At 61.2% G+C, this 54,876-nt stretch carries 54 protein-coding genes and 3 pseudogenes (2 of these 57 cut by a window edge); 31 read left to right on the plus strand and 26 right to left on the minus strand.

Annotated elements, in window-relative coordinates:
- Positions 1 to 675, plus strand: partial view of a substrate-binding domain-containing protein gene (locus ACLGGT_RS09990; protein WP_037298020.1) — the 3' portion only. 153 nt of this gene lie to the left of the window's left edge; only the last 675 of its 828 coding nucleotides appear in the window; its start codon lies off the left edge, out of view; the stop codon is at positions 673 to 675.
- Positions 672 to 1,220 carry a PQQ-dependent catabolism-associated CXXCW motif protein gene (locus ACLGGT_RS09995; RefSeq protein ID WP_437195924.1) on the plus strand — a complete coding sequence of 183 codons (549 nt, stop codon included), beginning with the start codon at positions 672 to 674 and terminating at the stop codon, positions 1,218 to 1,220. Before ACLGGT_RS09990 ends, ACLGGT_RS09995 begins: the two co-directional genes overlap by 4 nt.
- A gap of 68 nt (positions 1,221 to 1,288) precedes the next feature.
- Here the strand turns inward: ACLGGT_RS09995 and ACLGGT_RS10000 are convergent, their stop codons facing one another.
- The 7 genes and pseudogenes from ACLGGT_RS10000 to ACLGGT_RS10030 all read right to left on the minus strand — a co-directional run bounded on the left by ACLGGT_RS10000 (position 1,289) and on the right by ACLGGT_RS10030 (position 6,308).
- The gene (locus ACLGGT_RS10000) at positions 1,289 to 2,104 is read right to left on the minus strand and encodes a quinoprotein dehydrogenase-associated SoxYZ-like carrier (protein WP_437195925.1); all 816 of its coding nucleotides are present in this window, start codon (positions 2,102 to 2,104) and stop codon (positions 1,289 to 1,291) included.
- Position 2,105: 1 nt separating this feature from the next.
- Complete coding sequence (locus tag ACLGGT_RS10005; RefSeq protein ID WP_219436319.1) at positions 2,106 to 2,624, minus strand: DUF3280 domain-containing protein; 519 nt, start codon at positions 2,622 to 2,624, stop codon at positions 2,106 to 2,108.
- Positions 2,625 to 2,735: 111 nt separating this feature from the next.
- On the minus strand, positions 2,736 to 3,920 hold the full coding sequence (locus ACLGGT_RS10010; protein WP_437195927.1) for an aromatic amino acid transaminase: 1,185 nt from the start codon (positions 3,918 to 3,920) through the stop codon (positions 2,736 to 2,738).
- Positions 3,920 to 4,771 (minus strand): 3-mercaptopyruvate sulfurtransferase, encoded by an 852-nt coding sequence (gene sseA, locus ACLGGT_RS10015; protein ID WP_008281639.1) that lies wholly within the window; start codon positions 4,769 to 4,771, stop codon positions 3,920 to 3,922. Before sseA ends, ACLGGT_RS10010 begins: the two co-directional genes overlap by 1 nt.
- A gap of 80 nt (positions 4,772 to 4,851) precedes the next feature.
- The gene (locus ACLGGT_RS10020; protein ID WP_081506888.1) at positions 4,852 to 5,112 is read right to left on the minus strand and encodes an SsrA-binding protein; all 261 of its coding nucleotides are present in this window, start codon (positions 5,110 to 5,112) and stop codon (positions 4,852 to 4,854) included.
- Positions 5,113 to 5,128: 16 nt separating this feature from the next.
- Positions 5,129 to 5,605 carry an SsrA-binding protein SmpB gene (gene smpB / locus ACLGGT_RS10025; RefSeq protein WP_008281641.1) on the minus strand — a complete coding sequence of 159 codons (477 nt, stop codon included), beginning with the start codon at positions 5,603 to 5,605 and terminating at the stop codon, positions 5,129 to 5,131.
- A gap of 47 nt (positions 5,606 to 5,652) precedes the next feature.
- Positions 5,653 to 6,308: pseudogene (locus tag ACLGGT_RS10030) on the minus strand (GntR family transcriptional regulator).
- 143 nt (positions 6,309 to 6,451) lie between these two features.
- On the opposite strand from ACLGGT_RS10030, the gene dctP reads away from it, so the two are divergent.
- The 13 genes from dctP (at position 6,452) to ACLGGT_RS10095 (ending at position 20,772) form a co-directional block, all read left to right on the plus strand.
- Positions 6,452 to 7,432 (plus strand): TRAP transporter substrate-binding protein DctP, encoded by a 981-nt coding sequence (gene dctP, locus ACLGGT_RS10035; protein ID WP_437197410.1) that lies wholly within the window; start codon positions 6,452 to 6,454, stop codon positions 7,430 to 7,432.
- Between the two features lie 70 nt (positions 7,433 to 7,502).
- Positions 7,503 to 8,051, plus strand: a complete 549-nt coding sequence (locus ACLGGT_RS10040; protein WP_008281644.1) for a TRAP transporter small permease — start codon at positions 7,503 to 7,505, stop codon at positions 8,049 to 8,051.
- Positions 8,051 to 9,367, plus strand: coding sequence for a TRAP transporter large permease (locus ACLGGT_RS10045; protein ID WP_008281645.1), 1,317 nt, complete (start codon positions 8,051 to 8,053; stop codon positions 9,365 to 9,367). The genes ACLGGT_RS10040 and ACLGGT_RS10045 overlap by 1 nt, the downstream gene beginning before the upstream one ends.
- Entirely contained in the window at positions 9,364 to 10,608 is a 1,245-nt protein-coding gene (locus tag ACLGGT_RS10050) for a malonyl-CoA decarboxylase (RefSeq protein ID WP_422002837.1), read from the plus strand. Before ACLGGT_RS10045 ends, ACLGGT_RS10050 begins: the two co-directional genes overlap by 4 nt.
- A 12-nt stretch (positions 10,609 to 10,620) precedes the next feature.
- On the plus strand, positions 10,621 to 12,138 hold the full coding sequence (locus tag ACLGGT_RS10055; RefSeq protein ID WP_081506885.1) for a malonate--CoA ligase: 1,518 nt from the start codon (positions 10,621 to 10,623) through the stop codon (positions 12,136 to 12,138).
- Between the two features lie 254 nt (positions 12,139 to 12,392).
- Entirely contained in the window at positions 12,393 to 13,574 is a 1,182-nt protein-coding gene (locus tag ACLGGT_RS10060) for an ABC transporter substrate-binding protein (protein WP_437195930.1), read from the plus strand.
- Between the two features lie 11 nt (positions 13,575 to 13,585).
- Positions 13,586 to 14,551 (plus strand): YVTN family beta-propeller repeat protein, encoded by a 966-nt coding sequence (locus tag ACLGGT_RS10065; protein WP_151978167.1) that lies wholly within the window; start codon positions 13,586 to 13,588, stop codon positions 14,549 to 14,551.
- A gap of 24 nt (positions 14,552 to 14,575) precedes the next feature.
- Entirely contained in the window at positions 14,576 to 15,016 is a 441-nt protein-coding gene (locus tag ACLGGT_RS10070; RefSeq protein ID WP_008281651.1) for a hypothetical protein, read from the plus strand.
- A 48-nt stretch (positions 15,017 to 15,064) separates the two neighbouring features.
- Entirely contained in the window at positions 15,065 to 15,784 is a 720-nt protein-coding gene (locus ACLGGT_RS10075; protein WP_437195934.1) for an ABC transporter ATP-binding protein, read from the plus strand.
- On the plus strand, positions 15,781 to 16,572 hold the full coding sequence (locus ACLGGT_RS10080; protein WP_008281653.1) for an ABC transporter permease: 792 nt from the start codon (positions 15,781 to 15,783) through the stop codon (positions 16,570 to 16,572). Before ACLGGT_RS10075 ends, ACLGGT_RS10080 begins: the two co-directional genes overlap by 4 nt.
- A gap of 57 nt (positions 16,573 to 16,629) precedes the next feature.
- Positions 16,630 to 17,352, plus strand: a complete 723-nt coding sequence (locus ACLGGT_RS10085; protein ID WP_008281654.1) for a response regulator — start codon at positions 16,630 to 16,632, stop codon at positions 17,350 to 17,352.
- Between the two features lie 33 nt (positions 17,353 to 17,385).
- Entirely contained in the window at positions 17,386 to 18,564 is a 1,179-nt protein-coding gene (locus ACLGGT_RS10090; protein WP_437195936.1) for an FIST N-terminal domain-containing protein, read from the plus strand.
- A 3-nt stretch (positions 18,565 to 18,567) separates the two neighbouring features.
- The gene (locus ACLGGT_RS10095; RefSeq protein WP_151978173.1) at positions 18,568 to 20,772 is read left to right on the plus strand and encodes a hybrid sensor histidine kinase/response regulator; all 2,205 of its coding nucleotides are present in this window, start codon (positions 18,568 to 18,570) and stop codon (positions 20,770 to 20,772) included.
- 13 nt (positions 20,773 to 20,785) lie between these two features.
- Here ACLGGT_RS10095 and ACLGGT_RS10100 read toward each other — a convergent pair whose 3' ends face one another.
- From ACLGGT_RS10100 to ACLGGT_RS10110, 3 genes are read right to left on the minus strand one after another with little or no spacing between them, the layout of a single operon-like run.
- Positions 20,786 to 21,934, minus strand: coding sequence for an alpha-D-ribose 1-methylphosphonate 5-triphosphate diphosphatase (locus tag ACLGGT_RS10100; protein ID WP_437195937.1), 1,149 nt, complete (start codon positions 21,932 to 21,934; stop codon positions 20,786 to 20,788).
- Positions 21,935 to 21,936: 2 nt separating this feature from the next.
- Positions 21,937 to 22,656, minus strand: a complete 720-nt coding sequence (locus ACLGGT_RS10105) for an alpha/beta fold hydrolase (RefSeq protein WP_008281658.1) — start codon at positions 22,654 to 22,656, stop codon at positions 21,937 to 21,939.
- Positions 22,657 to 22,704: 48 nt separating this feature from the next.
- Complete coding sequence (locus tag ACLGGT_RS10110; protein ID WP_437195939.1) at positions 22,705 to 24,390, minus strand: thiamine pyrophosphate-dependent enzyme; 1,686 nt, start codon at positions 24,388 to 24,390, stop codon at positions 22,705 to 22,707.
- Positions 24,391 to 24,513: 123 nt separating this feature from the next.
- Here ACLGGT_RS10110 and ACLGGT_RS10115 point away from each other — a divergent pair, with 123 nt between their 5' ends.
- Complete coding sequence (locus ACLGGT_RS10115) at positions 24,514 to 24,957, plus strand: NUDIX domain-containing protein (RefSeq protein ID WP_437195941.1); 444 nt, start codon at positions 24,514 to 24,516, stop codon at positions 24,955 to 24,957.
- On the opposite strand, the pseudogene ACLGGT_RS10120 reads toward ACLGGT_RS10115, so the two are convergent.
- The 4 genes and pseudogenes from ACLGGT_RS10120 to ACLGGT_RS10135 form a co-directional block, all read right to left on the minus strand.
- Positions 24,924 to 25,801, minus strand: a pseudogene (locus ACLGGT_RS10120) (DMT family transporter). The gene ACLGGT_RS10115 and the pseudogene ACLGGT_RS10120 overlap by 34 nt on opposite strands.
- Positions 25,802 to 25,957: 156 nt before the next feature.
- Positions 25,958 to 26,641 (minus strand): aquaporin, encoded by a 684-nt coding sequence (locus ACLGGT_RS10125; RefSeq protein ID WP_008281662.1) that lies wholly within the window; start codon positions 26,639 to 26,641, stop codon positions 25,958 to 25,960.
- A 168-nt stretch (positions 26,642 to 26,809) separates the two neighbouring features.
- Complete coding sequence (gene groL / locus ACLGGT_RS10130) at positions 26,810 to 28,450, minus strand: chaperonin GroEL (protein ID WP_008281663.1); 1,641 nt, start codon at positions 28,448 to 28,450, stop codon at positions 26,810 to 26,812.
- Positions 28,451 to 28,504: 54 nt separating this feature from the next.
- Positions 28,505 to 28,792: a co-chaperone GroES gene (locus tag ACLGGT_RS10135; RefSeq protein WP_008281664.1), complete on the minus strand. Its 288-nt coding sequence runs from the start codon at positions 28,790 to 28,792 to the stop codon at positions 28,505 to 28,507.
- A gap of 257 nt (positions 28,793 to 29,049) precedes the next feature.
- Here ACLGGT_RS10135 and ACLGGT_RS10140 point away from each other — a divergent pair, with 257 nt between their 5' ends.
- Positions 29,050 to 29,970 (plus strand): manganese-dependent inorganic pyrophosphatase, encoded by a 921-nt coding sequence (locus ACLGGT_RS10140; protein ID WP_081506874.1) that lies wholly within the window; start codon positions 29,050 to 29,052, stop codon positions 29,968 to 29,970.
- 152 nt (positions 29,971 to 30,122) lie between these two features.
- Positions 30,123 to 32,150, plus strand: coding sequence for an FAD-dependent oxidoreductase (locus tag ACLGGT_RS10145; protein WP_437195944.1), 2,028 nt, complete (start codon positions 30,123 to 30,125; stop codon positions 32,148 to 32,150).
- 6 nt (positions 32,151 to 32,156) lie between these two features.
- Here the strand turns inward: ACLGGT_RS10145 and ACLGGT_RS10150 are convergent, their stop codons facing one another.
- Positions 32,157 to 32,600: a DUF4399 domain-containing protein gene (locus ACLGGT_RS10150; RefSeq protein WP_437195946.1), complete on the minus strand. Its 444-nt coding sequence runs from the start codon at positions 32,598 to 32,600 to the stop codon at positions 32,157 to 32,159.
- Between the two features lie 193 nt (positions 32,601 to 32,793).
- On the opposite strand from ACLGGT_RS10150, the gene ACLGGT_RS10155 reads away from it, so the two are divergent.
- Positions 32,794 to 33,699, plus strand: a complete 906-nt coding sequence (locus tag ACLGGT_RS10155) for a LysR family transcriptional regulator (RefSeq protein WP_008281668.1) — start codon at positions 32,794 to 32,796, stop codon at positions 33,697 to 33,699.
- 182 nt (positions 33,700 to 33,881) lie between these two features.
- Complete coding sequence (locus ACLGGT_RS10160) at positions 33,882 to 34,421, plus strand: NADPH-dependent FMN reductase (protein ID WP_151978185.1); 540 nt, start codon at positions 33,882 to 33,884, stop codon at positions 34,419 to 34,421.
- Positions 34,422 to 34,472: 51 nt separating this feature from the next.
- On the opposite strand, the gene ACLGGT_RS10165 is transcribed toward ACLGGT_RS10160, so the two are convergent.
- The gene (locus tag ACLGGT_RS10165; RefSeq protein WP_008281670.1) at positions 34,473 to 36,116 is read right to left on the minus strand and encodes an ABC transporter substrate-binding protein; all 1,644 of its coding nucleotides are present in this window, start codon (positions 36,114 to 36,116) and stop codon (positions 34,473 to 34,475) included.
- Positions 36,117 to 36,378: 262 nt separating this feature from the next.
- On the opposite strand from ACLGGT_RS10165, the gene aroC reads away from it, so the two are divergent.
- Positions 36,379 to 37,482, plus strand: coding sequence for a chorismate synthase (gene aroC, locus ACLGGT_RS10170; RefSeq protein ID WP_437195948.1), 1,104 nt, complete (start codon positions 36,379 to 36,381; stop codon positions 37,480 to 37,482).
- A 187-nt stretch (positions 37,483 to 37,669) separates the two neighbouring features.
- Here the strand turns inward: aroC and ACLGGT_RS10175 are convergent, their stop codons facing one another.
- The 3 genes and pseudogenes from ACLGGT_RS10175 to ACLGGT_RS10185 form a co-directional block, all read right to left on the minus strand.
- Entirely contained in the window at positions 37,670 to 38,419 is a 750-nt protein-coding gene (locus ACLGGT_RS10175) for a hypothetical protein (protein WP_437195949.1), read from the minus strand.
- A 133-nt stretch (positions 38,420 to 38,552) separates the two neighbouring features.
- A pseudogene (locus ACLGGT_RS10180) lies at positions 38,553 to 39,421 on the minus strand (DMT family transporter).
- Between the two features lie 83 nt (positions 39,422 to 39,504).
- Complete coding sequence (locus tag ACLGGT_RS10185; RefSeq protein ID WP_437195950.1) at positions 39,505 to 40,146, minus strand: ribonuclease T2 family protein; 642 nt, start codon at positions 40,144 to 40,146, stop codon at positions 39,505 to 39,507.
- A 131-nt stretch (positions 40,147 to 40,277) separates the two neighbouring features.
- On the opposite strand from ACLGGT_RS10185, the gene ACLGGT_RS10190 reads away from it, so the two are divergent.
- Complete coding sequence (locus tag ACLGGT_RS10190) at positions 40,278 to 41,051, plus strand: DUF1013 domain-containing protein (RefSeq protein ID WP_008281674.1); 774 nt, start codon at positions 40,278 to 40,280, stop codon at positions 41,049 to 41,051.
- A 67-nt stretch (positions 41,052 to 41,118) separates the two neighbouring features.
- Here the strand turns inward: ACLGGT_RS10190 and ACLGGT_RS10195 are convergent, their stop codons facing one another.
- The 4 genes from ACLGGT_RS10195 to ACLGGT_RS10210 all read right to left on the minus strand — a co-directional run bounded on the left by ACLGGT_RS10195 (position 41,119) and on the right by ACLGGT_RS10210 (position 44,402).
- Complete coding sequence (locus ACLGGT_RS10195) at positions 41,119 to 41,475, minus strand: DUF1294 domain-containing protein (protein ID WP_008281675.1); 357 nt, start codon at positions 41,473 to 41,475, stop codon at positions 41,119 to 41,121.
- A 51-nt stretch (positions 41,476 to 41,526) separates the two neighbouring features.
- The gene (gene recR / locus ACLGGT_RS10200) at positions 41,527 to 42,120 is read right to left on the minus strand and encodes a recombination mediator RecR (protein WP_219436336.1); all 594 of its coding nucleotides are present in this window, start codon (positions 42,118 to 42,120) and stop codon (positions 41,527 to 41,529) included.
- Positions 42,121 to 42,186: 66 nt separating this feature from the next.
- Positions 42,187 to 42,531 carry a YbaB/EbfC family nucleoid-associated protein gene (locus tag ACLGGT_RS10205; RefSeq protein ID WP_037273999.1) on the minus strand — a complete coding sequence of 115 codons (345 nt, stop codon included), beginning with the start codon at positions 42,529 to 42,531 and terminating at the stop codon, positions 42,187 to 42,189.
- 104 nt (positions 42,532 to 42,635) lie between these two features.
- Positions 42,636 to 44,402: a DNA polymerase III subunit gamma/tau gene (locus tag ACLGGT_RS10210; protein WP_437195953.1), complete on the minus strand. Its 1,767-nt coding sequence runs from the start codon at positions 44,400 to 44,402 to the stop codon at positions 42,636 to 42,638.
- 134 nt (positions 44,403 to 44,536) lie between these two features.
- Between ACLGGT_RS10210 and ACLGGT_RS10215 the strand changes: the two genes are divergently transcribed.
- The 9 genes from ACLGGT_RS10215 to ACLGGT_RS10255 all read left to right on the plus strand — a co-directional run bounded on the left by ACLGGT_RS10215 (position 44,537) and on the right by ACLGGT_RS10255 (position 52,588).
- Positions 44,537 to 45,025: a phosphatase domain-containing protein gene (locus ACLGGT_RS10215; protein ID WP_437195954.1), complete on the plus strand. Its 489-nt coding sequence runs from the start codon at positions 44,537 to 44,539 to the stop codon at positions 45,023 to 45,025.
- A gap of 116 nt (positions 45,026 to 45,141) precedes the next feature.
- Positions 45,142 to 45,519 (plus strand): fluoride efflux transporter CrcB, encoded by a 378-nt coding sequence (gene crcB, locus ACLGGT_RS10220; RefSeq protein ID WP_037298150.1) that lies wholly within the window; start codon positions 45,142 to 45,144, stop codon positions 45,517 to 45,519.
- Positions 45,516 to 46,559 carry an RluA family pseudouridine synthase gene (locus ACLGGT_RS10225; protein WP_008281681.1) on the plus strand — a complete coding sequence of 348 codons (1,044 nt, stop codon included), beginning with the start codon at positions 45,516 to 45,518 and terminating at the stop codon, positions 46,557 to 46,559. Before crcB ends, ACLGGT_RS10225 begins: the two co-directional genes overlap by 4 nt.
- Positions 46,556 to 47,230 (plus strand): HAD-IA family hydrolase, encoded by a 675-nt coding sequence (locus ACLGGT_RS10230; protein ID WP_081506865.1) that lies wholly within the window; start codon positions 46,556 to 46,558, stop codon positions 47,228 to 47,230. Before ACLGGT_RS10225 ends, ACLGGT_RS10230 begins: the two co-directional genes overlap by 4 nt.
- Before the next feature lie 3 nt (positions 47,231 to 47,233).
- A complete protein-coding gene (locus tag ACLGGT_RS10235) occupies positions 47,234 to 47,956 on the plus strand; it encodes an ATP12 family chaperone protein (protein ID WP_437195955.1) in 723 nt (240 codons plus the stop codon).
- Between the two features lie 204 nt (positions 47,957 to 48,160).
- Entirely contained in the window at positions 48,161 to 49,180 is a 1,020-nt protein-coding gene (locus ACLGGT_RS10240; RefSeq protein WP_008281684.1) for an amino acid ABC transporter substrate-binding protein, read from the plus strand.
- Positions 49,181 to 49,299: 119 nt separating this feature from the next.
- Positions 49,300 to 50,514, plus strand: coding sequence for an amino acid ABC transporter permease (locus ACLGGT_RS10245; protein WP_008281685.1), 1,215 nt, complete (start codon positions 49,300 to 49,302; stop codon positions 50,512 to 50,514).
- 2 nt (positions 50,515 to 50,516) lie between these two features.
- Positions 50,517 to 51,806: an amino acid ABC transporter permease gene (locus ACLGGT_RS10250; RefSeq protein ID WP_008281686.1), complete on the plus strand. Its 1,290-nt coding sequence runs from the start codon at positions 50,517 to 50,519 to the stop codon at positions 51,804 to 51,806.
- 14 nt (positions 51,807 to 51,820) lie between these two features.
- Complete coding sequence (locus tag ACLGGT_RS10255; protein ID WP_008281687.1) at positions 51,821 to 52,588, plus strand: amino acid ABC transporter ATP-binding protein; 768 nt, start codon at positions 51,821 to 51,823, stop codon at positions 52,586 to 52,588.
- Between the two features lie 103 nt (positions 52,589 to 52,691).
- Here ACLGGT_RS10255 and ACLGGT_RS10260 read toward each other — a convergent pair whose 3' ends face one another.
- The 3 genes in view from ACLGGT_RS10260 to ACLGGT_RS10270 are tightly spaced (at most 7 nt apart) and all read right to left on the minus strand, a layout consistent with a single transcriptional unit that may run on beyond the window.
- Positions 52,692 to 53,807 carry an acetoin utilization protein AcuC gene (locus ACLGGT_RS10260; protein WP_437195958.1) on the minus strand — a complete coding sequence of 372 codons (1,116 nt, stop codon included), beginning with the start codon at positions 53,805 to 53,807 and terminating at the stop codon, positions 52,692 to 52,694.
- 7 nt (positions 53,808 to 53,814) lie between these two features.
- Entirely contained in the window at positions 53,815 to 54,303 is a 489-nt protein-coding gene (locus ACLGGT_RS10265) for a SixA phosphatase family protein (protein WP_437195960.1), read from the minus strand.
- A protein-coding gene (locus ACLGGT_RS10270; RefSeq protein ID WP_437195962.1) for a ferredoxin crosses the window boundary here: on the minus strand, positions 54,300 to 54,876 show its 3' portion. It continues 68 nt past the right edge of the window; 577 of the gene's 645 nt are visible here — the last part of the coding sequence; the start codon falls outside the window, past its right edge — the gene reads right to left on this strand; it ends in the stop codon at positions 54,300 to 54,302. The genes ACLGGT_RS10265 and ACLGGT_RS10270 overlap by 4 nt, the downstream gene beginning before the upstream one ends.

Below are 54,876 nucleotides of genomic sequence, written 5' to 3' on the forward strand. Positions count from 1 at the left end.
GAGAACCGCATTGCAGATCTGCTTGCTGCGGAATTGGAACGGCCGGTTGAATATAGCTGGTTTCCGATGGCGACGGGTTTCGTGCGCCGGACCTTGGGCGAAAAACGCTGTGATGTGATCATCGGGTTCGCGCAGGGGCATGAGTTGGTGCAGAACACCAATCACTACATGACCTCGGTCTATACGCTCATCCTGCCAAAAACGGGGGAGTTGTCGGATGTGGTGACGCTGGCCGATCCACGCCTCAAGGGTAAGGTGCTGGGCATCGTTGCGGGCAGCCCGCCGGGCACGCATATGGCGCGCAACGGGCTGATGGCCAAGGCGCGGGCCTATCCGCTGTTTGTGGATCGGCGGGTGCAGTCGCCTGCGAGTGATATGTTGCGCGATCTAGAGGCCGGAGAGATTGCCGCAGCCGTGCTCTGGGGCCCCATCGGCGGGCCGTTGGTCAAGCGCGAGCATCCCGATTTGCAGGTCGTGCCGCTGTTGCACGAGGTGGGTGCGCCCAAGATGTTCTACAGGATCACAATGGGTGTACGGCTGGGCGAGGATCAGTGGAAGCGGGAATTGAATTCGCTGATCCGGCGCAATCAGGCGGAAATTGATGCGATTTTGAATGACGCAGGCGTGCCGCTGCTCAATGACATGGGCACAGAGGCCAAGGTGCTCTCACAATGATCCGGGCAGGTCTGGCCGTGCTGATGCTGCTGGCCGGACCGCTCGCGGCGCAGGGGGTGGCAGAGCCGGAGGAGTATCGCGGAGAGCCCTATCGCGCGCCGGTGCCCGAGACCTTGGCGGGCGCGGTGGTGGTCGATGCCGCGGCTGCGCATGTGCTGTGGCAGAGGGGCGAGGTGGCGTTTGTGGATGTGCTGCCGCGCGCGCCCAAGCCTGTAAACCTGCCTGCCGGCACGATCTGGCGCGACAAGCCTCGGCTATCGATCCCGGGGTCGGTGTGGTTGCCCAACACCGGGTATGAGCGGATTGCCCCCGAGACAGAGGCGTATTTGCAGGACGGTCTGGCAGAGGTGACGGCCGGGGATAGCGGCCATCCTGTGCTGTTTTTTTGCCTCGAGGACTGCTGGATGTCCTGGAACGTGGCCAAGCGGGCGCTGGAGATGGGATATACCGAGGTTTACTGGTTTCCAGAGGGCACGGATGGCTGGGCGTTTGAAGACTATCCGCTGGAAAAGATCGACGCGAGACCGGGGGAGCCGGGGACGTAGGGCGAAGCCGACGTTGATGGCTGTTGCCCCGCGTGGCTCAGCCCCTAGCGCTGCCTACACTGTCCCCCTCAATACGCCGCAAGGCTGGTGCGGGCGCTGGTCGTCGTGCCGTCGGTATCCCGCAGGGTGACATTTGCTGTCGTGGTGCCTGTCGGAATCGAAACACGCAGGCGCGGATTTTCCGAAAGGGAAATGCTGCCGGTCATTGTCAGATAGGGGGCGTTGTCGAGGTTGATTTCCAGCTCATCCACCACGCGCAGGGGCGTGAAAAGCAGGGAGATTTGATCCATCGCCAGACCTGAATGGCTGGGGTGGCTGATATCGACATCAAGCGCGTGGACTTTGCCTGAGAGCGCGGCAAGGCGGGTGTTCACACTCTTGCTGGGGGCTGCGAGGTCAGGCAAGAACGCTAATTCCATCTCTCCCAAGTTGGCCAAAGCTGCGACCGGATCGGTGCCCGGCGGTGCAGCACAGGCACCTTGACCAGAGGTTTTAAGGAATGCCTCGGCCATGTGCCGCTCGCCCGCATCGGTGAGCGCCACAAGGTGCAATGGGGTTTGACCATTGAGGCGGGTGGTGAGGCTGAAGGCGAATTCGGCCTGTGGCGCGGCAAGATGGAATTCGGCGGCCACGGGGGCGGGGTTCTCGTCGATCACCAGCGTCACAGTCGTGATCTTCTGTCCCGGCGGGGCGACGATGTGCCCACCCAACACAGTGCGCGCATCGTCTGTGGCGCGATACGGCGCGTCGAGCGTGATATGCGCGCTCTGCACCACGAGGGGCGCATCGCCATAGAGGGCGGATTGAATGTCAGGCCAAGCGGACTGCGCCAGAGCCGGGCCAGAGAGCATCGCAGCCGCAAGGGCCAAGGCCAAACGTGTCATGTCATCCCTCCACAAACATATGGGTCTTGAAGATATAGCGCATGCCGCGCAGCCAGGAATCGTCAGTATTGGAGCGGATGTCGACCGCGCGGGCGCGCACCACCTCGCCGCTGGGCACAGCGCGCAGCACAAGGTTCATCGACAGGATCAGGTTCGAAACCTTCTGCACCTCGCCCACCAGCACGTAATCGGCATCCAGCCGCGCCGCGAGGCGGGTTTCGCAGCCGTAGCAATCGGCGGGGTTGGTGACGGTGGCAAGATCGGTGGTGATCGGGTCCAAATCTAGCATTGCAAAGCCGGTTTCGGCAAAACGGGTCTGGACATAGTCCTGAACCAGCGCGAGGCGCGCGGTTTCATCGGCGCGCACCGGGTTGTATGCGCCCTCGGTCGAGGTGTCGATGAAGGTGATCCCGAGAAAGGCCACAGAGGCACCATCGCGCAACGGAACGAGCCCCTGCGCCGTCGCGGTGGAAGCCGACAGAAATCCGGCCAAAAGCCAGAGGAAAAGCGCCCGTGTCATGCGGGCATGTTATGCCGGGTCCGGGCGGTGCGCTATGCGACTTTGGGCGGAGGTCAGAAGACGGGAGATCCCCGGGTCAGGCCCGGGGATAACGCCAATGGGAGGGGCGCTTTAGACGCCCACCTCGATCATCGCCTTGGCCAAAATCGGCACGGTGCGGGCGTTAAGCCCGGCGATGTTGATGCGGCTGTCGCCAATCATGTAGATCGCGTGCTCTGCGCGCAGGCGTTCGACCTGTTCGGGGGTCGCGCCAAGGCGCGAGAACATGCCGCGATGCTGCGCGACAAAGCCAAACCGGTCCGAGCCAGAGAGGCGCTGCAACTCTGCCGCCAGCGTTTCGCGCAGCTTGAGCATGCCAAGGCGCACGTCTTCAAGCTCTGATTGCCAATCGGCGCGCAGGGCGGGATCGGTCAGTACCATCGTCACCAGCCGTGCGCCGTGATCGGGCGGGAAGGAATAGTTTTGACGATTGAGATAGGCGAGGTTGCCTTGGGTGACTTTTTGCAGGCTCTTGTCCTGTGCGACGGCCATCAGAATGCCCGTGCGCTCGCGGTAGATGCCAAAATTCTTGGAGCAGCTGGCGGCGATCAGCATCTCGGGGCAGTTTTCCGCCACGAACCGCACAGCGGCGGCGTCCGCCTCTAGCCCGTCACCAAAGCCCTGATAGGCGATGTCGATCATCGGCAGCGCGCCACGTGCATTGAGCAGATCCACCACCGCCCGCCATTCGGTCATGTTGAGATTGGCACCCGTGGGATTGTGGCAGCAGCCGTGCAAAAGCACCACATCCCCTGCGCGCAACCCGTCCAGATCCGCCATCATGCCGGTGAAATCGACGCCGACGGTTTCGAGGTCGAAGTAGCGATACATCACCACCTCGATTCCCATATGGGCAAGGATGCTCAGATGGTTGGGCCATGTCGGATCAGAGACAAAGACGCGCCCCCCAGGGTTGGCCATCTTGACCAGATCAAACGCCTGCCGCACGGCACCGGTGCCGCCCGGCGTCGCAATCGCCGACACCTGATCGCGCGCAACCGCATCGCCCAGAACGAGCGCGATCATCGCATCGGCAAAGGCTGGATCACCGGCAAGGGCGGTATAGGCCTTGGTGGTCTCTGCCTCCCAGAGCTGTTTTTCCGCAGCCTTGACCGCGCGCATGACCGGGGTCACGCCCTCGGGGGTTTTGTAGACACCGACGCCAAGGTCGATCTTGGTCTCGCGCGGGTCTTCGCGGAACGCCTGACCAAGGGCCAGAATCTTGTCAGCGGGTTTCTCTTTCAAGGCGTCAAACATCAAACTTCTCCAGTGGCGACGGGCAGGGTGGGGAAGGCGCCCCATTCGGTCCAGGACCCGTCATAAAGCGCATGGTCGGTCTTGCCGATCCGTTCCAGCGCCAGATTGATAATCGCGGCGGTTACACCAGAGCCGCAGGAGGTGATGACCGGCTTGGTCATATCCATCCCGGTGGCGGCAAAGACGGCGCGCAGGGCATCTGCGTCTTTCATGGTCATGTCGGCGTTCAAGAGGTCAGTATAGGGAACATTCTTGGAGCCGGGGATATGGCCTGCGCGCAGACCGGCGCGGGGCTCTGGCGCTTCGCCACGAAAGCGGGCGGCAGAGCGGGCATCGAGGATTTCGTAATCCCCGAGTTTGGCGGCTGCCGCGACTTGGGTTACGTCCTTGACCATCTGGTTCTGGCGACGCACGGTCATGTGGCGATCGCGGATGATGGGGGGCATGTCCTCGATGGCGCGGCCCTCGGCCTGCCACTTCGGGAAACCGCCATCCAGAACGGCGATATTGTCCTGTCCCATCAGCCGGAAAAGCCACCAGACGCGGGCCGCAGAAAATAGCCCCTTGGCGTCATAGACCACCACCTGATGCCCGTCACCCACGCCCATGGCGCGCAGTTTGGACATGAATTTTTCAACTGGCGGGGCCATATGCGGGAGTTCCGAGCGCGCATCGCTGATGTCGTCGATGTCAAAGAACCGCGCGCCGGGGATATGCGCCGCCTCATATTCCGCGCGTCCACTGCGCCCTTCGGCGGCCATGAACATGGTGCCGTCAAGAATGCGCAGGTCGGGGTCCTTGAGATGGGCCGCCAGCCAATCGGTGGAAACAAGCGTTTTCGGATCGTCCATGGCGATTTGCCCCCCGGTTCAAACGCTTTCTGCCTACAGTCTGAAGGGAAAAAGGGCAAGACTATGCAGCGCCGGTGTGGTTATCGGCGCAAGAGGCGGGCGATAGCGCGAAGTGCCCATAGGGTGACGATGCCGCCGGTGGCGGTGACGGCAACAAGCCGGATCAGATAGGCCGTGTCACTGCCTGTGGCCGGGGCATGGCTCAGGAGATATGCGCCAGCCGCCCCGCCAATCGCGCCCATGCCCGCCTGCAAAAGCCAGCCCAGACGCGGCGAGAGCCCAAGGCCTGCGGCGATCATTGCCGCCGTTGCCCCAGCCAGAAGCGCGATCAGCAATTCCATCCAGCGCCCCCTCGGCCTAGCCGTGATCCTTGAGCAGGCGCTGTTTTTGCCGGGCCCAGTCGCGCTTGGCCTCGGTTTCGCGCTTGTCGTGGTTCTTTTTGCCCTTCGCGATACCGATCTTGAGCTTGGCCATGCCGCGATGGTTGAAATAGAGCACGAGCGGCACCAGGGTCATGCCCTTGCGTTGGGTCTCGCTCCAGAGGCGGGACAGTTCCTTTTTGGACACAAGCAATTTGCGCCGCCGCTTTTCGTCATGGCCAAAGGTCTTGGCCTGCTCGTAGGGGGCGATATAGGAGTTGACCAGCCAAAGCTCGCCGTTTTCCACCATGGCGTAGCTCTCGGCGATATTGGCGCTGTTGACGCGCAGCGATTTCACCTCGGAGCCGCCAAGGATTATGCCGCATTCGAGATCGTCCTCGATGGCATAGTCGTAGCGCGCACGCCGGTTCTCGGCGATTACCTTGTAGTTGGGATTTTCCTTTGCCTTGGCCATTCCGCCTACCTAATGGCGCGCGCGGGCACTGTCCAGCGGGGGCGAAATCATTCCGCCGCGCGGCGCAGGCTGGCCATGAGAAGATGGAATTTCTCGCCCTGAATGGCGACATGGCCGCGCAGCACCGTGGCGGCGCGCTCGGCCTCTCCGGCGCGCAGTGCGGTGACCACGGCCTCGTGTTCGGCCATGGATTGCGCCATGCGCCCACGCAGGCGCAATTGCATCCGGCGAAACGGTTTCAGGCGGCGGTGCAGGCGCAGCGCCTCTTGTTCCAGAAACCCGTTGCCTGCGTGGCGATAGATCATGTGATGAAACCGCTCATTCTCGCGGTAATAGCTATCTGCGTCGTCGGCGGCGATCGCTTCGGTGCAGCGGGCATTGGCGGTATCAAGATCGGCGAGCGCTGATTCCGAGATGCGATGCGCGGCAAGGCGGCCACAGACGCCCTCGATCTCGGCCATGGTTTCAAACATTTCCATCAGTTCGACAAGGCCGGGCTGGCGGATGAAAACCCCCTGCGCGGGATTTGCACGGCAAGGCCTGAGGCGACAAGCCGTTGCAATGCCTCACGAATCGGGGTGCGCGAGACATTGAATTGACGTGCAAGGCGGATTTCATCCAGCCGATCCCCATCGCTGAAATCACCGGTAAAGACCAGTTCTTCCAACGTGTCAGCGATCATGTCTGCGCGGCGTATCTCCATAAAAAAATCCTAGCGAGGGCAGGGTTTGTGCGCAAGTGGGAAACTCTTGTATACAAAAATCTTGACTCTGAATTCAAAACACCAAACACTCTCCGACACGGTCCGGGCCACACGTTCGGGCAGAATGGGAGGAAGATATGAACATGATGACTTTCACGGCGGCGGCGGCTGCCGGGATGATGCTGCTGAGCAGCGCAGCTTTTGCCACCGAACTGCGCCTGTCGCATCAGTGGTCGAACAATGACGTGCGCCACAAGGTTGCACAGATTGTGGCCGATGAAGTGGCGGCTGCCGGTGTCGATCTCGACATCAAAATCTTTGGCTCTGAGTCGCTCTTTAAGGCGCGCGAGCAGTATACGCCGCTGAGCCGGGGTCAGCTTGATATGACCGTGCTGCCGCTCAGCTATGCGGGGGGACAACAGCCCGCTTACAACCTCACGCTGATGCCGGGTCTGGTCAAGAACCACGATCACGCCGCGCGTCTGTCCGACAGCCCCTTCATGGAGGCCGTAGAGGCCAAGATGGCCGAAGATGACGTGATGGTTCTGGTGCATGGCTATCTGGCTGGCGGCTTTGCCAGCACGGGCAAGTGCATCACCAAGCCCGAGGATGTTGCGGGCATGCAGACCCGCGCGGCTGGCAAGGCATTCGAGCAGATGCTGGCGGGTGCGGGCGCGTCGATCGCGTCGATGGCCTCTTCCGAGATCTACAATGCGATGCAAACCGGCGTTCTGGATGCGGTCAACACCTCGTCCTCATCTTTTGTGTCATTCCGCATCTATGAGCAGGTGAAATGCTACACGCCTGCGGGGGATGTGGCGCTGTGGTTCATGTATCAGCCGCTCTTGATGAACAAATCCACCTTTGACGGTCTGAGTGCCGAGCAGCAGGCGGCGCTGACGGCGGCGGCGGAAAAGGCCGAAGCCTTCTATCTTGAAGAGGCCAAGAAAGAAGATGCCGCGTCGGTGCAGGTGTTCAAGGATGCCGGTGTCGAGATTGCGTCGATGACCGAAGAGGATTTCGCCGCGTGGCGGGCTCTGGCGGCTGAAACGTCCTATAAGGAATTCGTTGCCAGCGTGGCCGATGGGCAGGCGCTGCTTGATATGGCGTTCGCGGTCGAGTGATCCGCTCAGGCTGCCGCGCCTTATCTGCGCGGCAGCCAACTTCCTACTCCCCCCTGACATGAGGTAGACCATGGCTGGCCATGCATCGGGTGCGATTGCGCGCACCGGACAAAATCCTTTTCTGCGCGCGGTTGCCGCGCTCTCGACCCTGGCGGGATGGATCTCGGCGGCGATGATCGTCGCGTCGGTGTTCATCACCTGTCAGATGATCTGGGTGCGCTTTGTGTTGAACGGCACGACGGTCTGGCAGACCGAGGCCGTGATCTATCTGATGATCGCCGCCACGCTTTTAGGCCTGTCTTATGTGCAGCGCCTGCGTGGGCATGTGAACGTGGACCTGATCCCGCTTGCGGTGCCGCGCCGGGCGCGCAAGGGGCTGGCGGTCGTGACGCTCAGCCTTTCCATCGTGATTGTCGCGGTCATGCTTTGGTATGGCTATGAATTCTGGCACGTCGCGTGGGCGCGTGGTTGGACATCAGATACCGTCTGGGGGATTGACCTGTGGATTCCCTATCTCGCCATTCCAGTGGGGCTTGGCCTCTTTTTGTTGCAACTGGTCGCCGATCTTGTGGCGCTGCTCTTGAATATTGATGCGCCCTTTGGGCTGGAGGACGTCTGATGGATCCGCTTTTGCTTGGCCTGATCGTTGCGATTGCAACCATCGTGGTTCTGTTCTCCGGCGTGTCGGTGGCGCTGGGATTGCTGATTGTCTCGGGCGGCTTCCTGATCGTGTTCGATGGGATGCGTTCGCTTGAATTGCTGCCGGAAATCTTCTTTGGCAAGCTCAACAACTTTGCCCTTCTGTCGATCCCGATGTTCATCATCATGGGGGCCTCGATTGCATCGACCCGAGCCGGGGCTGACCTCTATGAGGCGCTGGAGCGGTGGCTTACGCGGGTGCCCGGCGGTCTCGTGATCTCGAACCTTGGGGCTTGCGCACTGTTCTCGGCGATGTCGGGATCAAGCCCCGCGACCTGCGCCGCCATAGGCAAGATGGGGATCCCCGAGATGCGCAAGCGGGGCTATCCCGATGCGGTCGCTGCGGGCTCTATTGCGGCGGGCGGCACGCTGGGCATTCTGATCCCGCCATCGGTCACGATGATCGTCTATGGCATTGCCACCGAAACCTCGATTGGACGGCTGTTTCTGGCTGGCGTCATTCCGGGCCTGCTGCTGGTGGGTCTTTTCATGGCGTGGTCGCTTTATTCGACTTGGCGGTCGGGGGATATGAACCTGCTGACCGGGCGCAGCTATAGCTGGCGCGAGCGGATTGAGATCTTGCCGCGTGTGCTGCCGTTTCTCTTTATCATCCTCGGCGTACTCTATGCCATGTATGGGGGCATTGCCACGCCGTCCGAGACGGCGGCGGTGGGCGCGCTCTTGTGCCTCGTGATCGCTATGGTGATCTATAAACTGTGGTCACCTGTGGCTCTTTGGGTGGTGCTGCGTGACAGCACGCGAGAGAGCGTGATGATCCTCTTCATCATCGGGGCGGCTGGCGTGTTTTCCTATATGCTGTCGTCGCTTTTCATCACGCAATCTATCGCCGAATGGATCGGCACGCTGGATGTGAACCGTTGGGTGCTGATGGGGGCGGTCAATGTGTTCTTGTTGGTCGCGGGCTTCTTCCTTCCGCCGGTTGCGGTGATCTTGATGGCGGCACCGATCCTGTTGCCCATCATCACGACGGCGGGGTTCGATCCGATCTGGTTTGCGGTTATTCTGACAATCAACATGGAAATCGGTCTGATTTCGCCACCTGTTGGCCTGAACCTCTATGTGATCAATTCCATCGCACCTGACATCAAGCTCAAGACGATCCTCGTCGGCTCTTTGCCCTATGTCGGATGTATGGTGCTGGCGATTGTTCTCTTGTGCCTCTTTCCGGGGTTGGCCACGTGGTTGCCTGATCTGGTCATGGGGACGATGCGATGAGCGTTCTGGCCGATCTGCTGGCAACGGTGTTTGAGCGGCGCTATCGCGGCGCATCCGAACCGGATCACAAGAACCGCAGCATCGAGGATCTCTGCCGGGATCTGCTGGGCAGTTCCGGCGAAGTGTCGGGCATGGCGCTGGCGCGGCTGATCCTTGATCGCTACGCCGGGATGGCCGATGCTGAAAAGCTGGAGTTCTTTCGGTTCCTGACCGAAGGCATGGGCGTTGATCCCGAGAGTGTGCGCAATGCGCTGGATGCGTTCGAGGCGGGGCCGGACCGGGACAGTTATCGCAGTTTCATGGATGCGGCAGAGCCACCGCGGCAAGAGCTGGCGCGCCGCCTCAATCAGGTGCCGGGGGCCACGGCGCAGCTTGTGGCGATGCGGGCCGATCTCTTGCGGTTGGCGCGAGATAACCCGGCGCTGGCCGTGGTTGATCTGGACCTCAAGCATCTGTTCTCTTCTTGGTTCAATCGTGGCTTTCTGGTGCTGCGCCCGATCAATTGGTCCTCGCCCGCCGATGTGCTGGAAAAGATCATCGCCTATGAGGCGGTGCATGCCATTGACAGTTGGGATGATCTGCGTCGGCGGCTGGCCCCCAAAGATCGCCGCTGTTTCGGGTTTTTCCACCCCGCCATGCCCGACGAACCGCTGATTTTCGTCGAAGTGGCGCTGAGCCGGGGAATTCCGGGGGCGATCCATGATGTTCTGTCCGAAGAGCGGGCCGTAATTGGCGCGCATGAGGCGGATACGGCGGTGTTCTATTCGATTTCCAACTGTCAGTCGGGGTTGGCGGGAATCTCTTTTGGCAATTCGCTGATCAAGCAGGTGGTGGCAGACCTGTCGCAGGAATTGCCGGGGCTTAAGACCTTTGTCACCTTGTCGCCGATACCGGGGTTGACCCGCTGGCTGAGCGAGACCCGCGCCGTGCTGCCCGAAGAGGCCGAGACGCGCCGCGCAGTGACGGCCCACTATCTGCTCAAGGCCAAGCGCCCCGACGGCGGCCCCTATGATCCGGTCGCGCGGTTTCATCTGGGCAACGGGGCCTCGGTGCATGCCGTTCATGCGGGGGCGGACCTGTCGCCCAATGGGCAAAAGCAATCGGGCGGCGTGATGGTGAATTACCTTTACGACCGGGCACAGATTTCGCAGAACCATGAACGATTTGCCGGGGCGGGTGTGATTGCCGCCTCTGCCGAGGTGACGGCGCTGGCCGCTATCGCCGCAAAGAAGACCGAGTGAAGGACAAGAGCCATGGCCAATCCCCTCTATGATAATCTGTTCGGGCGTCATGCCGGGCAAACTGCGCCTTTCCTGCATTTGGCGAATGGCGCGGTGGTCAGTTATGATGCATTCCTGCGGATGACGGCGCGCTATGCCCATGCGTTGCGCGGTGCCGGATTGGTGCCCGGCGACCGGTTGGCGGCGCAGGTCGAGAAATCGCCGGAGGCGCTTGCGGTCTATGCTGCCTGCGTGCAGGCGGGCATCGTGTTCTTGCCACTCAATACAGGCTATACCGGCGATGAACTGGGCTATTTCGTGGGTGATAGCGGGGCCAAGGTCTTGTTGTGCGACGGGGCCAAGGCCGGGGCGTTGCAGGGGGTTGCGGATCGTGCCGGGGCGGTGCTGATGACGCTCAATGGCGATGGCACGGGCACATTGCCGGAGGCGGCAGAGGGCCTGAACGAGAGTTTCGAGACCGCCCCGCGCGAGCCGGATGATCTGGCGGCATTTCTTTATACCTCGGGCACTACCGGTCGTTCCAAGGGTGCGATGCTGACACAGCGCAATCTGCTGTCCAATGCCGAGGTGCTGGTGGACTATTGGCGGTTCAGTTCTGACGACGTGCTCTTGCACGCGCTGCCGATTTTTCACACCCATGGCCTGTTTGTGGCGACCAACATTATCCTCTTGGCGGGAGGGTCGATGATATTCTTGCCGAAATTCGATCAGGATCAGGTGATTGCGCAACTGCCGCGCGCGACCTCGATGATGGGCGTGCCCACATTCTACACGCGCCTTCTGGATGATCCGCGTTTCACAAGCGCGCTGGTCGCGCATATGCGGCTCTTTACCTCTGGCTCTGCGCCTCTTTTGGCGGAAACCCATGTGGCCTTTGAAGAGCGCACGGGGCATCGCATCCTTGAGCGCTATGGTATGACCGAGACCAATATGAACACCTCGAACCCTTATGAAGGGGCGCGGCGGGCGGGCACGGTGGGCTTTCCGCTGCCCGGCGTTGAGTTGAAAATCACCGATCCACAGACGGGGGCAGAGGTGCCGCACGGCGAGATTGGCATCATCGAAGTGCGCGGGCCGAATGTCTTTGCAGGCTATTGGAACATGCCCGAGAAGACCGCCGAGGAACTGCGCGCCGATGGTTTCTTTATTACGGGCGATCTGGGGATGATCGACGATCAGGGATATGTGCAGATCGTCGGGCGCAACAAGGACCTGATCATTTCAGGCGGCTACAACATTTACCCCAAAGAGATTGAGTTGTTGCTGGATGACCAGCCCGGCGTGCTGGAAAGCGCCGTGGTGGGGGTTCCGCATCCGGATTTCGGCGAAACGGTGGTGGGCTTTTTGGTGCCGCAAAAAGGGGCTGTGGTGGATATTGACGCGATTGCCGGGGCGGCGGCCAAGAGCCTTGCGCGCTTCAAGCATCCTCGCAAGCTGATCGTGCTGGAGGAGTTGCCGCGCAACACCATGGGCAAGGTGCAGAAAAACATACTTAGGGCAGAGTATGCGGGGCTTTTTGCGCCGGCGTGATATATGCGGATTTGACAAAAAGATGGCCCGGATGCCGAGTGCACCGGGCCTTTTTGTTGCCATTCTTTGGCCTGTGCGACCAAAGTATGAATTTCTATAAACATCTGAAAGATATGTAAAATAATTGGATTAACTTGCATGTTTCCGCGGGTTTGGGCGGAATGCGGCGAAAACACCTTACAAACCTGCCGCTTTTGCTAGGATACCCGTATGTGGCGATCCCGCCACCCCCAAGCCCTTGACGGAGATCGCGCATGTTCCGCCTTGCCTTGCTTGTTTTTGCGGGCCTGATGGCTCTTTCACCGCCCGTCCAAGCACAGGAGGTGCGTGCCGTTGTGCTGCGGGTGGATTATCCTGCGCTTTTGCCGGTGTCGCGGCTTGATCTGCGGCCCGAGGATCTGGGGTTTGCCGGCGGGCAGTTGGCGACCGAGGACAATCAGACCACGGGCCGGTTTATGGGCCAGACCTATGTGACCGATGTGGTGGCCGCCACGCCCGAGACTGCCTTGGCCGAGTTCGAGCGCTTGCAAGGCGAGGGGCTGCGGTTCTTTGCGGTGCAGGCGCGGGCCGGGGAATTGCTGGCGATGTCAGAGGCCGCAGCACCGGATACGCTGATTTTCAACACGCTGGCACCAGATACCGGGCTGCGCAGCGCCGAATGCCGGGGCAATATCCTGCATGTCGCGCCGTCGCGGCAAATGCAAAGCGATGCGGTGGCGCAGTTCTTGATCTGGAAAAAGTGGCCGCGCTGGGCGCTCATTCATGGGTCGCACCCCGAGGATATTGCGCTAGCCGAGGCCTATCGCGCCTCTGCCGCCAAGTTTGGGGCCAAGATTGTGGATGAGCGGGAGTTTACCGATACCGGCGGCGCGCGGCGCACCGATACCGGACATGTGCAGGTGCAGCGGCAATTGCCCGTCTTTACCCAAGACCTGAAAGAACACGACGTCATCATTGCTGCCGATGAAACCGATGTTTTCGCCACCTATCTGCCGTTCCACACTTGGCGGCCCTCGCCCATCGTCGGCTCTGCGGGGCTGCGCCCTTTGGCGTGGCATCCGGCGTTGGAGGCTTGGGGAGGCACGCAATTCCAGCACCGATTCGAAGAATTGACGGGCCGCAATATGCGTCCAGAGGATTACACAGCTTGGCTTGCGCTGCGGGTGCTGGGCGAGGCGGTGACGCGCACCCAGAGTGCCGATCCGGCCGCGATCCGGGCCTATGCGCTGAGCGAGAATTTTGAACTGGCGGCGTTCAAGGGGCAAAAGCTGACCTTTCGGGCGTGGAATGGCCAATTGCGCCAGCCGATATTGCTGGCCGATGGGCGGATCACGCTGAGCGTGTCGCCGCAGGACGGGTTCCTGCATCAACGCTCGCTTTTGGATACGCTGGGGCTGGATCAGCCCGAGAGCGCCTGCACTGCCTTTGCCCAATAGGAGAGACGTCCATGCACCATTTGGCCCTTGCGACCGCGTTTGCTGCCCTGATGACCAGCCCTGCCTTGGCGGGCAAGGTATTTGTCAGCAATGAACGCGGCAACACGATCACCGTTGTGGACAGCGAGACATGGGAGGTGATTACCGAATTCGCTGCCGGCAACCGCCCGCGCGGCATCACAGCGAGCCCCGATGGCAAGCATCTTTATGTCTGTGCATCGGATGACAATGTGGTGCGGGTGTTTGATACCGAAACCTATCAGGAATTACACACGCTGCCCTCGGGGCCTGACCCGGAATTGTTCGTGCTGCACCCGTCGGGCAACCCGCTTTATATCGCCAATGAGGATGACAATCTGGTCACGGTGACGGATGTGAACACCCATACCATCCTCGCCGAAGTGCCGGTGGGGGTAGAGCCAGAGGGCATGGGGATTTCGCCCGATGGCAAATACGTGGTCAATACCTCCGAGACCACGAATATGGCGCATTTCATCGACACGACGACGTTTGAGATCGTGCAGAACACGCTGGTCGATCAGCGCCCGCGTTTCGCGCAATACACGGCGGATGGCAAATACCTGTTCGTGAGCGCCGAGATTGGCGGCACGGTGAGTGTGATCAATCCGGAAGGGGGCGGGATTGAGCACAAGATCACCTTTGAAGTGCCGGGCATCGCCCCGGAACTTTTGCAGCCGGTGGGGGTGCGCGTCACTTCGGACGGCAAGAAAATCTTTGTGGCGCTGGGGCCGTCAAACCGGGTGGCGCTGGTCAATGGCGAGACCTTCGAGGTCGAGAAATACCTTCTGGTGGGCCAGCGCGTCTGGCAGTTGGCCTTCGATGCAGAGGAGAAATACCTCTACACCACCAACGGCAATTCCAACGATATCTCGATTATTGATGTCGCGGCAGAAGAGGTCGTGAAATCGGTGCAGGTGGGGCAACAGCCCTGGGGCGTCGTGGTCGTATCTGATTGATCCAAGAGGAGAGAGGGAACACTGATGAAACATATGCTGACTGCCGCTGCGCTGGCCCTTCTGGCGATGCCCGCCAATGCCGCGCCGCTGTGCGATGATCTGGGCTTTGCCGGGCTATTGGCGAAATGCAACCGGGGGGACGAGATCAAGGTCACGCTGGCCTCGGGGCAGCCTCTGGGCGAGGGGCCGATCACCCTGCAATCGGGAGCCTATTACGAGATGGAGATCACCGCCGATGGCAGCGCGGAATTGGCGCTGACCGGGCCGGAATTCTTTCGGGCGATCTGGATGGATGAGATCGTCATCAACGAAATCGAAATCAGGCCAATGGCGATCGACAGTTTCGAGTTTGACGATGCAGGCACGGCGGAGTTTTCCTTTATCGCGATCAAGCCGGGTCGGTATCACATGCTTATCCCCGGCACGAGCGGCGACAGCCAGCGGCTTGAGTTCATCATTCAATAAGGTCGCGCCCCGGTCTATGCTTTCGGGAGGACAAGGCAGGAACGCGGCATGACGGGGCTAAGGATTGACGGGCTGGGATTTTCCTACGGGGCCAAGCGGGCCTTGGAAAACGTGAGCTTTGAGGTAGAGCAGGGCGCGTTTTGTGCCCTGCTTGGCCCGAATGGCGCCGGGAAATCGACGCTCTTTGCGCTGCTCACACGGCTTTTCACGACGCGCGAGGGGCGGATCAGCGTTGCGGGGCATGATATTGCCAGCAACCCCCGGCAAGCGCTGGCGCGGATCGGGGTGGTGTTTCAACAACAGACGCTGGATCTGGATCTGAGCGTGCGGCGCAACCTGCGCTATTTCGCGGCACTGCATGGGCTGGCGGGGCGCGCCGCAGAGATGCGGATCGAGGCGGCGCTGGAGCGGATGGCAATGCGTGAGCGCGCGGATGAGTTGGCGCGTGATCTCAATGGCGGGCACCGCAGGCGCACCGAAATTGCCCGCGCGCTGGTGCATCAACCCGCTGTTTTGCTTCTCGATGAGCCGACCGTGGGACTAGATGCCGAAGCACGGCGGGCGATTACCGCCCATGTACACGACCTCTGTGCTGGTGATGGGCTGACCGCCCTTTGGGCCACACATCTGACCGATGAGGTCTGGCCCGAGGATCGGCTGGTGATCCTGCACCGGGGCTGCGTGCTGGCCAATGGCATCACCCGCGAGATTGCCGGACAGGACGGGCTGACCGAGCGCTTTCTGAGCCTGACAGGGGCACCCGCATGAGGCCGCTTTTGATCGCGCTGGCGGCGATTGTCACGCGCGAGGCGCTGCGCTTTGCACGGCAACGCTCGCGGTTTGTGTCGGCCTTGGTGCGGCCATTGGTGTGGCTGGTGGTCTTTGCCGCCGGGTTTCGCGCGGCGCTGGGCCTGTCGATCATTCCGCCCTATCAGACCTATATCACCTATGAGACCTACATCGTGCCGGGGCTGTGCGGCATGATCCTTTTGTTCAACGGCATGCAATCCTCGCTCAGTCTGGTCTATGACCGCGAGATGGGGTCCATGCGGCTGTTGCTGACCAGCCCTTTGCCGCGCTGGTGGCTTTTGTTCGCCAAGATCCTTGCAGGGACTGCTGTGTCGGTTCTGCAATGCTATGCGTTCCTGGGCATTGCGGCGGCGATGGGGATCAAGATGCCGGTGATGGGCTATTTCTACGTTCTGCCTGCGCTGATCCTTGGGGGGGTGATGCTCGGCGCGCTTGGCGTGGCGCTCTCGTCCTTTATCAGCCAGATGGAAAATTTTGCAGGCGTGATGAATTTCGTGATCTTTCCCACGTTTTTCATGTCTACCGCGCTCTATCCGCTGTGGCGGATGGCAGAGAGTTCGATGCTCTTGCGCGATATCTGTGCGGTCAATCCGTTCAGTCACGCGGTCGAGTTGATCCGCTTTGCGCTCTATGGGCAGTTCAACGGTATGGCGCTTTTGTGGACGGCGCTGGCAAGTCTGGTGTTTCTTGCTCTGGCGCTCTGGGGCTATGATCCGGGGCGTGGGCTGATGCAGCGGCGGGGCTGAGGGCCTCAGACCTTGGTGTGAGTAGGCCGATCAAGCGGCCTTTGCTAGGATGATCGAATGACACCGAAAACGGCGCATATCCCCGGAACCCGTCCCGCCCCTGCGGGACCGGGACGTTTTACCACGGCCCTTATCGTCGATGATCATCCGCTGTTTTGCGATGCGCTGTCGATGACGCTCAAATCGGTGGCGGGGATTGGCCGGATTGATACCGCCGAAAGTCTGGATCAGGCACTGGCCATGGTGGCCGAGAACGGGCCGCCGGACATTATCGTGCTCGATCTCAACCTGCCGGATGTCAGCGGGCTGGACGGTTTGGCGCGGCTGCGCGCGGTGGCGGGCGAGACGCCAATCGTGGTCGTCTCTTCGATGTCCGAGAGCCGCATGGTGTGTTCCGTGATCCACGCAGGGGCGGCGGGCTTTGTGCCTAAACACAGTCAAAGACCGGTGTTCCGTGCCGCGTTCGAGGCGATTGCGGCGGGTGAGATTTTCCTGCCTGAAGGGGTCGTTTTAACCAAAACACAAGAGCAGCCGGTCAATGACCGCGACGAGGCGGTAGAGCGTCTGGCGCATCTGACACGGCAGCAGGCGCGTATCCTGCAATTGATCTGCGAAGGGCGGCTGAACAAGCAGATCGCCTATGAGTTGTCGATTGCCGAAACCACGGTCAAGACGCATGTAACCGCCATCATGCGCAAGCTGGGGGTTCAGACCCGCACCCAAGCGGTGTTGATCGCGCAGATGGCCAGCTTCTCTAACGTCTTGCGCGAGGCAGAGTAAGCGGATTACGCTCTGACTGGGGTGGAGGACCCCATGGGAGGAGCCATGGACAGCAGCCTGTCAGAGCTGATGCTGTGCGATCAAGCTATAGTTGCGCGCGCTGAAGTGCCCCATGATGCCTGTGACCCCATTGGCGCGCTGCGTCGGGCCATGGGCGATGTGCGGCTGGCACTGGTTCTGTTCTTTGTCACCCCAAAGGCGGATTTTGAGGCGCTGATGGTCGAGGCCGCGCGCGTCTTTGTCGATAGTCGCTGTGTTGGCTGCACCACTGCGGGTGAGATCGGAATGAGCGGCTATGCCGAGGGTAGCATTGTGGCCGTTGGCTTTGCCGCGGATCATTTCCACGCCGTGTTGCAGGTTGTGACGCCCCTGTCGGAACTGGATAGCACGGCCTGCGTTTCCCAGACGGTGCGCGCTCGGGCGTGGCTGGCCACGCAGGCGGGGCAAAGCCTGCCCAATGAGTTTGCCTTTCTTGCTGTCGATGGCTTGTCGCTCAAGGAGGATGAGCTTGTTGCCGCGATTGCGGCTGGGCTGGGGCCGATGCCGCTCTTTGGTGGGTCGGCGGCGGATGGTGAGCGGTTTGCGCAAACGCTGATTTCCTGTGACGGGGTGACGCTGCGCAATGCGGCTGTGGTCTGCCTCATGCGCACCGATTGCCCGGTGCGGGTATTTCGCCTTGATCATTTTCAGCCCACGGATCGGCGTATGGTGGTGACGGATGCTGATCCCGCGCGCCGCATCGTGCATCAGATCAACGCCGAGGTGGCGGCGCAGGAATATGCCCGCATCCTTGGCTGCCGGATCGACGAGCTAACGCCCTCGACCTTTGCGGAAAATCCGGTGGTGGTGCGGATCGGCGGGCAGCATCATGTGCGCGCCATTCAGCGCGCTGAGGCCAATGGCGATTTGCAATTCTTTTCCGCGATTGACGAAGGGCTTGTTCTGACCCTCGCGCAATCACAGGATATGGCGGCGCATCTGGAGCATGAGCTGGCAGGGCTGGGTGCCGAGACGCCGCCGTTGGCGGTGCTGGCCTGCGATTGCATCCTGCGCCGAACCGAAGTGCAGCAGCGCCAGATCGGGCCTGAGATTTCACGGATTCTGGCCGCGCATCGGGTGGTGGGGTTTTCCACCTATGGCGAGCAGATCAACGGGCTGCATGTCAACCAAACCATGACCGGGGTAGCGATTTATCCCCCGATTGGGCGCTGACCCATGTCGGCGGCGTTGATCGACAATTCTGACCCGCTGGACCGGCAGAATGGCAAGTTACTCAAGATCATTGAGGTGCTGATGCGCCGGGTCGAGCAGGTGACGGATGACGGCGGTGCGGCCTATGCACATTTCGAGCGGGCGGTCATTCTTGAGGATCAGATCAGCGAACGCACCCGTGATCTGGAACACGCGCTCGATCTGCTCAACGACTCCAACGCGCAATTGGCGCAGGCCATTCGCGAGGCCGAGCGGGCACGCTCGGACCTTGCCAATGCCATCGAGACGATTCAGGAGGGTTTTGCTCTTTTCGACAGCGACGGGCGGCTGGTGCTGCACAACAGCCGTTTTGGCATGTATATGCCCGATCTTGTGGCAGAATTGCGCCCCGGACTGGAGTTTGCCGATTACGTGCGCCACGCCAGCCAAAGCCGGTTTCTGGAACTGCCTGATATGCAGAGCCGTGGCGATTGGGCGGCGCGGCGGATGCAGTTGCATCAGGAAAAACATGTGATGTTCAACCTCAACCTGACCGGCGATTGCTGGGTTCAGGTGAGTGAGCATCGCACCCGCGACGGGCAAACGGTGATCCTGCAAACCGATATCACCGATATCATCCGGCTCGAGCGGCGCGAGCGTGGCAAACTGCTGGATGATCAGGCGCAGTTGATCCGGGCTACGTTGGAACACATTGATCAAGGCGTGTGCATCTTTGATCGCAGCGGGCAATTGCGCGGCTGGAATCAGAATGCGGGCAGCATGTTGTCGATTCCCATTTCGCGGTTTCGGGTGGGGATTGAATTCGATGTGATCCTGCGGCGCATCGGCAGCGATTTCGAGATTGAAGGTGGGCTGAGCGCACATGATATCGCGGTCTGGGTCGGCGCACAGGACCGGCGCGCGCCGTTGAGATTCTACATGCGCTCGGGCACGCATAAGACGCTGGATGTTTTTGCCCGGCAGATGCCCGACCGGGGATTTGTCATCAGTTTTTCGGATGTAACCGCCGAGCGGGCGGCCGCGCGCGCCCTGGCGCATGCGAATGAACGGCTAGAGCAGCGGGTGCGCGACCGCACGCTGGAGTTGGAGGATGCCTTGGCCAAGGCCGAGCGCGCCAATGCCTCTAAATCGCGGTTCGTCGCGGCGGCGAGCCATGATTTGCGCCAGCCGCTTTCGGCGGCGCGGCTCTATCTTGCGTCGCTGCAAGAGGAATTGGCCAGTGCCGATCACCGGGTGTTGATGGACAAGGCGCAGCGGGCGCTGACAAGTGTTGAAGACATCATTGACGCGCTGCTGGATATATCACGGCTGGAATCCGGGCATGTCGAAGTCGATGTGACCCACGTGCCGCTCCGTCGGATCACGGATCAACTGATCGACGAATTCGCACCGATTGCCGCGATCAAGGGTTTGGACCTGCGCTATGTTCCCTGCGGTGCCATGGTCGAGAGCGATGCAAGTTATCTGCGGCGGGTGTTGCAGAATCTGATCGCCAATGCCATTCGCTACACACCTTCGGGCAAGGTGCTGGTGGGGGCGCGGCGGCAGGGGCGCAATCTGCGTCTGGAAGTGCGCGACACGGGGCCGGGCATCGCCCCCGCCGATCAGGACCGCATTTTTCAGGAATTTCACCGGCTGGATGCACATGTCAGCGCCGCCGAGGGGATGGGCCTTGGGCTGGCTATCGTGGACCGGGCCTGCGCACTTTTGGGGCACCCGTTGGAATTGCGCTCTGATCTGGGGTGTGGGGCCTGTTTCAGCGTGACGGTGCCGCTTGTCTCTGTGGCGCGGAGCGGGCCGGAAATCCGGGGCGTGGGCGGCGCCCGGGCAAGAGCCTCGCTCGAGGGGCGGATCGTGCTTTTGATCGAGAATGATCCCGATTTGCGCCACGCCCTGACCCTGCTTTTGCGCGGTTGGGGGGCGGATGTGGTGGAGGCGGGTAATCTCTTGGAAGCATTGACGCAACTGGCGGATTTAGGGCTGAGCCCTGATGCGATGTTGGTGGATTATGAATTGGACGAGGGCGTGCGCGGGCCCGAGGTGATCGCGCGGATCATCGCGCGCCACGGGGTTATTCCGGCGCGGATCATCACCGGGCATCTTGTGGCGGAAATGCACGCGCATTGCCGCGCGGCGGGGCTGGAGGTATTGCCAAAACCGATTGATCCCGCAGAGCTTGAGGCTTTTCTGAAGGCGGCAGTGGGTTAAAAGGCGTGGTGCCTCAGCCGATAAAGCGGCGGGCCACCGCGCCTGCCATATAGCTGATCCGCCCCTCAGCCATGGTCGCCACCACGCGGCGTGTATCGGTCGCGAGGATAACAAGATCGGCGCGTTGGCCGGGGCGGAGCGTGCCGCGGTCCGACAGCCCCAAAAGCCGTGCCGGACCAGAGGATATCAGCCCCCAAGCGGTCGCCAGATCACAGACCCCGCCATCCGCCAAAAGAAAGGCCGCGCGCCTGAGCGAGGGGTAATGGTAATCAGAAGCCAGCGTATCCACGAGACCCATGGCCACCAGATCAACCGCGCTGACATTGCCTTTGTGTGATCCCCCGCGCACCAGATTGGGCGCGCCCATGATGACGGCATCACCGCCCGCGCGCGCCTCTTCTGCGGCTTCGAGCGTTTCGGGGAATTCGGCGATGGTCATACCGCGCGCGCGCGCCTGCCTGCGGCCTTCGGCGGTGGCATCGTCATGACTGCCCAGCCGCACGCCGCGCGCGGCCAAACCTGTGGAAAGGCGGTCCAGTGCGGGGGCGACCTCGGGTAGTCGCGCGTGCAGGCCTTGGATGTATTCGAGATGCTTTTCGGGATTGCGCCCGATGCGCAGCGCTTGCCCGGTCAGACCTTGCGGTTTTTTGCCCGCCGCGAGTGCCTTGTGCGGCAGGTGGTCGTTGAACACGACATAGCCGATGCCGTGGCGTGCGACCATGTCTTCGACAGCGGCGTAGTCATCGAGCAGCGACATTTCAAAGCGCAATTGTGCGTGCAGATCGGTTTCGACATGCTCGCGCACCGCAGTCAGGGCCGCAAAGACCTGATCGGCGAATTCCGGCCCGCGCATGCCGCCTTCCCAGCTATAGAACTGCGCCAGAACAGCGGTGGTGATGCCATTGGCGGCCAGTTCCGCCTCGGTTGCGATCATGCCTTGGGCGAGATCCTTCATCGCACCTCGCCGGGGGGCCAGATGCCGCTCGAACCCGTCACCATGAATATCGACGATGCCGGGCAGGATCATATAGCCGTCCAGATCAACCGCGTGGCCCGATGGCGTATCGGCAATCCGCCCGTTGCTGAGCGAGAGGTCGCAGGTAGTCAGCCCCTCGGCTGTCAGCACCTGCGCCCCGCGCAATGTGATCTCAAGCGTTGTCATTGTCATCTCCACCCGAGGAGCACATCGCCAAGCGTCAGGCCATGGTTGAATTGGCCCTGCGCCAGAAATTCCTCGACCTGCGCGATCACGAGGGGGTTATTCATCAGAAAGGTATGCGTGACTGGCAGAGTGATATGATCCGCCATGCCTTCGACACGGGTTGAGGCGACCGAGACTTTGCCATCGTCCGGCCCGTCGATCAGGCTGGAAAAATAAGGGTTGAGCGAGCGGGTGCCGGCGATCACCCCCAACTCGAAATCCACAGGCGGAAGGTTTTCCGGCACGCCGCCCGGCCCGGTTTCCAGCTGAAGACCCGCAGGCCCGTTGAGCCAGCGGAAGAGTTCGAGCCCGCCCAGTTCATCCACCAATTCGCTGCCATGGTTGGGCGGGGCCAGCATCACGACCCGGCCCATTTGGTCAGGGCGGTTGTCCTTGAGCCAGAGCCGCAAGAGGATGCCGCCCATGGAATGTGTGACGAAATGCACCCGCGTCGCGCCGCAAACCCGGACCGCAAAGGGCAGCGTTTCGCGTGCGAGCCGCTCGATTTCCTCTTCGGTCGAGGGGTAATCGGGGCTGAAGACGTCATATCCGCGGGCCTCAAGCACCTCTTGCAGGATGACAAAAGATGCATCCGAGCGCGCCAACCCATGCAAGAGCACCACGCAATCGGCCCGCGCCGCCGTGGTCCAGAGGGCCAAAATCAGGCCTGCAAGGATGGTCATTCTGCTCATGTCGTCCCCATAGGCGCAAATGCCCGTGCTGAACAGGGGTCACGCGCCGTCGCGTTTGGCTAAGCCCGCTGCACGCATCTGGCTGAGCGTCATGCGCGGGGTCAGCGCCTCGGTCGAGATCACAAGATCAAGCACGGCACCGGTCGGCGAGGCGCAGGCGCGGGTGAACGCATCTGCGAAATCCTCGGTGCGCTCCACCCGCTCGGCGTGAAAGCCATAGGCGCGCGCGAGGGCCGAAAAATCGGGATTGACCATATCCGTGCCCGAGACGCGTTCGGGATAGTTGCGTTCCTGATGCGCGCGGATGGTGCCGTAGATGCCATTGTTAAGGATGAGGATGACCGGCTGCGCCCCCGCCTGTGCGGCGGTGGCCAGTTCCTGACAGGTCATCTGAAAATCACCATCCCCGGCAAAGCAGAGCACGCGCCGCTCTGGATGCACGACTTTGGCGGCAATCGCCGCTGGGATGCCATAGCCCATGGCCCCCGATTGCGGAGCCAAGAGGCGCATCGCAGCCCCGTATTTCAGGAACCGCCCTGACCAGATCGCAAAATTGCCCGCGCCGTTGGTGATGATCGCATCCTCGGGCAGAACCTTGCGCAGATAGGCTGTCACCTTGCCCATATCGACGGGCGAGTGCAGGTCAGGCAGGTCAAACCCCGCCTCATACCCGGCGCGCGCCTCGGCCCGCCAAGCGGCCCAATCCCGCTGCACCGGCCCACCTGCGTTCAAGGCGTGCGCAAAGGCATTCGGCCCGGCCTGAATGCCCAGTTCCGGCTGATAGACCTTGCCCAATTCCAGATCAGAACCATGCACATGGATCAGACGTTGCTGCGGCTCTGGCAGGTCAAACACCGTATATCCATCGGTAGAGTTCTCGCCAAAGCGGTTGTTGACGGCCAGAATGACATCCGCCTCAGCCAAGAGGCGGCGCACATTGGGCACCATGCCCACGCCCGCCTCGCCACAAAAGACCGGCGCGTGATTGTCGAACTGATCCTGATAGCGAAAGACCGAGACGACCGGGATGTCGGACGCCGCTGCAAATTCTTGCAGGGCTGCGCGCCCTGCGTCTGTCCAGTTGCAGCCGCCATAGAGAAGGAGAGGCCGCTTGGCCCCCGCCAGCATTGCGCGCGCTTTGGTTATGGCCTGAGCCCCCGGTTCCGGCTCTGGATAGGTTCCCGGGCCGGAGAGCGGCGGCACCTCTGTCATATCGGTCAGCATATCCTCGGGCAGGGCCACCACCACCGGGCCGGGGCGGCCCGTCACGGCGGTTTTCCACGCCCGCGCCACGATTTCGGGGATGCGGCCCACCTGATCAATCTCGACCGCCCATTTCACCATCGTGCCAAACACGGCGCGGTAGTCCAGCTCTTGGAATGCCTCGCGCCCTTTCATATCGGTGCCTACCTGACCCACAAAAAGGATCATCGGCGCACTATCCTGCATCGCGGTGTGCACCCCGATTGCGGCATTGGTCGCCCCCGGCCCGCGCGTGACCCAACAGATGCCAGGACGGCCCGTCAGCTTGCCATAGGCGGCGGCCATAAAGGCGGCTCCGCCCTCTTGGCGGCATAGGGTGAAATCAAGCCGCCCGGCTGTGTCGTGCAAGGCATCCAATACCGCAAGATAGCTCTCGCCCGGCACGCCGAAACTGTGCCGCGCCCCCAATGCCAGCAGGCAATCCACCAGCAATTGCCCGCCGTTGCGCGTGTTGGTTCCCATGTCCTGCTCCTTTGTGTTGGTCGCGCGCAAGCTGGCCCAAGGCGGGGGGCAAAGACAACCCCTTTTCACCGGTCGACCTGCCGCCTAGGGTTGGACTAGTCGATCTTTGCCTCAGGTGTTCTCATGCCTTCGCCCCGCCTTGCTGCCCGCGCCGTGATTGTGGATCAGGGGAGGTTGTTGCTGGTCAATGCCTATGCCGATGCCGCCAGCACGCTGTGGTGTGCGCCGGGCGGCGGGGTCGAGCTGGGCACATCGCTGCCCGAGAACCTGATGCGAGAGGTCCATGAGGAGACCGGATTGACGATCCGCGTGGGCACACCCTGCCTGATCAACGAGTTTCATGCGCCCGCCACAGGCTTTCATCAGGTCGAGGTGTTCTTTCGTTGCACGGTGACTGCAGGAGCGCTTTCGGAGGATTGGCGCGATCCCGAGCAGATTGTAACCCGCAGGCGTTGGGTGACAGAGGCGGAGATGGATGAACTCCGGTTCAAGCCCGACAGTCTCGCGCGCGTCGCCTTTCAGCGCGGCATGGGTTACGATCCTTTGGAGGAAATCGTTGGCCCCTGAGGGCGCATCGGGATGACCGAGACCGCAACGCCGCCGAGAACCAGCGCGCTTGCCAGCACGAATTCGGCGCTCAGCGCCTCGCCCAAGAACAGCATGCCGCCTGCCATGGCAATGACCGGAACGGTCAGTTGTGCCACCGCCGCAACCGAGGCCGCCAACCGAGGCAGAAGGCTATACCAAAGCGCGTATCCCAAACCGGATGTCACCGCCCCCGACAGCACCGCAAGCAAGACGCCCTGCGGCCCGATCACGATTCCCTCGGCCCCCTTGGGCACCAGCCAGCCGACCAAGAGGCCCACGGGCGCGGCCCAGATGAAATTGGCGGCCGTGGCCATCAGCGCATCGCCTGATTTGCGCCCCGTCAACGAATAGACGCCCCAGCCGATGCCTGCCCCTGCCATCAGCAGGCCATGGATGACGCTCACCTGTGGTCCGCCTCCGGGCCAGAGCAGCCACGCCAGCCCGGCAAAGGCCAGCCCGGCCCCGGTCCAGCGCCGCACTGGCATTGCCTCGCGCGCGAAGAGTCCCCCGCGAACATGGTGATCTGCACCACGCCAAACAGGATCAGCGCGCCCAGACCAGCATCAAGCCCCCGGTAGGCTATGGAAAATCCGTAGAGATAGATCAAAAGGGCCATGACCCCAATCGCGCGCCCCGGTCCCAACAGGCGCAGGCCACCGCGCAGCACAAGGCACAAAAGCCCCAGCATCACCGCGCCAGAGATCAGGCGGATCACCCCAAAGCTCACGGCATCTATATCGCCCCCGGCAATAGCCATACGGGTCAGCACCGAATTGGCGGCAAAGGCGATCATGGTGAGGGCGGTCAAAAGAAAAAGGCGCATGCCTGTTGCTACCCGCTCTGACGCGTAGGGTATAGTCAGATGATCGTGAAGCTACCCGCTTTCCTCGGTCGACAGATGCTCAAATCCCGATCTTTCCGCCGGATCTTGCCAGCGCCGGGAAAGGGCCGCCCTTGGGCGACCCCAGATGCCGATTGCTCAGCTTTGCGCATCCAACTGGCCGCTGCGAAAGAGCAGACCCGCCGCGACGGTGCCGATCACCGGGGCGACGATAAAGAGCCACAGTTGCGCCAATGCGGTGCCGCCGACGAATACCGCAGGCCCGATCGAGCGCGCCGGATTGACCGAAACGCCTGTCACGTTGATGCCGACGAGGTGGATCACCACAAGGGCAATTCCGATGGCCAGCCCCGCCAGATGCGCGGGTGCGCCTTTGCCGGTGGCCCCAAGGATCACGACCATGAACAGAAAACTCGCCACGACCTCGAAAAGGAAAGCCGCCGTCATGGTGTATTCGCCCAGATAGCCCGGACCCCAGCCATTCTGGCCCAGCCCGTTTTGGGCAAGGCTGTAATCCGCCTTGCCGCTTGCGATCGTCATCAACACGAAGGCCCCTGCCACAGCGCCCAGGATTTGCGCCACGATATAGCCCGCCGCCGTGGTCAGGGACATGCGGCCCGCCGCAACCGCCCCCAACGATACCGCTGGGTTGATATGGCAGCCCGAAACCGGACCGATGCCATAGGCCATGCCAATCAGGGCAAAGCCAAAGGCAAAGCTGATGCCTGCAAGGCCGATATCGCCCCCGGCAAGCACTGCCGCCCCACAGCCAAAGAGAACAAGAGTGAAAGTGCCGATAAACTCGGCCAGTTGCTTTTGCATTGGAAACCACCTGCTGAACTTGTTGAACAGCGCTAGATTATCGCGGGTTTCAATCTCTGGAATGGGGAATTTTCGGTGTTTGGGTTACGTATTTGATGCCCGGTCACCGTCCAAAAAAAGGGGCCGCCCGAAGGCAGCCCCGATCCGATTGCACAAGGCAAGCGTGATTTACATCATGCCGCCCATGCCGCCCATGTCGGGCATACCGCCGCCACCGGCGTTTTCTTTTTGCGGCTTGTCGGCCACCATCGCTTCGGTGGTGATCAACAGGCCTGCGATCGAAGAGGCATCTTCGAGAGCGGTGCGGACAACCTTGGCCGGGTCGATGACGCCAAACTTGAACATGTCGCCATATTCATCAGTCTGTGCGTTATAGCCGAACTTGGCGTCAGAGCTCTCGCGGATTTTGCCTGCGACGACGGAGCCGTCAACACCGGCATTCTCTGCGATCTGGCGCAGCGGCGCTTCGAGCGCGCGGCGCACGATGGCGATACCGGCGTTCTGGTCACTGTTGACACCTTCAAGACCTGCCAGTTTCTTGGCCGCCTGAACCAGAGCCACACCACCGCCGACAACGATGCCTTCTTGCACGGCTGCGCGGGTTGCATTGAGCGCGTCATCGACGCGGTCCTTGCGCTCTTTCACTTCGATCTCGGTCATGCCGCCAACGCGGATGACAGCAACGCCACCGGCCAGTTTGGCCACACGCTCTTGCAGCTTCTCGCGGTCGTAATCCGAGGTGGTGTCCTCGATCTGCTGGCGGATTTGGCTGACGCGTGCTTCGATCTCGGCCTTTTCGCCCGCACCATCGACGATGGTGGTGGCGTCTTTGGTGATCGAAACTTTCTTGGCGCGGCCCAGCATGTCCATGCCGACATTCTCAAGCTTCATGCCGAGGTCTTCGGAAATCACCTGACCACCGGTCAGAATGGCGATATCCTGCAGCATCGCCTTGCGACGGTCGCCAAAGCCGGGGGCCTTGACGGCAGCGATCTTGAGACCGCCACGCAGCTTGTTCACGACCAGCGTTGCGAGGGCTTCGCCTTCGACATCTTCGGCAATGATCAGGAGCGGTTTTTGCGACTGGATCACTTGCTCGAGCAGCGGCACCATCGGCTGAAGGCTCGAGAGTTTCTTCTCGTGCAGCAGGATGAGGCAGTCCTCAAGGTCCGCAACCATTTTGTCAGCATTGGTGACGAAATAGGGGCTGAGATAGCCACGGTCGAACTGCATGCCTTCGACGACATCGGTCTCGGTCTCGAGGCCTTTGTTCTCTTCGACGGTGATGACACCCTCGTTGCCGACTTTCTGCATCGCTTCTGCGATCTGACGGCCAATTTCGGCCTCGCCATTGGCAGAAATGGTGCCAACCTGCGCCACTTCGGCGCTGTCGTTGACGGGGCGCGATGCGGCTTTGATGGCCTCGACAACCTTGCTGGTGGCCAGATCGATACCACGCTTGAGGTCCATCGGGTTCATGCCGGCGGCAACCGCCTTCATGCCTTCCTTGACGATGGCCTGAGCCAGAACCGTCGCGGTGGTGGTGCCGTCGCCGGCCTCGTCATTGGTGCGGCTGGCGACTTCTTTCACCATCTGCGCGCCCATGTTCTCGAACTTGTCTTCCAGTTCGATTTCCTTGGCAACCGATACACCGTCCTTGGTGATGCGCGGTGCGCCAAAGGATTTGTCCAGAACCACGTTCCGGCCTTTGGGGCCGAGGGTTACTTTGACCGCATCGGCCAGAATGTTCACGCCCTTGAGCATGCGATTGCGGGCGTCGGTATTAAAGCGTACGTCTTTTGCAGCCATTTGAGGTGCTCCCGTGTTTGATTTCCGGTTGGATCAGCGTAAGGGGGAATGCCCTTACGAAATCACGCCCAGAATGTCGCTTTCCTTCATGATCAGCAGCTCTTCGCCGTCGACCGTGACTTCGGTGCCGGACCATTTGCCGAACAGAATGGTGTCGCCAGCCTTGACGGCCATTGCGATCAGTTCGCCATTGTCCTTGCGGGCGCCATCGCCGCAGGACACAACTTGGCCCTGGCTCGGTTTTTCTTTGGCGCTGTCGGGAATGATCAACCCGCCCGCGGTTTTAGCTTCGCTTTCAACGCGGCGGACAAGCACGCGGTCATGCAGCGGTTTAAATGCCATCTCTGAGGCTCCTTGGCTCAAAGTTACTCCCTAATGATCCCCGTTTGGAGATCATTAGCACTCATGGGGTTCGAGTGCTAACGGCGCATAGCTAGGGAGTGCGCTGGGGTGAGTCAACCGTTTTGATCCGCAAAAATTACCTTTTCCACCAACCCCGCTTTGGGATTTTATGCCGCAGCGCAGCATCGGGCAGGTGACAAGCCGTGCCCACCCACCTATAAGGCGCGCAAACCCGCATCAATGACAGGATGACCCCTATGACCACGCTTGTTTTCGGCCATAAATCCCCCGACACCGATTCCACCGGCTCGCCCATTCTCTGGGCTTGGTATCTCAATGAGGTGAAAGGTGCGCAGGCCGAAGCTGTCCTTTTGGGCGAGCCCAATACCGAGGCCGCCTTTCTCCTGCGCAAATGGGACCTGCCCAAGCCGCGTATCATTGCCGATGTCGACGCCGGTCAGCCTTGCGTGATCGTGGACACCAACAACCCGGCGGAATTGCCCGCCAACATCAACAACGCCGACATTCAGGCAATCATCGACCATCACAAGCTGGTGGGCGGTTTGGAAACCAAAGGCCCGATTGACATCACCGTGCGCCCGCTGGCCTGCACCGCGACCATCATGCTTGACCTGATGGGCGACGATGCCGCGAAAATGCCCAACTGGGCCAAGGGCACGGCGCTGACCTGCATCCTGTCAGACACGCTCGAATTCCGCTCGCCGACGACCACCCCGCATGACCGCGCTGTGGCCGAAAAACTGGCCGCCGATCTGGGCATTTCGATCCCCGACTATGCCGCCGAAATGTTTGCCGCCAAATCCGATGTCTCGGCCTTTTCCGATGCTGAACTGCTGCGCATGGACTCCAAGGAATATGAGGTTGGTGGCAAGTCGTTCCGCGTGAGCGTGCTTGAAACCACATCGCCCGCCATCGTGCTCGACCGCAAGGCAAGCCTGATGCAGAGCATGACCACCGTCGCCGCTGAGGATGGCGTGGATCAGGTGCTGCTCTTTGTGGTGGATATTCTGAATGAAGAAGCCACGCTTCTGGTGCCCAACGATCTGGTCAAGACAGTTGCGGAAAAAAGCTTTGGCGCGACCGTGTCGGGCGATGCCGTGGTGCTGCCGGGCATCATGAGCCGCAAAAAGCAGATCATCCCCAATCTGGCGCTCTGAACGTCATATAGAGATTTTGAGCAGGGCCGCCGATGGGCGGCCCTTTTCGTTTCAGAGGGTCGAATCTGGCCGCAGACGCCATAACGCAGCGTTCCGGGGTGACAATATCGCGGTGCCGCGCCATGGTGCATTCCAGCCAAGGGAGGTCCGCCATGTCCGAATATCCGCATCTTCTGAGCCCGCTTGATCTGGGGCACGTGACCTTGAAAAATCGCGTGCTTATGGGGTCCATGCACACCGGGTTGGAGGAAACCCGCGATTGGAACCGGGTGGCAGAGTTTTATGCGGCACGGGCGCGCGGTGGTGTTGGCCTTATGGTCACGGGCGGCATGGCCCCCAATCGCGAGGGCGGCGTATTTCCCGGCGCGGCAGGGCTATTCACGCCCGAGGATATCACCAATCACCGCATCGTCACGGACCGGGTGCACGAGGCGGGGGGGCTGATCGCGATGCAAATCCTGCACGCTGGCCGCTACGCCTATGGCAAGGAATGCGTCAGCGCCTCAGCCATCAAGTCGCCGATTTCGCCCTTTACGCCCAAGGCATTGGACGAGGAGGGGATCGAAAAGCAGATCGCCGATATCGTCACCGCCGCGCAGCGTGCGCGCGAGGCAGGCTATGACGGGGTCGAGATCATGGGGTCCGAGGGGTATTTCCTCAACCAGTTTCTTGTGACCCACACCAACAAGCGCGAGGATCGCTGGGGGGGGTCGTATGAGAACCGGATGCGCCTGCCGATTGAGGTGGTGCGGCGTGCGCGGGCGGCGGTGGGGGATGATTTCATCATCATTTACCGGCTTAGCATGATTGATCTGGTGCCGGGTGGCAGCACCCATGACGAAGTCGTGCAATTGGCGCAAGAAATTGAGCGTGCGGGCGCTTCGATCCTCAACACCGGTATCGGCTGGCATGAGGCGCGGATTCCCACGATTGCAACCAGCGTGCCGCGCGCGGGTTTTGCTTGGGTTACGAAAAAGCTGATGGGCAAGGTGGGGATTCCCATCATCACCTCGAACCGGATCAACACGCCTGACGTGGGCGAGGCGGTTTTGGCAAGCGGGGCCGCTGATATGGTCAGCATGGCGCGGCCGTTTCTGGCGGATGCAGAGTTTGTGAACAAAGCGGCGGCAGGGCGCAGCGCTACGATTGCGCCCTGCATCGCCTGCAATCAGGCGTGCCTTGATCACACATTCTCGGGCAAGCTGACATCCTGTCTGGTCAATCCGCGCGCCTGCCATGAGACGGAGTTGGTGATTGCAGCCGCAGAGACACCCAAGCGCATTGCCGTGGTCGGTGCGGGGCCTGCGGGTCTTTCGGCGGCGATCACTGCGGCGGGGCGTGGGCACCAAGTGACGCTCTTTGATCGTGCGGCGGAACTGGGCGGTCAGTTGAACATGGCCAAGGTCATCCCCGGCAAGGAAGAGTTTCGCGGGTTGGTGGACTGGTTTGGCACCATGGTGGCCGAGTCGGGCGTCGATCTGCGTCTTGGACAAGAGGTGACCGCCGATCATCTGGACGGCTTTGATGCCGTGATTATCGCCACCGGCGTGATTCCACGCGATCCGGGTGTTCCGGGGCAGGATGGGCCGAATGTGGTGACGTATATTGACGTATTGCGGGGCGGTGCAGAGGTGGGCCACCGCGTGGCCGTGGTGGGCGCTGGCGGCATCGGTTTCGACGTGTCCGAATACCTCGTGCATGAGGGGATCAGCCCGACCGAAGACATCACATTGTGGCGTACCGAATGGGGCGTGGGCGATCCGGCAGAGGTGCGCGGAGGCCTCGCGCCGCAGGGACCGCAGCCAGAGCCGGCTGCGCGCAAGGTCACGCTCTTGCAACGCAAGGCAGAGGCACCGGGCAAGCGGTTGGGCAAAACAACAGGCTGGATTCATCGCGCCGCCCTCAAGATGAAGGGCGTCGAGATGATCGGTGGTGTCAATTACGAAAAGATTGACGCAGAAGGGCTGCACGTGAGTTTTGGCGAGGCCCGCGAACGCCCGACATTGATTGCGGCGGATACCGTCGTGCTTTGCTCGGGGCAGGTGAGCGAGCGCAGTCTGGCCGATACATTGGCGGCGCGCGGAATAGAGGCGCATGTGATCGGCGGCGCGGATTTGGCCGCCGAACTTGATGCGAAACGCGCGATAGATCAGGGCACGCGGCTGGCTGCCACGCTCTGACGCGGTTTATTCGACGGTGATCGTGATCACTTCGGACACCACGGGTGGGGCGTGCGGCACATGGTTGAGGTCGCCCATCACCAGTTGCAGCGTATGCGTGCCCGGTGCCAGATCAAGCGTTGCCTCTGTCTGGCCGCCGCCGAAATGGCGGTGATTCTCATCCGCGGGCAGGCCGACGGTCAGCTCTTGCTCCCCGTCTGGCCCCTCGCCCAAGGGCGGGCGGTTGACCAGAATGTGATGGTGGCCTGTCGCCTCTTTTTCAGTGCCGGCAGGGGCCACGCCCATGCCTTTGAGACCAAAGATAACTTTGACGGGTGCTGTAACGGTGGCCCCATCCTCGAGATTGACGAAATAGACCTCGGCCCCTTCAGGTGCGGGGGTATCCCCGGCGAAGAGGGGAACTGAGAGACTCAGAAAGGTGGCGGCAGTGATTGCAATGATGCGTGTCATAGTGGCTCCTCCCTAGGATATGGTAACATAGGTGGTGCGTTGGCCTAACCCGTCAACAATCGCAGCTTGATGTTTCCGTGTTTCCAGCTGGCGAACGATGCCGACGAAATCCAGATATTGTCCGGCAAGCGCCCCAGTTGTGCCTGATTTTCCCGTCACAAAGGCCCTCAAGACGCAATTCAGAGGTATTAGGATGGATCGCCTGACCGAAATGGAAGCCTTCGCCACCGTGGTGGATCAGGGCGGATTTACCGACGCGGCCCGTAAGATGGGCATATCAAAATCCGCCGTGTCCAAGCACGTGTCGTCGCTTGAGGCGCGTTTGGGGGCAAGATTGCTGAACCGCACCACGCGGCGTGTCAGCCCGACTGAAATCGGCCTAGCCTATTACGACCGGGCCTTGCGCGTGCTCAACGACGCGGGCGAAGCGGACGCGCTGGTGAGTTCGATGCAATCCGATCCCTCTGGCCTGTTGCGCATCTCTGTGGCGACAGATTTCGGGGTCAATCATCTCAGCCCGGTTCTGGGCCAGTTCCTTGATGAATTCCCCGATATCACCGTCAACATGGTGCTGAATAACCGCTATGTTGAGCTGATTTCAGAAGGCTTTGACATGGCCGTGCGCATCGGAGAGCTGGAGGACAGCACCCTGCGGGCGCGGAAACTGACCGAGACCACCAAGCGCATGATCGCCAGCCCCGGCTATTTCCAAAAACATGGGCGGCCGCAAAAGATCGACGATCTGAACGAACACAAGCTCTTGCATTACTCTAGCCAAGCGGGCGGGGCGGTATGGAAGCTGACCGCGCCTTCGGGGGAAAAGCGTCAGGTGCGCACGGCAGGTGGTCTAAGTGTCAATGACGGGCAATCCCTGCTGAATGCCGCGATTTCTGGCTTGGGTATCGCCTATCTTCCGTCCTTCCTTTATTCCCGCGCTATGGCGGATGGGCTGGTCGAAGATGCGATGCCCGAGTTGCCGCTGGAATTGCAGGGCATTTACGCGGTCTACCCGCCGGGCCGGTTCACCCAGCCCAAGGTGCGCGCCTTTATAGATTTTCTGGTCCATCAATTCGCCGATAAAGGCCCGGTGGACTGGTAACGTCGTCCTCCTCGCCACGCATGGCGGGTGCCTGCCCCGGCCGCGGTCTGCTCGCCGCGCCGGGGTTTTTCATTCGGTGCCGGTGTGGCGCACAAGCCTTGTGCAGTCACTTCATATTGTCAAATTCCCTCCATCGCCCCAGTTTGATCAGTGAAACTGATAAACCCGTGAGAGGATGACACATGGCTAACCCAAAACTTCTGTTGATTTCCGGATCGCTGCGCAAGGGATCGTATAACCGCATGCTGCTGGCCGAGGCGGCAGAGGCATTCGGCCCCGCAGAGATCAGCGACGGCAGTCTTGATCTGCCGCTCTACGATGGTGATCTGGAAGAGGCAGAGGGTGTGCCAGAAGCGGTGAAACACCTCGCACAGCAGATCAAGGACGCCGATGCCGTGATCATTGGAGCGCCCGAATACAACAAAGGGATAACCGGCGTTCTCAAGAACGGGCTGGATTGGATCAGCCGGGTGCCAGGGGCGGCGTTCAAGAACAAGCCCGTTGTGGTGGTCTCGGCCTCTGCCGGGCGCACCGGGGGCGAGACGGCCCAATTCATGACGCTGTCTTGCCTTACGCAGTTACAGGCGCGGCTCGTGCCGGGCACGGCGGTTTTGATCGCGGGGGCGATGAACGCCTTTGACGATGCGGGCAAGCTCAAGGATGAGACATCGCGAAAACTTTTGGCGGAACGGATGGCTGCGCTGCGCGCCGAAGTTGTCTGAACGCAAAGGGCCGCCCCTGAGGGGCGGCCCGATCTGTTGTGCAGGACGGTCTTACGCGTCGAGCCAGACCTGCTCATAGTGCATTTCGCGGAATTGATGCGCCTGCACGCCCTTGACCTTGTCCGTGTGGTGCAGCGCCTGATTGCGCCAGAAGGGCTGAATCACGGCACCGCTGTCTTGCAGCATCGTTTGCAGCTTGGCCGAATATTCGCGGCGCTTGTCCGCGTCGAAAACACCCAAGGCTTCATCCAGCAGCGCATCGAATTCCGGGTTTGCATGGCCAGATTCATTCCATGCCTCGCCCGATTTATAGGCCAGTGCCAGCACCTGAACGCCCAAAGGACGCGGACCCCAGTTGGTGGTCGAGAAGGGATACTTGGTCCAGTCGTTCCAGAAGCTTGCCCCCGGAATCACCGTCCGCTTGACGTTGAAACCCGCCTGACGCAGTTGGTCGCCGATGGCATCGGTGGTGGTGGTCCGCCAGTCGCCATCAATCGAGATGATCTCGATCTCGGTGTCGCCATGCCCTGCGGCGCGTGCCATTTCGATGGCCTTGGCCGGATCAGCCGCAATCGCAGGCAGTTCGGCATATTCCGGGTGGAACGGAGCCACGTGGTGGTTTTCTGCCGGAATACCCTCGCCATTGATCGAAATGGCCAGCAAAACGGCATTGTCGCAGGCCAATTGGATGGCGTTGCGCAATTCTTTGCTGTCATAGGGCGCGGTATCGGCGCGCATCCGGGCGACGATGGTGTTGGCGGTTGTCTTGGACTGTTTGATCAGACCAAGGGCATCGTAGGACTCGATGAAATCGGCGGTGGATTCGTCGTTGATGTCGATCTCATCGCCATCAAATGCGGCTACGATCGAGGCGTTATCTTCGCCAAAGTCCACAAAGCGGATGCCGTCGAGATAGACATCGCCACCCCACCACTTGCCGTCTTCCCGGCGCTTGACCTCGGCGGCGACGCCGATGTCCATCGAGACAAGCTCGAACGGGCCGGTCCCGATTGGGGCCTTGGCCAGATCGCCATCGTCCCCAAAGCTGGGGTGGACGCAGAGCGCAGGATAGTCGGACATGCCCGCGATGATGGTGATATCGGGGCGGGGCAGATTGAGGCGAATAGTGAAATCATCCACTCGCTCAATGGCCCCATCGAGCGCGCGGCCTGTGTCTGGGTCGATCAACGTGGCCATCCGCGAGGCCATGGAATTGCCTTCGGCGGCTTTGTCGCACCAGCGGTTGAGATTGTGGATCACGTCATCGGCATTGAACGCGTCGCCATTGTTCCAGACCGCGTTCTGACGGACCTTGAGCGTGTAGGTCATGGCGTCATCGCTGACCTCCCAGCCTTCCAGCAACATCGGCTGAAAGCTGAAGTCAGAGGCCCAGCGTACCAGCGGTTCGCAGAACTGGCGGGCGACATTGCCCGGCTCGGTCCAGGAATATTTGCGCGGATCGGTGATATCCATCACGCGGCTTGCCACACGCAGCACGCCGCCTTTCTTGGCGTCTTCAGCATATGCGGCTGTGGGCACTGCAAGGCCGAGCAACCCGTAAGCTGCAGTGGCAGAGGCACCAAAGGTCGAGGCGAGCGCCACGAATTCGCGGCGGCTCATCTTGCCGGCGCGGGTGTCCTCGGCCATTTTCGCGACGACCGGGCGCACGCTGTCGTGCGAGGTGTCTTTGGTCATTGTCTTCTCCCTGTTGATTATCATGTTGGGTGCTGTCGTTTTTTGGACAGTCTTGCCGCTAGTGTTAGCAGGGCGTGCGCCCTGCACCAGTCATTTTTGAACGTCCCGGTCTCATTTGGTTCGGGCAACTCCGCCAGTCCGTCACGGGGCAAAGACTACTGCGATTCGATCCCATAGATCGCCTGTTTGCGACAAAAGCCCGCCAAATTAGCTTGAGGCCGGGGCGAGCCGGGGCTAGATCAGCGCCAAAGGAGCCCCGCGCATGAGCCTCAACACCTTTGGACATCTGTTTCGTTTCACCACTTGGGGCGAGAGCCATGGGCCCGCACTTGGGGCCACGGTGGATGGTTGCCCTCCGGGGGTGGCGCTGGATGAGGCGATGCTGCAGCGCTGGCTGGACAAGCGCCGTCCGGGGCAGAACAAGAATATGACCCAACGCAACGAGCCGGATGCGGTGCTTATCCTGTCGGGTGTCTATGAGGGGCAGAGCACGGGAACACCGATTCAGCTGATGATCGAGAACACCGATCAACGCTCGCGCGACTACGGCGAGATTGCCAAGACATTCCGCCCCGGTCATGCCGATATCACCTATCATCTGAAATATGGCCTGCGCGATCCACGTGGTGGCGGGCGGTCTTCGGCGCGGGAAACGGCGGCGCGAGTTGCGGCGGGGGGCGTGGCACGCGCGGCCTTGGCAGCACTTGTGCCGGGGATCGAGATCAAGGGCTATATGGTCGCCATGGGCGAGATGGAGTTGGACCGCGCACAGTTCGATTGGGACGCGATTGACGGCAATGATTTCTGGCTGCCTGACGCGGCGGCGGCCCCTGCGTGGGAAGACTATTTGCAAGCGCTGCGCAAGAAACATGATTCGGTCGGCGCCGTGATCGAAGTGGTGGCACGCGGTGTGCCCGCAGGCCTTGGCGCGCCGATTTATGGCAAGCTGGATACGGATCTGGCCGCCGCGATGATGTCGATCAACGCCGTCAAAGGCGTTGAGATTGGCGAAGGCATGGCCGCCGCGCGCCTCACCGGCAGCGCCAATGCCGATGAGATTTTCATGGGTGAGAACGGCCCGGAATTCGCCTCGAACCATGCGGGCGGTATCCTTGGCGGGATTTCCACCGGCCAAGAGATCGTTGTGCGGTTTGCGGTCAAGCCAACATCGTCGATCCTGACCCCGCGCCAGTCGATCACCGTGGATGGAAACCCCATCGAGGTCGTGACCAAAGGGCGACATGATCCCTGCGTCGGCATTCGTGCCGTTCCCGTGGGCGAGGCGATGATGGCGTGCGTGATCCTTGACCACTTGCTGCTGCATCGTGGGCAGGTGGGCGATGGGCCGCGGGGGCACATCGGCTAAAGCCATTTTCTTGAAAAGAGAATGATCCGGAACTTTTCAAAGTCCCGGCGCCTCACACCCGCCCTTGCCGCGAGAGTTGCACCGCCAGCATCCCGGCCATGATCACCAGCGCGCCAGAAGTCATCCGAGCGGACCTATGTCGGTTGTTCCCGAACGCGTCGGCTATGCCACCGGCCAAGCCTCGCTCTCAGGAGCAAAAACGGCTTGCGACGGCATCGACGCTGGAGCCACCCGAGCCGTAGATGAAAAACTGTGGATTGTTGTCTGGGTGATACCTGACATTAAAGGTCTTCCCGTCTGCGCACCGACCGCGTGCAACAACCGTCTGCGCGTTCCGCTCGTAATTGATCCGCTCTGTGATCGTGTAGCCGGATTTTGTCTCACGCGACGCGGAGCTTGATGTCTGCGACCCTCCTGATGAGGAGGATTGGGGCTGAGCCGAAGCCGACGAATAATCACCGCCGGTGCATCCGCCCGGGCCACATAATTTCTCTGAAGCAGCTCCAACGGCAACTGCTCCGGCCATGGCCACACCCGCAGCGGCGATGACTTTGTCCCACCCGAAACCGATGTCAGATTGGCCACCTCGGGCAACTGTTACCGATCTTCGGAGGCCCTTTGTATCGCCGCGTTCAAAGCTACTCCAGACGACGTCGGTACCCGCCGGGGCACAGGCATCGCCTTCCGGGTCTTCGGCCTGTGTGACGCGCATCGAATAACATATCTTGTCATTCCCGGCCCACCAGCGACCGGCTTCTTGCCTGCTATAACCTTTGTCCGTGCGCTTGCTGTATAAGGCGTGCCCATCCGTCTGATGATAGATGTAACGTGTCCCCAATGAAGGGTTGTTTGGCCCCAAATGATCCATGCGCTTTTCGCTGGTCAGTTTGGCCACCGTGTTGCCACTATACTTTTCGATGACTTGTGCCTGTGTCATGGGCTCTCCGCAGCCCGCAAGAATGGCACAACACATCAGTAATCCGGTTTTCACACACCGCATAGAATCAACCCAAATCAACACAACCTTACCAAGGTTCACAACTTCGTCATGGCCTGTCAAGCCCGGTGCCTTAGACCCGCCCTTGCCGCGAGAGTTGCACCGCCAGAATCCCGCCCATGATCACCAAGACCCCGATCAGGTCGCCCAATCGCAGGGCTTCGTTCAAGAGCACAGAGGCGATCGCTACGCCAAAGAACGGGTTGAGGAAATGAAAGGTAGCGGCGCGCGTTGCGCCGATCCGCTCGACCAATAGAAACCACACCAGCGTGGCGGCGAGGCCGGGAACGAGCGTGGTATAGAGAAACGCCAAGACAAGCCGCGTGCTCCAGTCGATCACGAGGGGTTCGGTGGCAAGGCCGATGGAGCCGGTCAGGACCGCGCCCACCATCATCTGCAGGCCTACGACCATCAGAAAATTGCCCCCAGATGCCGCACCGCGCACCGCCAGCGTGGCAAAGGCCAGCGCAAAAACCGCGATCAGGCAGAGACCCACGCCGTAAAGATCCATTCCCCCTGAAGCCGCGCGCCCATGATGATCACCACGCCGCCTAGCCCGGCAAAGAGGCCCATGATTCCAACCTTGCCAAGCCGCTCCTTTAAAAAGATCCAACTGAACAACCCCACGATGAGCGGCATGGCCGAGGCGATGATCGCGGCAAGCGAGGCCTCGATTGTTTGCATCGCCACGAAGTTCAGCCCGAGATAGAGCGCATTCTGGCAGATGCCGAAAATGATCGTGGCGCGCCATTGTGCGCGGGTCAGTCGCCAGCTTTGGCCCAAGATCAGGGCGATGGTAATGCCAAGTAGCCCGGAAATCAGGAAGCGCAGGCCAAGCGCTGTCAGGGGCGGGGCTGCAGAGACGATGATCCGTGCCGAGGTAAAGGCCGAGGACCACATGAGCGCAAAGCCCAGCCCCATCAGGATTGCCCGGATATCCATGTCTTGCCCGTCCCGTCTGATGCGCGTGCTTGGCGCGACCATTGAGGAAATACTGGCGGGGTTCAAGGGGCCAAGAGGATGGATCAGCGGATCGGATCAAAGAGCGCATCGCGCAGGGCGCAGTCGCGCTCCACATCGACGCCGCAGGGCACCGGTGCTAAATCGCGCGACAGGCAAAGCCGTGCCTCCTGAATGCGCCCGGCGCGGCAGGTGATGGTCAGCATGTCGGGTTCAAGCCCCGGATTTGCCTTGAGAAACGCCTCTTCGACCACTTTGGCGGGCAGCTTCACGGGCTTGGTGAGCTTGCGAAAGACCTCTGGCCGCTTGAATTGATCAAAGGCCGCGCGCGACAGCGCGTAATAGTCGGCGGCACTCAGCCCTGAACAAGAGCCGTGTTTCTTCCATTGATACCAGGCAAGGCCTGTGCTTCCCATCACATCTGCCATTGCGCGGGTCATGGCGCGGGTGGGGGGCGCATGCACGCTCTGGCAATGCTCGGGCCAGCCGCGATGATATTGCGGCCAAAGACCGTGCAGAATCCAGCCGGTGTTGGCGGCATCGTCGCATTGCTCGGCACTGCGCGCGTCCCCCTCGAGCGCGCACCAAGTGGGCGACCAACTGAGGCTGAGCACGTAATAGTCAAACACGCCCGCACGGTGCGATTGCGCGGTGGCAGGCAGAGGCAGAAGCAAAAGACAGAGCAACAAGGCAACTTGGGCACGCATTCTTTGGTCTTTCATTTTATCGGCAAGGTCAGTATAAGCTGCCCGAGTTCCCCTACAATGGAAACCCGTTCCGGCCCGCCGGAACCGCCTTTCAGGCGCCGGGGAAGTTTTGGGTAAAGGAGACCTGAGAGATGTCAAAGCCGATCATGGCCAAGGCCACAGCTGTCTGGCTGGTGGACAATACGACGATCAGTTTCAAGCAGATTGCCGATTTCTGCGGCATGCATGAATTGGAAGTGCAGGGGATCGCCGATGGCGATGTGGCGGCAGGCGTTAAAGGTTTTGATCCGATTGCCAACAATCAGTTGACGCAGGACGAGATCGAACGGGCGCAGGCAAGCCCGCTGCACAAGCTCAAGCTCAAATTCAATGCTGCCGCCCAAGGCGAAGAGACCCGGCGCGGCCCGCGCTATACGCCGCTGTCCAAGCGGCAGGATCGCCCCGCGTCGATCCTTTGGCTGGTCAAGTTCCATCCCGAACTGGCCGACAGCCAGATTGCGCGCCTTGTGGGCACAACGAAGCCGACCATTCAGGCGATTCGTGAACGCACGCATTGGAACATCGGCAGCATCCAACCGATCGACCCTGTCGCGCTTGGCCTGTGCAAACAATCCGAGCTTGATGCCGCCGTGCAAAAGGCCGCTGCGAAGAAGGCCAAAGATGGCGCCGCGCTGACCGATGACGAACGTCGCAAGCTCTTGAGCACCGAGCAAAGCCTTGAGGCGGACCTTGAGCCACGTGTGCCGACGGCGATGGAAGGGCTGGAGAATTTCACCCTCGGGCAGGATTACCACCCCGAAGTGCGTGAAAAGAAATACGACGCCGACAGTTTCTTTAATCTGCCCGCCTCGGATGACGAGGATGATGAAGATGATGATCAGGATGCTGGACGTCGTCGCCGCTAAAGCGGCTTAGATCACCAAGACCGCAATGGCCCGGGGTTTCTCGGGCCATTTTCATTTTACCTATGCCTCAGGCCGCAGGGATCCAGGTTGCGGCGAGCCCTAGGACATAGCTGGTGGCATGGGTGAGAAACACCATAACGGCGGCGCGGAACTCTGGCAGCACGAGCGCCCCGAGAAATCCGATATGCAGAACTGCAATGGCATTGAGCGACGTGCGAAACGGCTCTTTGCGGGTTTTGTGGCGGAATATCCCCTGTCCGGTCTTGGCCCCGAGCGATCCCCCGATCAGACAAAGCGTCAGAAGCGTACTCTCTGGCACGCGCCAGCGGCGTTCGATGGCACAGCGCTTGTCCCACCAGAACAAACCCAATGTGAGCGCGTTCAGGGCTAAAAGATACAGCAGGGTCAAGGCAAGTGGGGACATGGCTAAAAAAGGGGTCCAGTATCATTTGGGGCGGATGCCGCTAGGGGCGTGTCACAGACGCTTGCGGGCCGAGAGGGCCGCACTGATCGTACCGTCGTCGAGATAGTCCAACTCGCCGCCAATGGGAACACCCTGAGCGAGCGAAGTGAGCGTGACTTTGCCGTCGAGCTGATCTGCGATGTAATGCGCGGTGGTTTGCCCCTCGACCGTGGCGTTGAGGGCCAGAATGACCTCGGTTATCGCCTCGGAATCGACCCGCGCCAAGAGGGCTGGAATGCGTAGAATCTCGGGGCCGACCTGATCCAGTGCCGACAGCGTGCCGCCCAGCACGTGATAGCGCCCTTTAAAGGCCTGCCCACGCTCCATCGCCCAGAGATCGGCCACATCCTCGACCACGCAAATCTGGCCATTGGCACGCTTGGCATTCGTGCAGATATCGCAAATCTCGGTGGTGCCGATATTGCCGCAGGTGGCGCATTCCCGCGCCGTGTCGGCCACGGTCTGCATCAGCTTTGCCAAGGGCGATAGCAGCAAAGCGCGCTTGCGGATCAGGTGCAGCACCGCGCGCCGGGCCGACCGGGGGCCAAGCCCCGGCAGGCGGGCCATCATATCAATGAGGGCGTCGATATCGCGGGTGCTGCTCAATCTATGGCTCCGCTCAGGGGGCAAGCGTTGGGGTTTTGAGTATTTATGCCAAAAAGAAACCGCGTCTCAGAAGGGCAGTTTCATGTCTTTGGGCAGGCCCATGCCCTCGGTGATCTTGCCCATTTCTTCTTGGGCACGGGCCGAGGCCTTGGCTTGGGCATCCTTGATCGCGGCAAGAATCAGATCCTCGACGACCTCTTTGTCATCGGAATTGAAGATCGACGGGTCGATATCGAGCGCCTTGAGCTCCCCCTTGGCAGAGCAGGTCGCCTTGACCAGACCTGCGCCGGATTCGCCCGTCACCATGATCGTGTGCATTTCCTCTTGCAGCGCGGCCATTTTCTTTTGCATTTCCTGCGCGGCCTTCATCATCTTGGCCATGTCGCCCATTTGGCCCAAACCTTTGAACATGCTGTAATCTCCTGTGGTTTTGGCCCGCAGGGCGGGCCATTGAATGACGTTGCCGCCTTTAAGCATATCTGCGGTCTTAAGGCGACAGGCAAGCGGTGCGGTGTTCAATCCTCTTCGAAAGGGTCCCATTCCTCGTCCACCTCGGGCAGGGCCTCGGTCTCGGCATGGGATGCGATATCTTTCTCGGTTTTCACCCGCGCAATCTTTGCCCGTGGAAAGGCGGCAAAGACTGCTTGCACCAGCGGATGCTGCCGGGCGTCAGACTCTGCCGCATCTTTGGCGGCATTGCGCGCCTCGAGAATGGTAGGGGCGGTGGCCGAATTCACCAAGGTGACGGCCCAACGATTGCCGGTCCAGCGTTGTAGCGCGCTGCCCAGACGCTGTGCCAGATCGCCGGGGGCATCGGTCGTGGGGGTGAATTCAATCCGGCCGGGGCGATAGTTGGCAAGGCGGATATGCCCTTCGACCTCGAGCAGGAGCTTGACGTCGCGATTGGCGCGGATCAGCTCCAGCACATGCTCAAAGCTGGGGTAGCGGGACAGCACCTCTTCCGGGTCTGTGGCCAGCATAGGCGACACAGCACCTTGCGAGACCGGACCCGAGGGACCGGAATGGGTGGGCGCATGGGTGTGAGCCTGAGCATGGGTGCTCTGGGGTGGGTTGGCCTGCATGCGGGGGCCGCCGCCGCCGCCCGGGCCATTGGGCGGCGCGTCTTGGAGGCGGCGCACGAGGTCTTCGGGCGTGGGCAGGTCGGCCACATGAGTGAGGCGGATCACCGCCATTTCGGCGGCCATCATCGCGTTGGGTGATTGCGCCACTTCCTCTAGCGCTTTGAGCAGCATTTGCCACATCCGGGTGAGCACGCGCATCGGCAAGGCGGTGGCCATGTCCAGACCTCGGGCGCGTTCATCGGGGCCGATTGTGGGGTCGTTGGCGGCGTCGGGCGTTATTTTAACAACAGAGATCCAATGGGTTATCTCGGCAAGATCGCGCAGCACGGCCAGTGGATCGGCCCCTTCGGCATATTGCGCGCTGAGTTCCGAGAGCGCCCCGGCCGCATCGCCGCGCAGGATCATGTCAAAGAGATCAAGCACCCGGCCACGATCCGCCAGCCCCAACATGGCGCGCACCTGATCCGCCGTGGTTTCCCCTGCACCATGGGAAATCGCCTGATCCAGCAAAGAGGTGGCGTCGCGGGCAGAGCCCTCTGCCGCGCGGGTGATGAGGGCCAGCGCGTCATCGGTGATCTGCGCGCCTTCCCGGTCGGCAATGCGACGCAGGAGCGCGATCATCACCTCGGGTTCAATGCGGCGCAGGTCAAAGCGTTGGCAGCGCGATAGCACCGTCACCGGAACCTTGCGGATTTCGGTGGTGGCGAAGATGAATTTCACATGCGCGGGCGGCTCTTCCAACGTCTTGAGCAGGGCGTTGAACGCATTGACCGAGAGCATATGCACTTCGTCGATGATGTAGATCTTGTAACGTGCTGAGGCGGCGCGATAATTCACGCTCTCGATGATTTCCCGGATGTCGCCCACGCCGGTCCGGCTGGCGGCGTCCATCTCCATCACATCGACATGGCGCCCTTCCATGATGGCGCGGCAATGTTCGCATTGGCCGCAAGGTTCGGTCGTGGGGCCACCCTGCCCATCGGGACCGATACAGTTCATGCCCTTGGCGATGATGCGCGCCGTTGTGGTTTTGCCGGTTCCGCGAATCCCTGTCATTATAAAGGCTTGCGCGATGCGGTCGGCCTGAAAGGCATTCTTGAGTGTGCGCACCATCGCATCTTGACCGACCAGATCGGCAAAGGTCTCGGGCCGGTATTTGCGGGCGAGAACCTGATAGCCGGGGGTCGGGGTGTCGGACATGGGGTGCCTTTGCAGGATTCGGATGCCTTCGTAACGTAAGGCGAGGGGGCGGAGGCGTCCACCTTGCTTTTTGTGGGTAATCTGGCAAAGCTGGACAGATGTGACGGAACGCTTGTCATCAAGGTGTTTACTTTATGGATGATTTCATCATCTACGCGCTCCGGGTTGGCGGGGGCACTCTAGCGCTTGCGCCGCTGCCGGGGGCGGGGGGTGACTATGCCGCCGACCTTGCGCATATCCGCGACTGGAAACCAGCGCTTGTGGTGTCCTTGACCATGCCAGCCGAGATGTTGAGCGCGGGGGCCGAAACATTTGGCAATGATGTGCAAGAGGCGGGGAGCCGTTGGGTGGCGTTTCCGATCCCGGATTACGGCGTGCCGGACACAAGCCAGATCGAAGCCTGGACTAAGACCAGCCAAGATATCGCGCGCGCGCTGGCCGGGGGCGGGCGGGTTCTGGTGCATTGCCGGGGGGGCTGTGGCAGATCGGGGATGGTGGCCCTGCGGTTGATGATCGCGCAGGGCGAGGATCCTAATGCAGCATTGGAGAGGTTGCGCCATATCCGGCCCTGTGCGGTGGAAACGGAGGCGCAGTTGCGCTGGGCGCGGCGCGCAGGCGGCTGAGCGCGCAGTGTACGAACCTTACAAAATCCTGCGAATTTGTGCAGGTCTGGCGCGCTGAGCGGCAGATCCGGGGGCCGCGCTTGACAATTGACCGGGCGCGCGCGACAGACGCGGGCATGATGTCCGCATTCCTTCAGGTGGCCGTGGGGGGCGCGATTGGATCGTGCCTGCGCTATGGCGTGGTGCTCTTGGCACAGCGCTTGGCTGCGCCGGGTTTCCCGGTTGGCGTGCTTGGTGTTAACGTTATCGGATCCTTTCTGATGGGGCTGGCCGTGGTGATCCTCGCACAGCGGGGTGCCGGGCAGATTAGCCCCTTGGTCATGACGGGCCTTTTGGGTGGCTTCACGACGTTTTCGGCGTTCTCGCTTGAGGCCTTCATGCTCTGGGAGCGGGGGCAGGCGATGGCGGCTTTGGGATATGTCGGCCTGTCGGTGGGATTGTCCATCGGGGCCTTGATTTTGGGCGTCTGGCTGGCGCGGGGGTTTTTCGCATGAGCGGAGTGCAGACACGGATTGTAGGACCGGATGACGGCGATCAGCGGTTGGATCGCTGGGTTCGGCGGCTGTTTCCGCATGTGGGGCAAGTGCAGATCGAAAAGATGTGCCGCAAAGGCGAACTGCGGGTCGATGGCGGGCGGGTAAAACCCGCGACGCGGCTTGAGGTTGGGCAGAGTGTGCGTATTCCGCCGTTGCCCGATACCGATGAGCGCCCGACAGGAGCTTTGGCGCGGATCAGCCCGGCGGATGCCAAGATGATCCAATCCTGCGTGATTTACCGCGATGACCATATCATCGCCCTGAACAAACCTCCGGGTCTGCCGGTGCAGGGCGGCAGCAAGCAATTGCGGCATGTGGACGGGTTGGCGGAGGCGCTGCGCTTTGGGGCCGAGGACAAGCCGCGTCTGGTGCATCGCTTGGACAAGGACACATCGGGCGTCTTGTTGCTGGCGCGCACGCGGGAGGCGGCCAAGGGGCTGACGGCGGCGTTCCGGCATCGCAACACGCGCAAGATTTACTGGGCGGCCGTGGCGGGCGTGCCCACGCCGCGTATGGGCACCATTCGCTTTGGTCTGGTCAAGGCGCCGGGGCATGGGGCCAAGGGCGAGGGCGAGAAGATGCTGTGCTTGCATCCGCGCGACATTGACGCGACGCCGGGGGCAAAGCCTGCGACCACCGATTATGCGGTGATCGAAGCGGCGGGCGCGCGCACGGCTTGGATGGCGCTGATTCCGGTGACGGGGCGGACGCATCAGCTGCGCGCACATATGGCCGAGATCGGGCATCCCATCGTGGGCGATGGCAAATATGGCGGATCAGGGCAGGAGAATCTGGGCGATGGCTGGGGCGCGCAACTGGGTGGCGATGTAAGCCGCAAGTTGCATCTGCACGCGCGGTCGCTCAAGATCGAGCATCCGGTGTCACGGGCCATTCTGCACATCACAGCCCCATTGCCCGAGCATATGGCGCGGACTTGGGACCTGTTTCAGTGGGTGCCATCCGAAGCGCCGGAGGACCCGCTAGAGGATATGGCATGAGCCGTCCCTTGCGTCTGGTGATCTTTGATGTCGATGGCACGCTGGTGGACAGCCAAGGTGACATTCTGGCGGCGATGCGGTCGGCGTTTGATCGGGCCGGGGAACCGGCACCTGTGCGCGAGGTGATTTTGGGCATTGTCGGTCTGTCGCTGGATGTGGCGGTGGCGCGACTGGCGCCGCAATTGCCCGGCGATGTCCACGCGCGGATCGTGGCGTGGTATAAAGAGGCCTATATGGGTTTGCGGGCAGAGACGGGCGTGCAAGCCTCTTCGCCGCTTTATCCCCACGCGCTTGAGACGTTGAAGGCGCTGCATGCGGTGCCGGAAACCCTGTTGGGGGTCGCCACGGGCAAATCGGCGCGAGGTCTGGACAAACTCTTGGAGGGCCATGGTCTCCGGTCTTACTTCGTGACGCGGCAGGTGGCGGATCATCATCCCTCCAAGCCGCATCCCTCGATGCTGCGGGCGGCGCTGGCAGAGACCGGGGTTGCGCCAGAGAATGCGGTTATGGTGGGCGATACGAGTTTCGACATGGACATGGCGCAGGCGGCGGGGATTGCGGGCATCGGTGTTTCTTGGGGGTATCACCGGCCCGAAGCGCTGGGGGCCGCCCGCGAAATCGTGCAGGATTTCCGCGCGCTCCCCGAGGCTTTGGCGCGGATTTGGGGGTAGACGATGAGCGAATGGAAAGTCAAGCGGTTCTGGACAGAGGCGGGCGTTGTCGAAGAGGGCGACGGGTTCGGCGTGCGGCTAGACGGGCGCGCGGTGCGCACCCCGGCCAAGGCGGTGCTGAGCGTGCCGACGCGGGCCTTGGCCGAGGCGATCGCCGCGGAGTGGGACGCGCAAGAAGGCAAGATCGACCCCGGCACCATGCCTTTTACCCGGTCGGCCAATGCGGCCATCGACAAGGTGGCACATCAGAAGTCCGAAGTGGCCGAGATGCTGGCCGCCTATGGCGACAGTGATCTGATCTGTTATCGGGCAGTGAGCCCCAGCGAACTGGTCGAAAAACAGGCAGCGGCATGGAATCCGCTGCTCGATTGGACCGAATCGGTCCTGTCCGCAAAGCTGCTTGCGGTTGAGGGCGTGGTGCATGTGCCGCAGGATGTGCAGGCAATGGCACGGTTGCGGGCACATGTGGATGCGCTGGACATTTGGGCTTTGACGGCCTTTCACGACCTTGTGAGCCTGAGTGGGTCGCTTGTGATAGGATTTGCGGCATTGGATGGGTTTTACCCCGTTAAAACGCTCTGGGACCTGTCTCGGGTCGATGAAACCTGGCAGGCAGAGCAATGGGGTAGCGATGAAGAGGCGGAAGAGATGGCCGCAAGGAAACAATCTGACTTTATCCATGCCAAGCGGTTTTATGATCTTTCGCGTAAGGATCAGTCAGTCTGACCGCCAAGCGACTGACGCAACGGCAGGGGCCGGTTTCGCCGGGTTTTGCCATATGGTTTCGTGAACAAAGACTTGACGTTTCATGATGAATCCACACAAACTTGGCGTCACTGAGAGGGGTGAAAGCCCTGCCAACAGTGTCACAATGGGCCGATTGGCCGGACAAACCGCTCTTGAAGGGCGGATAATCAGGAAGAGGTAAACATGAAAAAAACCGTATTTTTGGGCGCGCTGACGGTGGCCGGCCTTGCGGCTGGCGCTTCTGCGGCTGCCACGTTGGATGACGTGAAGGCCCGCGGTAAGCTGAACTGTGGTGTGACCACCGGCCTCGTGGGCTTTGCCGCCCCCGATGCAAACGGTGTTTGGGAAGGTTTTGACGTGGCGATCTGCCGCGCTGTTGCCGCCGCTGTGCTGGGCGATGGAAATGCCGTTGAATTCGTGCCGACCACCGGCAAGACCCGCTTTACAGCGCTTGCCTCGGGTGAGATCGACTTGCTGGCGCGCAACACCACTTGGACCTTCTCGCGCGATACCGACCTCAAGTTCGATTTCGTCGGCGTGAACTACTATGACGGTCAGGGTTTCCTTGTGCCCAAGTCGCTGGGCGTCAGCTCTGCCAAAGAGCTGGACGGCGCAACGGTCTGCATCCAGACTGGCACCACCACCGAGCTGAACCTTGCGGATTTCTTCCGCGCCAACAACATCAGCTACGAGCCGGTGCCGATTGAGACCAATGCCGAAGGTCAGCAGCAGTATCTGGCTGGTGCCTGCGATACCTACACGACCGACGCGTCGGGTCTGGCATCCACGCGCGCTGCGTTCGAGAATCCCGGCGATCACGTGATCCTTCCGGAAATCATCTCGAAAGAGCCGCTCGGCCCGCTCGTGCGCCATGGCGACAACGACTGGGGTGATATCGTGCGCTGGACGTTCTACGCGCTCGTGGCTGCCGAAGAAATGGGCATCACCTCGGCGAATATCGGCGAGCTGTCTGCCGCAGCCGGTGCAAACCCGGAGATCAACCGTATCCTCGGCACCGAAGGTGAGCTGGGCGCGATGATCGGCCTCGACAATGACTGGGCCAAGCGCGCGATTTCCGTCGGTGGCAACTATGGCGAAATCTTCGAGAAGAACATCGGCGAAAAGACCCCGATCGGTCTGGCCCGTGGTCTGAATGCGCAGTGGACGCAGGGCGGCATCATGTATGCCCCGCCGTTCCGGTAAGCGATCCTGACGAAGGGCGCGGGAAATTCCCGCGCCCTTTTCACCAGTAGACTACTTAAAAATCGGCCCACGGCAGCGATGCCGATAAAAATCCGGGTCGAAACACAGGGAAACCCAAGATGACAACGATGACCGACCCTCCCAAGGCGTCGTTTCAGCTTTCTATGCTGATTTACGATACACGGTATCGCTCTTACACTTTCCAATTCATCGCTCTGGTTCTGTTGATGTTGTTGCTTGGCTATCTCGGGGCCAATCTTGTCAACAACCTTGCGGCGCAGGGGCAGAATATCTCGTTTGGGTTTCTGAGTAATCCAGCGAATTACGACATCAATCAGCGGCCCATTGAATACGACAGTCAGTCTAGCCATTTGCGCGCCTCTCTGGTGGGCGTGATCAACACTTTGATCGTGGCCTTCCTTGGCTGTGCGACGGCGACGATTTTCGGGGTCACGGCCGGTGTGCTGCGGCTCTCGCCCAACTGGCTGGTGCGCAAGTTGATGGCCTTTTACGTCGAGATCTTTCGCAACATTCCGGTGCTGATCTGGATCCTCATCATCTTTACCGTGATGACGGCGGTTTTGCCTTCGCCCAACCAGTTTAGGGGCGACAACGCAGATGCATCTATGCTGTTCGACGCCTTTGCCTTTACCAACCGGGGGATCTACACGCCGGCGCCGGTCTGGGGACCGGGATCGTTGGTGGTGGTGCTGACGTTCCTTGCGTCGATCTTTGGCGTCTTTGCCTATCGTCGCTATGCAACCAAATTGCTGTATGACACCGGGCGGCTGTTGCCGATGGGCTGGCCGTCGTTGGTTATCCTGTTTGTGCCGACGATCCTGATCTACTTTGTTCTGGGTCAGCCGATCAGCCTGAATTATCCTGCGCTCAAGGGCTTCAACTTTGACGGCGGGCTACATATTCGCGGCTCTCTGATTGCGCTGTGGTTCGCGCTGGCGATCTATACCGGCGCTTTCATCGCCGAGAACGTGCGCGCGGGTATTCAGGCGGTAAGCAAGGGCCAGACCGAAGCGGCGGCGTCCTTGGGCCTGCGGCCCAACCGGATCATGAACCTTGTGATCCTGCCGCAAGCCTTGCGGGTGATCATTCCGCCACTGATTTCGCAGTATCTGAACCTGACCAAGAACTCGTCGCTCGCCATTGCCGTGGGGTATATGGATGTGACGGGCACCTTGGGGGGGATCACGCTTAACCAGACGGGGCGCGCGATTGAATGCGTGCTGATGCTGATGTTGTTCTATCTCACGATCAGCCTCGCGATTTCGGCGATCATGAACGTCTACAACAACTCGATCAAGTTGAAGGAGCGTTGAGCATGGGCCGTGATCAATTCGCCTTTGTGCGCAAGCACATGCTGCCCGAAGCGCCGCCCCCTGCGACGCAAACGGGGGCCATCAAATGGCTGCGTGAGAACCTGTTTTCCTCGCCGGGCAATGCACTTCTGACGGTTGTGTCGGCCTATGTGGTGTTTCAGATTGTGATCTCTGCGACACCGTGGTTTCTGAACGGTGTCTGGGACAGCCCGAGCCTGTCAGCTTGTCGTGAGATTCTGGATGGCAAGACCGGGGCCTGTTTCGCGGTGCTGAGTGAGCGTTGGAACCAGCTTTTGTTCGGGTTCAAATACCCATCCGAGCTTTACTGGCGTCCGGGGCTGGCCTTTGTGCTGCTGTTCATAGCCGCCGCACCCGTGCTGTTTGGCAAGGTGTTCCCACGCAAGATGCTGATCTTTACAGGGCTTTACCCATTCATCGCCTATTGGCTGATTTGGGGCGGGTCCTTGATGGTGCCAGTCTTTGCCTTGATTGGCGTGCTGGTGGGCGCGGTTGTCTATAGCCGCGTCGTGACGGTCAACGCCGGTGTTGCGGTGATAGCGGCGTTTGTGGCAGCGCTCATATTCTGGATACTGTCAGGTTATGTAACCGGACCGATGGAGAATGTGCTGGCCATCGAGGCCGTGGCCTCGCGCGATATGGGCGGGTTCATGATCAACCTGATGCTGGGCGTGGTCTGTGTGTCGCTCTCTTTGCCGTTGGGCATTCTGCTGGCGCTTGGGCGGCAATCGAGCATGCCGATCATCAAGTGGATCTGCGTTGTCTTTATCGAGTTCATTCGCGGTGTGCCGCTGATCACGCTCTTGTTCGTGGCCAATGTGGTGCTGGCGTACTTCCTGCCGCCGGGGACGAATTTCGACCTGATCCTGCGGGTGATCATCATGATCACGATGTTCTCTTCGGCCTATATTGCCGAGGTGATCCGGGGGGGCCTCGCGGCGTTGCCGCGCGGGCAATACGAGGCGGCGGACAGTCTGGGTCTGGACTATGCGCAGGCGATGCAACTTATCATCCTGCCCCAAGCGCTCAAGATCTCGATCCCCGGTATCGTTAACGTGGCGGTGGGCCTCTTCAAGGATACGACGCTGGTTTCGGTCATTTCGATGTTTGACATCGTGGGCATGATCCGGGGTCCGATTCTGGCCTCTGCGGAATGGAACGGGGTCTATTGGGAGCTGTTTGGCTTTGCCTGCGTCCTGTTCTTCATCACCTGCTACGGTATCTCGCAATATTCCCAGTGGCTGGAGCGTCAGCTTCGCACGGATCATCGGTAAGGAGGGTCATCATCATGGCCGCTGAAACACAAATGAATGTCTCGGATCAGGTTGCCGTCGAGATAACCAAGATGAACAAGTGGTATGGCGCATTTCATGTGCTGCGCGACATTGATCTGACCGTCTACCAGGGCGAGCGGATCGTCATCGCGGGGCCGTCGGGATCGGGCAAGTCCACGCTCATCCGTTGTATCAACGCGCTGGAAGAGCATCAGAAGGGCAAGATCACGGTTGATGGCACGCTCTTGTCGAATGACCTCAAGAATATCGACAAGATCCGGTCCGAGGTTGGCATGGTGTTCCAACATTTCAACCTGTTCCCGCATCTGACAATTCTGGAGAATTGCACGCTGGCCCCGATCTGGGTGCGTAAGACGCCCAAGCGCGAGGCCGAGGAAGTGGCGATGCATTTCCTGGAAAAGGTCAAAATCCCCGAGCAGGCCAATAAATATCCCGGCCAGCTGTCGGGGGGCCAGCAGCAGCGGGTGGCGATTGCGCGCAGTTTGTGCATGCGGCCCCGGATCATGCTGTTTGACGAGCCGACTTCGGCGCTTGATCCCGAGATGATTTCGGAAGTTCTGGATACGATGATCCAACTGGCCGAAGAGGGAATGACCATGCTCTGCGTGACTCATGAGATGGGATTCGCGCGGAAGGTGGCGAACCGGGTCATCTTTATGGATCAGGGACAGATCGTGGAGCAGAACGAACCGGAAGAGTTCTTCAACAATCCGCAGTCGGACCGCACCAAACTGTTCCTGAGCCAGATTCTGGGGCATTAAAGCAGGGGTGGGGGCGCTGCCCCGTCCCGGAGCAAGTCCGGGACTCCCCCGAGGTATTTTGGGCCAGATGAAAGGGGCGGCAGTTTTGCGGCCCCTTTTGCGTTTAGACCCAAGCGGCGCGGCGCGCGCGCAGGCGTTGGATCGAGGCGCGCAGGTCATCTGCAATGGGGCCGGGGCGCGGGGCGTCGCGCAGCGTGTCGATGAGGGGCTCGTCGGGGAACGCGGGGCGGCGGGACCATGAGAGAGCCGCCAGAATGGCGCGGGCCGGTTCGGGCAGGCGGTCGGGGATTTCAGTATTGTTGAGGGTGGCCCAGACCCCGGACCAGAGGCGGCCCACGGTCCAAGGGTTATAGCCACCGCCGCCCAACACAAGCAGGCGCGGGGCGAGTGGGCGCAAGAGCGCCACCGCCTCCCAATGGGCGTTGTTGGAGAGCGCAAGGCGCGACAGCGGGTCTTCGGTCACGGCATCGGCACCGCATTGCAGGACCAGCGCCTGAGGGCTGAAGGCTTGCACCGCTGGAAGAATGACCTCGTGCAGGGCCATGGCAAAGCCGCTGTCATTGGTGGCGCGGGGCAGGGGCAGGTTGATGGCATGGCTGCCCGCGCGGTCGTCGAGTGTACCGGTGAAGGGCCAGCGCCCGGCCTCATGCGTCGAGATCATCAGCACGCGGGGGTCGCCGTGGAAGGCGGCGGCCACCCCGTCGCAGTGATGCGCGTCGATATCGACATAGGCGATGCGGCTGAGACCTTGGGCGAGAAACGCCTTGATCGCCAGCACCGGGTCGTTGAGGTAGCAAAACCCGCCTGCGTGATCGGCCATGCCATGATGGGTGCCGCCGCCGGGGTTATAGGCCACGCCGCCATGTGCGAGCAGTTCGGTGGCCAGAAGCGAGCCACCGGCGGCGGTGGCGGGGCGGCGAAACATCTCTGGGAAAACCGGATTGGACAGCGTGCCGATCTGGTGGCGGGTGCGGATTTCGGGCGAGACTTGGCCCAATGTTTCAGCCGCTTGCAGGGCGGCGATATAGGCCGGGCTGTGCCACGCCGTCAGCGCCTGTGGTTTGGCGCGCGGGCTGATGCGGTATTGCGAGGGTGGCAGCCAGCCCAGAGCACGGCAGAGGTCGATCACGGTGGGCACGCGCGGTATGGAAAGGGGGTGGCGCGCCCCGTAGGAGGAGCCGCGATAGATCTCTGATCCGATAAAGACGGGCGTTTGCATAGGCCGTTTATGGCAGGTCGCGCGGCGTGAGAAACTGCAACACGGTGCCGCTGCCGGGCTGGAGCGCGGCCCAGTCGGCGATATCGAACCGGGCGATGAGTGTGGCCCCAGTGGAATAATCGTCGAACCGCTCGTGATCCGGGGGGGTGGCGACCAACAGGGCCGCGAATTCTGCGATGCCGGGGTTATGGCCCAGCATGAGGACAAGGCTGCCGGTGGCGCGACGCAGGACTGTCAGCATCTCATCGGCCTCGGCCAAATAGAGCGCGTCGTGCAGGTCCGGTGCGGCATCAAGCTTGAGCCGGGTGCAGGTTTCCTGGGTGCGCACAGCAGAGGAGCAGAGGATTTGATCGGGGGCGAGGTCTTGGGTGCGGAGCCAATGGCCGAGGGCGGTTGCCGCACGGCACCCGCGCGCGTTGAGGGGGCGGGCACTATCGGGCAGACGTGGATCGCCCCAATCGGATTTGGCGTGGCGCATGAGGATAAGCGTCTTCATCCGAAATATCCCATATGAAAGGCGGATTGTTCTTCGCGTCGGCCATAGGATTGGCTGAGCGGGCAGGCGCGCCGCACGGCACAGCCGCGCGCGCGGCAGTCGTTGCCGGGACGGTCGAGATCGGCTTTGCAAGCCGGGACGTTATAGGCCTCGGGGATCAGCGCCTCCACCGGACAGGCGCTGCGACAGGGTTGATCGGCGCAGCTGTCGCAGGGGCGCGGGCCGGTGGGCGGAAGCGCGAAGCGATCCGCAAAGGCCAATGCGCCGCGATAAGAGATCATGAGCCCCGCCGCGTCATGCACCAAGAGGCCGACGGGCGAAGGCCAAGCACGGCCACTGCGGCGCGCCCAATCGGTGAAGGGCTGCCGCGGCGGGCCGGAAAACGGAAAAAGCGGGGTGGCACCAAGAGCATCGGCCATGGCGGTGATGACGCGGATAGACCAGCGGTTCATCGGGTCGCGCGCGCCGTCGAGATATTCCGGAGTAGTGGTGAAATGCGGCCAGAAGCCCGGCTCTGCCGGGCTGAGGAGCACCAGGGTTTTATGGCCGGGCACGTCACCAGATGCCAGATGC

The sequence above is a fragment of the Roseovarius sp. MS2 genome (assembly GCF_051447875.1).
GTDB lineage: Bacteria > Pseudomonadota > Alphaproteobacteria > Rhodobacterales > Rhodobacteraceae > Roseovarius > Roseovarius mucosus_A.

Excerpts from the sequence above, each read along its gene's own strand:
- ACLGGT_RS10005 (WP_219436319.1), bottom strand. The coding sequence starts at position 2,624 with ATGACACGGGCGCTTTTCCTCTGGCTTTTGGCCGGATTTCTGTCGGCT.
- ACLGGT_RS10055 (WP_081506885.1), top strand. The coding sequence starts at position 10,621 with ATGGCCAATCCCCTCTATGATAATCTGTTCGGGCGTCATGCCGGGCAA.
- ACLGGT_RS10175 (WP_437195949.1), bottom strand. The coding sequence starts at position 38,419 with ATGACACAGGCACAAGTCATCGAAAAGTATAGTGGCAACACGGTGGCC.
- ACLGGT_RS10205 (WP_037273999.1), bottom strand. The coding sequence starts at position 42,531 with ATGTTCAAAGGTTTGGGCCAAATGGGCGACATGGCCAAGATGATGAAG.
- ACLGGT_RS10115 (WP_437195941.1), top strand. The coding sequence starts at position 24,514 with ATGCCTTCGCCCCGCCTTGCTGCCCGCGCCGTGATTGTGGATCAGGGG.
- ACLGGT_RS10070 (WP_008281651.1), top strand. The coding sequence starts at position 14,576 with ATGAAACATATGCTGACTGCCGCTGCGCTGGCCCTTCTGGCGATGCCC.
- ACLGGT_RS10145 (WP_437195944.1), top strand. The coding sequence starts at position 30,123 with ATGTCCGAATATCCGCATCTTCTGAGCCCGCTTGATCTGGGGCACGTG.
- ACLGGT_RS10095 (WP_151978173.1), top strand. The coding sequence starts at position 18,568 with ATGTCGGCGGCGTTGATCGACAATTCTGACCCGCTGGACCGGCAGAAT.
- ACLGGT_RS10135 (WP_008281664.1), bottom strand. The coding sequence starts at position 28,792 with ATGGCATTTAAACCGCTGCATGACCGCGTGCTTGTCCGCCGCGTTGAA.
- ACLGGT_RS10265 (WP_437195960.1), bottom strand. The coding sequence starts at position 54,303 with ATGAAGACGCTTATCCTCATGCGCCACGCCAAATCCGATTGGGGCGAT.
- ACLGGT_RS10190 (WP_008281674.1), top strand. The coding sequence starts at position 40,278 with ATGTCAAAGCCGATCATGGCCAAGGCCACAGCTGTCTGGCTGGTGGAC.
- ACLGGT_RS10100 (WP_437195937.1), bottom strand. The coding sequence starts at position 21,934 with ATGACAACGCTTGAGATCACATTGCGCGGGGCGCAGGTGCTGACAGCC.
- sseA (WP_008281639.1), bottom strand. The coding sequence starts at position 4,771 with ATGGACGATCCGAAAACGCTTGTTTCCACCGATTGGCTGGCGGCCCAT.
- ACLGGT_RS10090 (WP_437195936.1), top strand. The coding sequence starts at position 17,386 with ATGGGAGGAGCCATGGACAGCAGCCTGTCAGAGCTGATGCTGTGCGAT.
- ACLGGT_RS10140 (WP_081506874.1), top strand. The coding sequence starts at position 29,050 with ATGACCACGCTTGTTTTCGGCCATAAATCCCCCGACACCGATTCCACC.
- ACLGGT_RS10225 (WP_008281681.1), top strand. The coding sequence starts at position 45,516 with ATGAGCGGAGTGCAGACACGGATTGTAGGACCGGATGACGGCGATCAG.
- ACLGGT_RS10050 (WP_422002837.1), top strand. The coding sequence starts at position 9,364 with ATGAGCGTTCTGGCCGATCTGCTGGCAACGGTGTTTGAGCGGCGCTAT.
- ACLGGT_RS10235 (WP_437195955.1), top strand. The coding sequence starts at position 47,234 with ATGAGCGAATGGAAAGTCAAGCGGTTCTGGACAGAGGCGGGCGTTGTC.
- ACLGGT_RS10065 (WP_151978167.1), top strand. The coding sequence starts at position 13,586 with ATGCACCATTTGGCCCTTGCGACCGCGTTTGCTGCCCTGATGACCAGC.
- ACLGGT_RS10010 (WP_437195927.1), bottom strand. The coding sequence starts at position 3,920 with ATGTTTGACGCCTTGAAAGAGAAACCCGCTGACAAGATTCTGGCCCTT.
- ACLGGT_RS10080 (WP_008281653.1), top strand. The coding sequence starts at position 15,781 with ATGAGGCCGCTTTTGATCGCGCTGGCGGCGATTGTCACGCGCGAGGCG.
- ACLGGT_RS10260 (WP_437195958.1), bottom strand. The coding sequence starts at position 53,807 with ATGCAAACGCCCGTCTTTATCGGATCAGAGATCTATCGCGGCTCCTCC.
- ACLGGT_RS10040 (WP_008281644.1), top strand. The coding sequence starts at position 7,503 with ATGGCTGGCCATGCATCGGGTGCGATTGCGCGCACCGGACAAAATCCT.
- ACLGGT_RS10245 (WP_008281685.1), top strand. The coding sequence starts at position 49,300 with ATGACAACGATGACCGACCCTCCCAAGGCGTCGTTTCAGCTTTCTATG.
- ACLGGT_RS10185 (WP_437195950.1), bottom strand. The coding sequence starts at position 40,146 with ATGCGTGCCCAAGTTGCCTTGTTGCTCTGTCTTTTGCTTCTGCCTCTG.
- ACLGGT_RS10020 (WP_081506888.1), bottom strand. The coding sequence starts at position 5,112 with ATGGAATTGCTGATCGCGCTTCTGGCTGGGGCAACGGCGGCAATGATC.
- ACLGGT_RS10210 (WP_437195953.1), bottom strand. The coding sequence starts at position 44,402 with ATGTCCGACACCCCGACCCCCGGCTATCAGGTTCTCGCCCGCAAATAC.
- ACLGGT_RS10230 (WP_081506865.1), top strand. The coding sequence starts at position 46,556 with ATGAGCCGTCCCTTGCGTCTGGTGATCTTTGATGTCGATGGCACGCTG.
- ACLGGT_RS10105 (WP_008281658.1), bottom strand. The coding sequence starts at position 22,656 with ATGACCATCCTTGCAGGCCTGATTTTGGCCCTCTGGACCACGGCGGCG.
- ACLGGT_RS10150 (WP_437195946.1), bottom strand. The coding sequence starts at position 32,600 with ATGACACGCATCATTGCAATCACTGCCGCCACCTTTCTGAGTCTCTCA.
- ACLGGT_RS10160 (WP_151978185.1), top strand. The coding sequence starts at position 33,882 with ATGGCTAACCCAAAACTTCTGTTGATTTCCGGATCGCTGCGCAAGGGA.
- ACLGGT_RS10125 (WP_008281662.1), bottom strand. The coding sequence starts at position 26,641 with ATGCAAAAGCAACTGGCCGAGTTTATCGGCACTTTCACTCTTGTTCTC.
- groL (WP_008281663.1), bottom strand. The coding sequence starts at position 28,450 with ATGGCTGCAAAAGACGTACGCTTTAATACCGACGCCCGCAATCGCATG.
- ACLGGT_RS10250 (WP_008281686.1), top strand. The coding sequence starts at position 50,517 with ATGGGCCGTGATCAATTCGCCTTTGTGCGCAAGCACATGCTGCCCGAA.
- ACLGGT_RS10085 (WP_008281654.1), top strand. The coding sequence starts at position 16,630 with ATGACACCGAAAACGGCGCATATCCCCGGAACCCGTCCCGCCCCTGCG.
- ACLGGT_RS10075 (WP_437195934.1), top strand. The coding sequence starts at position 15,065 with ATGACGGGGCTAAGGATTGACGGGCTGGGATTTTCCTACGGGGCCAAG.
- ACLGGT_RS10215 (WP_437195954.1), top strand. The coding sequence starts at position 44,537 with ATGGATGATTTCATCATCTACGCGCTCCGGGTTGGCGGGGGCACTCTA.
- ACLGGT_RS10240 (WP_008281684.1), top strand. The coding sequence starts at position 48,161 with ATGAAAAAAACCGTATTTTTGGGCGCGCTGACGGTGGCCGGCCTTGCG.
- ACLGGT_RS10110 (WP_437195939.1), bottom strand. The coding sequence starts at position 24,390 with ATGGGAACCAACACGCGCAACGGCGGGCAATTGCTGGTGGATTGCCTG.
- ACLGGT_RS10045 (WP_008281645.1), top strand. The coding sequence starts at position 8,051 with ATGGATCCGCTTTTGCTTGGCCTGATCGTTGCGATTGCAACCATCGTG.
- crcB (WP_037298150.1), top strand. The coding sequence starts at position 45,142 with ATGATGTCCGCATTCCTTCAGGTGGCCGTGGGGGGCGCGATTGGATCG.
- dctP (WP_437197410.1), top strand. The coding sequence starts at position 6,452 with ATGATGACTTTCACGGCGGCGGCGGCTGCCGGGATGATGCTGCTGAGC.
- ACLGGT_RS09995 (WP_437195924.1), top strand. The coding sequence starts at position 672 with ATGATCCGGGCAGGTCTGGCCGTGCTGATGCTGCTGGCCGGACCGCTC.
- ACLGGT_RS10255 (WP_008281687.1), top strand. The coding sequence starts at position 51,821 with ATGGCCGCTGAAACACAAATGAATGTCTCGGATCAGGTTGCCGTCGAG.
- aroC (WP_437195948.1), top strand. The coding sequence starts at position 36,379 with ATGAGCCTCAACACCTTTGGACATCTGTTTCGTTTCACCACTTGGGGC.
- smpB (WP_008281641.1), bottom strand. The coding sequence starts at position 5,605 with ATGGCCAAGGCAAAGGAAAATCCCAACTACAAGGTAATCGCCGAGAAC.
- ACLGGT_RS10195 (WP_008281675.1), bottom strand. The coding sequence starts at position 41,475 with ATGTCCCCACTTGCCTTGACCCTGCTGTATCTTTTAGCCCTGAACGCG.
- ACLGGT_RS10060 (WP_437195930.1), top strand. The coding sequence starts at position 12,393 with ATGTTCCGCCTTGCCTTGCTTGTTTTTGCGGGCCTGATGGCTCTTTCA.
- ACLGGT_RS10165 (WP_008281670.1), bottom strand. The coding sequence starts at position 36,116 with ATGACCAAAGACACCTCGCACGACAGCGTGCGCCCGGTCGTCGCGAAA.
- ACLGGT_RS10000 (WP_437195925.1), bottom strand. The coding sequence starts at position 2,104 with ATGACACGTTTGGCCTTGGCCCTTGCGGCTGCGATGCTCTCTGGCCCG.
- ACLGGT_RS10155 (WP_008281668.1), top strand. The coding sequence starts at position 32,794 with ATGGATCGCCTGACCGAAATGGAAGCCTTCGCCACCGTGGTGGATCAG.